At 50.8% G+C, this 41,243-nt stretch carries 49 protein-coding genes, 1 tRNA gene and 2 pseudogenes (1 of these 52 cut by a window edge); 32 read left to right on the forward strand and 20 right to left on the reverse strand.

The features are described from left to right. Positions 1 to 886 carry the 3' portion of a Gfo/Idh/MocA family oxidoreductase gene (locus KNP79_RS02355; protein ID WP_215190137.1) on the forward strand. The gene continues 113 nt to the left of window position 1, outside the view, so only the last 886 of its 999 coding nucleotides appear in the window; its start codon lies beyond the left edge, outside the window; its stop codon occupies positions 884 to 886. 231 nt (positions 887 to 1,117) lie between these two features. Beyond that, complete coding sequence (locus tag KNP79_RS02360; RefSeq protein ID WP_215191114.1) at positions 1,118 to 2,161, forward strand: lipid II:glycine glycyltransferase FemX; 1,044 nt, start codon at positions 1,118 to 1,120, stop codon at positions 2,159 to 2,161. 41 nt (positions 2,162 to 2,202) lie between these two features. Here the strand turns inward: KNP79_RS02360 and KNP79_RS02365 are convergent, their stop codons facing one another. Further along, entirely contained in the window at positions 2,203 to 3,237 is a 1,035-nt protein-coding gene (locus KNP79_RS02365) for a PTS sugar transporter subunit IIC (protein WP_215191116.1), read from the reverse strand. A 251-nt stretch (positions 3,238 to 3,488) separates the two neighbouring features. Between KNP79_RS02365 and KNP79_RS02370 the strand changes: the two genes are divergently transcribed. Both KNP79_RS02370 and KNP79_RS15795 read left to right on the forward strand, forming a co-directional pair. After that, the gene (locus KNP79_RS02370; protein ID WP_034777477.1) at positions 3,489 to 6,152 is read left to right on the forward strand and encodes a cation-transporting P-type ATPase; all 2,664 of its coding nucleotides are present in this window, start codon (positions 3,489 to 3,491) and stop codon (positions 6,150 to 6,152) included. A gap of 56 nt (positions 6,153 to 6,208) precedes the next feature. Beyond that, positions 6,209 to 6,343, forward strand: a complete 135-nt coding sequence (locus KNP79_RS15795) for a hypothetical protein (RefSeq protein ID WP_034777478.1) — start codon at positions 6,209 to 6,211, stop codon at positions 6,341 to 6,343. A gap of 69 nt (positions 6,344 to 6,412) precedes the next feature. Here the strand turns inward: KNP79_RS15795 and KNP79_RS02375 are convergent, their stop codons facing one another. The 3 genes from KNP79_RS02375 to KNP79_RS02385 all read right to left on the reverse strand — a co-directional run bounded on the left by KNP79_RS02375 (position 6,413) and on the right by KNP79_RS02385 (position 7,881). Further along, positions 6,413 to 6,685: a hypothetical protein gene (locus tag KNP79_RS02375; RefSeq protein WP_235420191.1), complete on the reverse strand. Its 273-nt coding sequence runs from the start codon at positions 6,683 to 6,685 to the stop codon at positions 6,413 to 6,415. Positions 6,686 to 6,804: 119 nt separating this feature from the next. Beyond that, positions 6,805 to 7,437, reverse strand: a complete 633-nt coding sequence (locus KNP79_RS02380; protein WP_215191118.1) for a hypothetical protein — start codon at positions 7,435 to 7,437, stop codon at positions 6,805 to 6,807. A gap of 87 nt (positions 7,438 to 7,524) precedes the next feature. Continuing rightward, entirely contained in the window at positions 7,525 to 7,881 is a 357-nt protein-coding gene (locus tag KNP79_RS02385) for a PilZ domain-containing protein (RefSeq protein ID WP_034777480.1), read from the reverse strand. Positions 7,882 to 8,027: 146 nt separating this feature from the next. On the opposite strand from KNP79_RS02385, the gene KNP79_RS02390 reads away from it, so the two are divergent. Beyond that, positions 8,028 to 8,276 (forward strand): hypothetical protein, encoded by a 249-nt coding sequence (locus KNP79_RS02390; protein WP_034777481.1) that lies wholly within the window; start codon positions 8,028 to 8,030, stop codon positions 8,274 to 8,276. A 31-nt stretch (positions 8,277 to 8,307) separates the two neighbouring features. Here KNP79_RS02390 and KNP79_RS02395 read toward each other — a convergent pair whose 3' ends face one another. Beyond that, on the reverse strand, positions 8,308 to 9,003 hold the full coding sequence (locus KNP79_RS02395) for a queuosine precursor transporter (protein ID WP_034777482.1): 696 nt from the start codon (positions 9,001 to 9,003) through the stop codon (positions 8,308 to 8,310). A 246-nt stretch (positions 9,004 to 9,249) separates the two neighbouring features. After that, positions 9,250 to 9,468 (reverse strand): hypothetical protein, encoded by a 219-nt coding sequence (locus KNP79_RS02400; protein WP_215191120.1) that lies wholly within the window; start codon positions 9,466 to 9,468, stop codon positions 9,250 to 9,252. 298 nt (positions 9,469 to 9,766) lie between these two features. On the opposite strand from KNP79_RS02400, the gene KNP79_RS02405 reads away from it, so the two are divergent. The 7 genes and pseudogenes from KNP79_RS02405 to KNP79_RS02430 all read left to right on the forward strand — a co-directional run bounded on the left by KNP79_RS02405 (position 9,767) and on the right by KNP79_RS02430 (position 13,898). Beyond that, positions 9,767 to 10,018 carry a hypothetical protein gene (locus KNP79_RS02405; RefSeq protein ID WP_215191122.1) on the forward strand — a complete coding sequence of 84 codons (252 nt, stop codon included), beginning with the start codon at positions 9,767 to 9,769 and terminating at the stop codon, positions 10,016 to 10,018. 172 nt (positions 10,019 to 10,190) lie between these two features. Beyond that, positions 10,191 to 10,325 (forward strand): hypothetical protein, encoded by a 135-nt coding sequence (locus tag KNP79_RS15800; protein WP_256443855.1) that lies wholly within the window; start codon positions 10,191 to 10,193, stop codon positions 10,323 to 10,325. Between the two features lie 144 nt (positions 10,326 to 10,469). After that, positions 10,470 to 10,652, forward strand: coding sequence for a hypothetical protein (locus KNP79_RS02410; protein WP_215191124.1), 183 nt, complete (start codon positions 10,470 to 10,472; stop codon positions 10,650 to 10,652). A 258-nt stretch (positions 10,653 to 10,910) separates the two neighbouring features. After that, positions 10,911 to 11,060, forward strand: coding sequence for a hypothetical protein (locus KNP79_RS02415; protein ID WP_215191136.1), 150 nt, complete (start codon positions 10,911 to 10,913; stop codon positions 11,058 to 11,060). Between the two features lie 548 nt (positions 11,061 to 11,608). After that, a complete protein-coding gene (locus KNP79_RS02420) occupies positions 11,609 to 11,905 on the forward strand; it encodes a hypothetical protein (RefSeq protein ID WP_215191144.1) in 297 nt (98 codons plus the stop codon). Beyond that, on the forward strand, positions 11,887 to 12,237 hold the full coding sequence (locus tag KNP79_RS02425; RefSeq protein ID WP_215191146.1) for a hypothetical protein: 351 nt from the start codon (positions 11,887 to 11,889) through the stop codon (positions 12,235 to 12,237). Before KNP79_RS02420 ends, KNP79_RS02425 begins: the two co-directional genes overlap by 19 nt. A gap of 90 nt (positions 12,238 to 12,327) precedes the next feature. After that, positions 12,328 to 13,898 (forward strand): annotated as a pseudogene (locus KNP79_RS02430) (IS3 family transposase). Positions 13,899 to 14,008: 110 nt separating this feature from the next. Here KNP79_RS02430 and KNP79_RS02435 read toward each other — a convergent pair. After that, positions 14,009 to 14,632, reverse strand: a complete 624-nt coding sequence (locus KNP79_RS02435) for a hypothetical protein (RefSeq protein ID WP_215191148.1) — start codon at positions 14,630 to 14,632, stop codon at positions 14,009 to 14,011. Next, the gene (locus tag KNP79_RS02440; protein ID WP_215191150.1) at positions 14,625 to 15,146 is read right to left on the reverse strand and encodes a hypothetical protein; all 522 of its coding nucleotides are present in this window, start codon (positions 15,144 to 15,146) and stop codon (positions 14,625 to 14,627) included. The genes KNP79_RS02435 and KNP79_RS02440 overlap by 8 nt, the downstream gene beginning before the upstream one ends. 1,147 nt (positions 15,147 to 16,293) lie before the next feature. Here KNP79_RS02440 and KNP79_RS15710 point away from each other — a divergent pair. Together KNP79_RS15710 and KNP79_RS02450 are read left to right on the forward strand one after the other, a co-directional pair. Next, on the forward strand, positions 16,294 to 16,440 hold the full coding sequence (locus tag KNP79_RS15710; RefSeq protein WP_251132843.1) for a hypothetical protein: 147 nt from the start codon (positions 16,294 to 16,296) through the stop codon (positions 16,438 to 16,440). Between the two features lie 301 nt (positions 16,441 to 16,741). Continuing rightward, positions 16,742 to 17,041, forward strand: a pseudogene (locus KNP79_RS02450) (tyrosine-type recombinase/integrase); the annotation flags it as partial. Between the two features lie 128 nt (positions 17,042 to 17,169). Here the strand turns inward: KNP79_RS02450 and KNP79_RS02455 are convergent. The 4 genes from KNP79_RS02455 to KNP79_RS02470 form a co-directional block, all read right to left on the reverse strand. Further along, a tRNA-Thr gene (locus KNP79_RS02455) sits at positions 17,170 to 17,240 on the reverse strand. 110 nt (positions 17,241 to 17,350) lie between these two features. Beyond that, a complete protein-coding gene (locus tag KNP79_RS02460; protein ID WP_215191156.1) occupies positions 17,351 to 19,723 on the reverse strand; it encodes an immune inhibitor A domain-containing protein in 2,373 nt (790 codons plus the stop codon). A 144-nt stretch (positions 19,724 to 19,867) separates the two neighbouring features. Beyond that, positions 19,868 to 20,653 (reverse strand): class I SAM-dependent methyltransferase, encoded by a 786-nt coding sequence (locus tag KNP79_RS02465; protein WP_215191157.1) that lies wholly within the window; start codon positions 20,651 to 20,653, stop codon positions 19,868 to 19,870. 38 nt (positions 20,654 to 20,691) lie between these two features. Continuing rightward, on the reverse strand, positions 20,692 to 21,003 hold the full coding sequence (locus KNP79_RS02470) for a hypothetical protein (protein ID WP_021067357.1): 312 nt from the start codon (positions 21,001 to 21,003) through the stop codon (positions 20,692 to 20,694). 181 nt (positions 21,004 to 21,184) lie between these two features. Between KNP79_RS02470 and KNP79_RS02475 the strand changes: the two genes are divergently transcribed. From KNP79_RS02475 to KNP79_RS02515, 9 genes are all read left to right on the forward strand, one after another. Then, a complete protein-coding gene (locus KNP79_RS02475; protein WP_034777531.1) occupies positions 21,185 to 22,048 on the forward strand; it encodes a cation diffusion facilitator family transporter in 864 nt (287 codons plus the stop codon). 86 nt (positions 22,049 to 22,134) lie between these two features. Continuing rightward, positions 22,135 to 22,611 carry a GNAT family N-acetyltransferase gene (locus tag KNP79_RS02480; RefSeq protein ID WP_138859460.1) on the forward strand — a complete coding sequence of 159 codons (477 nt, stop codon included), beginning with the start codon at positions 22,135 to 22,137 and terminating at the stop codon, positions 22,609 to 22,611. 47 nt (positions 22,612 to 22,658) lie between these two features. Further along, the gene (locus KNP79_RS02485) at positions 22,659 to 23,645 is read left to right on the forward strand and encodes a LacI family DNA-binding transcriptional regulator (RefSeq protein ID WP_215191159.1); all 987 of its coding nucleotides are present in this window, start codon (positions 22,659 to 22,661) and stop codon (positions 23,643 to 23,645) included. 109 nt (positions 23,646 to 23,754) lie between these two features. After that, on the forward strand, positions 23,755 to 24,699 hold the full coding sequence (locus KNP79_RS02490; RefSeq protein WP_215191161.1) for a carbohydrate kinase family protein: 945 nt from the start codon (positions 23,755 to 23,757) through the stop codon (positions 24,697 to 24,699). After that, the gene (locus KNP79_RS02495) at positions 24,696 to 26,126 is read left to right on the forward strand and encodes a sucrose-specific PTS transporter subunit IIBC (protein WP_034777535.1); all 1,431 of its coding nucleotides are present in this window, start codon (positions 24,696 to 24,698) and stop codon (positions 26,124 to 26,126) included. The genes KNP79_RS02490 and KNP79_RS02495 overlap by 4 nt, the downstream gene beginning before the upstream one ends. An 18-nt stretch (positions 26,127 to 26,144) precedes the next feature. Further along, complete coding sequence (locus KNP79_RS02500) at positions 26,145 to 27,563, forward strand: sucrose-6-phosphate hydrolase (protein ID WP_215191163.1); 1,419 nt, start codon at positions 26,145 to 26,147, stop codon at positions 27,561 to 27,563. 107 nt (positions 27,564 to 27,670) lie between these two features. Continuing rightward, on the forward strand, positions 27,671 to 27,958 hold the full coding sequence (locus KNP79_RS02505) for a hypothetical protein (RefSeq protein ID WP_215191203.1): 288 nt from the start codon (positions 27,671 to 27,673) through the stop codon (positions 27,956 to 27,958). Positions 27,959 to 28,039: 81 nt separating this feature from the next. Next, positions 28,040 to 28,456, forward strand: a complete 417-nt coding sequence (locus KNP79_RS02510; protein ID WP_034777539.1) for a YhfM domain-containing protein — start codon at positions 28,040 to 28,042, stop codon at positions 28,454 to 28,456. Positions 28,457 to 28,533: 77 nt separating this feature from the next. Beyond that, entirely contained in the window at positions 28,534 to 28,953 is a 420-nt protein-coding gene (locus KNP79_RS02515; protein WP_215191164.1) for a YhfM domain-containing protein, read from the forward strand. A 22-nt stretch (positions 28,954 to 28,975) separates the two neighbouring features. Here KNP79_RS02515 and KNP79_RS02520 read toward each other — a convergent pair whose 3' ends face one another. Continuing rightward, entirely contained in the window at positions 28,976 to 29,821 is an 846-nt protein-coding gene (locus KNP79_RS02520; protein ID WP_215191166.1) for an alpha/beta fold hydrolase, read from the reverse strand. 115 nt (positions 29,822 to 29,936) lie between these two features. Here KNP79_RS02520 and KNP79_RS02525 point away from each other — a divergent pair, with 115 nt between their 5' ends. The 3 genes from KNP79_RS02525 to KNP79_RS02535 all read left to right on the forward strand — a co-directional run bounded on the left by KNP79_RS02525 (position 29,937) and on the right by KNP79_RS02535 (position 32,780). Further along, positions 29,937 to 30,932 carry a helix-turn-helix transcriptional regulator gene (locus KNP79_RS02525; RefSeq protein WP_034777546.1) on the forward strand — a complete coding sequence of 332 codons (996 nt, stop codon included), beginning with the start codon at positions 29,937 to 29,939 and terminating at the stop codon, positions 30,930 to 30,932. 219 nt (positions 30,933 to 31,151) lie between these two features. Then, entirely contained in the window at positions 31,152 to 32,012 is an 861-nt protein-coding gene (locus KNP79_RS02530; protein WP_214711048.1) for a metal-dependent hydrolase, read from the forward strand. 9 nt (positions 32,013 to 32,021) lie between these two features. Next, complete coding sequence (locus tag KNP79_RS02535; RefSeq protein WP_138859450.1) at positions 32,022 to 32,780, forward strand: DUF817 domain-containing protein; 759 nt, start codon at positions 32,022 to 32,024, stop codon at positions 32,778 to 32,780. A gap of 41 nt (positions 32,781 to 32,821) precedes the next feature. On the opposite strand, the gene KNP79_RS02540 is transcribed toward KNP79_RS02535, so the two are convergent. Then, the gene (locus KNP79_RS02540) at positions 32,822 to 33,229 is read right to left on the reverse strand and encodes a hypothetical protein (RefSeq protein WP_029595535.1); all 408 of its coding nucleotides are present in this window, start codon (positions 33,227 to 33,229) and stop codon (positions 32,822 to 32,824) included. Positions 33,230 to 33,304: 75 nt separating this feature from the next. On the opposite strand from KNP79_RS02540, the gene KNP79_RS02545 reads away from it, so the two are divergent. The 4 genes from KNP79_RS02545 (at position 33,305) to KNP79_RS02560 (ending at position 36,242) form a co-directional block, all read left to right on the forward strand. Continuing rightward, entirely contained in the window at positions 33,305 to 33,718 is a 414-nt protein-coding gene (locus KNP79_RS02545) for a hypothetical protein (RefSeq protein WP_035385672.1), read from the forward strand. A gap of 307 nt (positions 33,719 to 34,025) precedes the next feature. Then, positions 34,026 to 34,886, forward strand: a complete 861-nt coding sequence (locus KNP79_RS02550) for an ABC transporter permease subunit (RefSeq protein ID WP_214799754.1) — start codon at positions 34,026 to 34,028, stop codon at positions 34,884 to 34,886. Then, entirely contained in the window at positions 34,886 to 35,944 is a 1,059-nt protein-coding gene (locus KNP79_RS02555; protein WP_131472536.1) for an ABC transporter permease, read from the forward strand. The genes KNP79_RS02550 and KNP79_RS02555 overlap by 1 nt, the downstream gene beginning before the upstream one ends. A 55-nt stretch (positions 35,945 to 35,999) precedes the next feature. Then, on the forward strand, positions 36,000 to 36,242 hold the full coding sequence (locus KNP79_RS02560; protein ID WP_165569448.1) for a hypothetical protein: 243 nt from the start codon (positions 36,000 to 36,002) through the stop codon (positions 36,240 to 36,242). 149 nt (positions 36,243 to 36,391) lie between these two features. Here the strand turns inward: KNP79_RS02560 and arr are convergent, their stop codons facing one another. Then, a complete protein-coding gene (gene arr / locus KNP79_RS02565) occupies positions 36,392 to 36,808 on the reverse strand; it encodes an NAD(+)--rifampin ADP-ribosyltransferase (protein WP_029595530.1) in 417 nt (138 codons plus the stop codon). Between the two features lie 140 nt (positions 36,809 to 36,948). Beyond that, positions 36,949 to 37,395, reverse strand: a complete 447-nt coding sequence (locus tag KNP79_RS02570; protein ID WP_029595529.1) for a GNAT family N-acetyltransferase — start codon at positions 37,393 to 37,395, stop codon at positions 36,949 to 36,951. Between the two features lie 93 nt (positions 37,396 to 37,488). Between KNP79_RS02570 and KNP79_RS02575 the strand changes: the two genes are divergently transcribed. Continuing rightward, entirely contained in the window at positions 37,489 to 38,007 is a 519-nt protein-coding gene (locus KNP79_RS02575) for a Rossmann-fold NAD(P)-binding domain-containing protein (protein WP_131472540.1), read from the forward strand. Between the two features lie 323 nt (positions 38,008 to 38,330). On the opposite strand, the gene KNP79_RS02580 is transcribed toward KNP79_RS02575, so the two are convergent. Together KNP79_RS02580 and KNP79_RS02585 are read right to left on the reverse strand one after the other, a co-directional pair. Continuing rightward, positions 38,331 to 39,167 carry a GGDEF domain-containing protein gene (locus KNP79_RS02580; RefSeq protein WP_029595527.1) on the reverse strand — a complete coding sequence of 279 codons (837 nt, stop codon included), beginning with the start codon at positions 39,165 to 39,167 and terminating at the stop codon, positions 38,331 to 38,333. A gap of 101 nt (positions 39,168 to 39,268) precedes the next feature. Next, entirely contained in the window at positions 39,269 to 39,514 is a 246-nt protein-coding gene (locus KNP79_RS02585; RefSeq protein ID WP_131472542.1) for a hypothetical protein, read from the reverse strand. A gap of 10 nt (positions 39,515 to 39,524) precedes the next feature. Between KNP79_RS02585 and KNP79_RS02590 the strand changes: the two genes are divergently transcribed. Further along, entirely contained in the window at positions 39,525 to 39,779 is a 255-nt protein-coding gene (locus KNP79_RS02590; protein ID WP_029595526.1) for a hypothetical protein, read from the forward strand. 61 nt (positions 39,780 to 39,840) lie between these two features. Here KNP79_RS02590 and KNP79_RS02595 read toward each other — a convergent pair whose 3' ends face one another. Then, entirely contained in the window at positions 39,841 to 41,064 is a 1,224-nt protein-coding gene (locus KNP79_RS02595) for an MFS transporter (RefSeq protein ID WP_131472544.1), read from the reverse strand. Then, positions 41,061 to 41,243: hypothetical protein (locus KNP79_RS02600; RefSeq protein ID WP_215191168.1), on the reverse strand; the 183-nt coding region annotated here is incomplete at its 5' end. The genes KNP79_RS02595 and KNP79_RS02600, both read right to left, overlap by 4 nt.

Raw genomic sequence — 41,243 nt, forward strand, 5'->3', positions numbered from 1 at the left:
GGACGTACAAGCCGTACTTGGCGATGTCGCGGTATATGCGACGCTAGACGAGGCTCTCGCGACTGAGGCGACCTTGTTCATCGTCACGACGCCGTCCCATTTACATAAGGACATGGTGGAACGTTGTTTACAGGAAGGGAAGGATGTTCTCGTCGAGAAGCCTGCGTTCTTGACGACAGAGGAAGGAGAGGCGTTGATTGCACGCGAACAGGCCAGTGCCGGAATCGTCAACGTCTTCCATAATCGACGGACGGACGGAGACTTCTTGACGGTCAAACGACTGCTCGAGGAAAAACGACTCGGCGATTGGAAAGTGATCGAGTCACGGTTCGACCGGTTCCGTCCGGTCGTCCGGGATCGGTGGCGCGAGAATGCGGGGCCGGGAGCAGGGATATTGTTTGACCTCGGTAGCCATTTGATCGATCAAGCGCTCGTCTTGTTCGGTGCACCCGACAAAGTGTCGGCAGATGTTATGATTCAACGTAAAGGAGGTCAGTCTGACGACGGCTTCCATCTGACCCTCTATTATGGAGAAAAACGGGTATATCTGCGTTCGAACCCGTTCATAGCCGTCGAGGCGCCGCGGTTCGAAGTGCACGGGACGGAAGGCAGTTTCTTGAAGTTTGGACTCGATCCGCAAGAGGCGTGTCTCCGGAACGGGGAAGTGCGATGTCCCGACCGTGAGAGTGGAACGGTCGTCACAGACGTTGAATCGACAATCGACATCGAAGCAGGTGAGTATTTGTCCTTCTACCGGGCGCTGGCGGATAGTTATATGACACGTCATCCGCTCGTGCCGCTTCGGGAAGCGCTCTTGACGACGAGAGTCATCGAAACGGCTCGTGAAGCATCACGGCTTCAACGTGTCCTCGACTTCAAGTCATAATCATGAAGGACGACCTGATGCCATTGGCGAGGTCGTCCTTTTTAAAATCTCAAAGAAATCGCTATGATTTTATTGTGAACGAACAAACTCGCTTCATGTTTGTTAACAACAAAAAGCTATTCCCCTCCTTCAAATAGTCAGCTTTGAATGGGAACAGGACATAGGAAACGACTCCAGACTGTCCTGTCACACTTCAAACAATGACGACTTAAAGGAAGAGGGGAACGGATGATGTTCAATCAGATTGTGAAAAATCGATGGGAGTGGGAGAACTGGTTACGGGAGGTCAGTTGTGATTCGTACGATCATTACGATTATGTATTGGCCAATTGTGAACCGGGCGAGCAGCCTGAGTTGTATATTGCGGCCAAAGAGGACGGCATCTTGTTGTATCCATACATCCGTCGTCCAATTGCACATCGTCATGATGACCTCGTGACGGCGTATGGTTATGGCGGCCCGTTCCGTGAAGGCAACTTTTCGAACGAGGACGTCGCAGAGGCTAGACGTCTCTTTTTAAAACGTCCTGAGAATCAAGCCACGGTTACTGAGACGATTCGATATCATCCTTGCCGCTTCGACCATGATTTGATGCGTGCCTTCGGCCAAGCCGTCCCGATTCGTCAAACGGTGCACGTCCGGCTCGATGACCCGTTCGACCAACTCGAGCAACGCTTCAGTAAAATGACGAAACGAAACGTGAAGCGGGCTATCCGTGAACAAGTGACGGCGGTACAAGGGCAGGCCCATGAACTATATGAATTCATCCGCCTTTATCGGGCGACGATGGACCGTCGAGCAGCGAACGAGGCGTACTATTTCTCGGACCGATACTTCGAGGACCTGTGGAACAGCGATACATGCGAAACGGAGCTGTTATTCGCTGTCCATGAGGGCGTCATCGTGGCAGGCGTGTTCATGTTGTTCGGGGACGATGGGGCGCATTATCATCTCGGAGGTTCGGATGCGAACTACTTGGCGCTGCGACCGAACCATTTCTTGTTCCGCGAGATGATCCGCCGCGCGGCCGAGAAAGAGAAAGCATACGTACATCTCGGTGGCGGAGCGACCGGGGAAGATGCGCTCTATGACTTCAAGCAGAGTTTCTCAGGGGATGAGCCGCTCACATACTATATCGGACAGTCCGTGCTCGATGAGGCGGTTTACCATCGGTTGAATCAAGACCATTTGCTCCGCTACGGACCATCTGATTTCTTTCCACTCTATCGGACACCGGTCGCAGAGACGGTCGCCGAGGTGCAAGCAGAACGATAACAAAAGGTTCTCACTCGAGATGGAGTGAGAACCTTTTTGTATTAAGCAGCCTCTTCGTCGGAAGCAGCCATTTTTTCGGTTTGGCGAGTGATGGGGAAATTATTGAACAGTTTACTGCCGACGAGTCCGGCCACGATTCCGACGCCGAACAAGATGAGCGCCGTCACGGTCACGGTCTGCCAATCATTAAAGCCGTACATGACGAGCAATCCCGGAATCCCGGCAGCAGAACCTGGCGCGTCGTTCACCATGCCGGTCATCGCGACGATGAGTCCGGCGATGGCGCCACCGACGAAGTTGACGCTGTAGATCGGGATCGGGTTCGCCGAGATGAGATCGGCTTGCGTGAGCGGTTCAATCGCGACCGATAGTTGATCTTTCTTCGTCCCGATGTTCAAACGCTTGAACAGCAAGAAGTTCATCGAGATCGACGCTGTCAACGCGAGGGCGGCGATGGCCATCGGCACACCCGTCAAACCGAGCATGGCGGTGAGTGCCATCGAGCTGAGTGGCGACGTCGAGACGACTGTGACAATCCCACCAAGGACAAGTCCCATCACGACGGGGTTTTGCGTCGCGGCAAGTTCGATGACCGCACCGATTTGCGACAATGTGTTCGAGACGAGCGGATCGACTCCTGTCGCCACAAGGCGAGCGAGCGGAGCCATGACGATCACGTAGAAAATCATGTCGACACCGGCCGGTAAATGACGGTCTAGTTTACGACCGACAAGGGCAAGAATGTATCCGGCGAAAAAGCCAGGAAGAATGCCGAAGCCGGCGACCGATAGACCGAGCATGAGCGCGTAGACCGGATTGATCCCGAGTGCGATCGAAACGAGCGCGGCTGCGGCAGGGCCGGACAACGAACCAGCCGCCTGTCCGACTTCCTCATATAAAGGGAGCGGGAGCAAACCGCCGATGGCGTAAGCGTTGAACGCCTCGACCAAGAAACTGGCGATGGCGGCGCCGGCCAAGGCGCCCATCGCTTTCATTCCAAACGGGGCTTTGTAACTGAATAACGTGAATAAGGCAAGAATCAACAGTAAAAGTGCGATACCTTGAATAATGATCATACGGTGTACCTCTTTCTCTCTGTTCTATATTTCCTCTATAGTTAACCATCCGAACGGTTCTGTAAAGCCATTTCATCCATCTGACACGACTTTTTTTGATGGTAGCGTTTCCAACTGACGAATTGGAAAATTGTGAACGAATTCAGCTGTAAAATTAGCGAAAAAACAAGCTCATATGTGTCAGTCCGGCCCGGAGTGGGAAGAGAAAGGGGAAAGACTTTCCATATAGGAATGACCAAGGAGGAGTAGAGATGCAGATGGAGACAAAAAACTGGCACGCACTCGAACCGGATGCGGTAAAGAGTTCGCTCGAGACGGACACATCTAGTGGTCTGTCGAAAGGGGAAGTGTCAAGTCGGCAGGAACAATACGGGAAAAACGTGCTGCCCGAGAAAGAAAAGACACCTGAAATCATAAAATTTTTGCGTCAATTCAATGATATTCTCGTCTTCGTCTTGCTCGGTGCCGCTGTCGTCACCGGCTTTTTAGGGGAGTACATCGATACGATCGTCATCGTGCTCGTTGTGACGGTTATCGCCGTCGTCGGATATCTCCAAGAGAACAAGGCCGAGCAGGCGTTAGAAGGAATCAAAAAATTACTCGAGACGAAGGCGAGCGTCATCCGTGACGGCAAGCAAATCCAAGTCGACTCGAGCGACCTCGTCGTCGGGGACATCTTGGTCCTTGCCGCCGGTGATAAAGTGCCGGCTGATGCCCGTGTCATTCAAGCCGAGAAATTCAAAGTCGAGGAATCGGCGTTGACAGGTGAAGCGACGACGGTCGAGAAGAAAATTCAAGTCGTACCGGAAGACGCCGTCCTCGGTGATCGCAAGAACATGATTTATTCGGGTACGAGCGTGGCGACGGGAAGTGCGAAAGCAATCGTCACGTCCATCGGAGAAGGCACGGAGCTCGGCCAAATCAACGCCTCGATTGCTGAAGTCGAGACGGTGAAGACGCCGCTCATCCGCCAGACGACGAAGTTTGGTCAGACGGTATCCATCGCCATCCTCGTCATCTCGGTCGTCATTTACGCGTTCGGTTACTTCGTCCGCGATTTCGACCCAATCGAGTTGATGCTGACGACGATTGGTCTTGCCGTCGCCGCGATTCCAGAAGGATTACCGGCCGTCATCTCGATCATCCTCGCGCTCGGTGTCCGGAACATGGCCGAGAAGAAAGCCATCGTCCGCAGCTTGCCGTCGGTCGAGACGCTCGGCGCCGTATCGGTCATCTGTACCGATAAGACCGGGACGTTGACGAAAAACGAGATGACCGTCAAACAAGTCGTCACGGCCAAACACGACATCGAAGTGTCAGGGAGTGGATACGCCCCGGACGGTGATTTAGAACTGAACGGTCAACCGTTCGATTTAGATGATGATGAGTCGATGATCGACCTTCTCACGGTCGGGAAAACATGTAACGACGCCCAGCTGTATGAAGAGGGCGGCGAATGGGTCGTCAATGGTGACCCGACGGAAGCATGTTTGCTCACGCTCGCTGAAAAAGCGGAGCGGCCGATCGAACGTTTGGACGTCATCTCGAAGATTCCATTCGATTCGGAGTACAAATATATGGCGACGCTCGTCGACTATAAAGGAGAGCGGATGATCTTCATCAAAGGGGCACCGGACCGCCTGTTCGATATGGCGGAAGACACGGAGTTCGACCGTGCCTATTGGGATGAAAAACGAAAAGAAATTGCCGACCGCGGACAACGCGTGCTCGGGGGCGGTTTCAAACGCGTCGACGCCTCGAAAGAGACGGTCGACCATGAAGACGTCGAGAACGGCATCACATTCCTCGGCCTCTACGGCATCGTCGATCCGCCACGTCAAGAAGCGATCGAAGCGGTCGCGGCTTGCCGTGACGCGGGGATCCGTATCAAGATGATCACCGGCGACCATAAAGACACGGCCGTCGCCATCGCCCGAGAACTCGGTATGGAAGTCGAGGGCGCCCTCGAAGGGAAAGAATTGACGAACATGTCCGACGAAGAAATCAAAGAGGCGTCGGTTCATAATGACGTCTTCGCCCGGACGAGCCCGAACGATAAACTTCGTCTCGTCAAAGGATTGCAACAGAACGGCTTAATCACGTCGATGACCGGAGATGGTGTCAATGACGCCCCGGCCTTGAAACGGGCCGACATCGGGGTCGCGATGGGGATCAAAGGAACGGAAGTCGCGAAAGAGGCCTCGCAGATGGTCCTCGTCGATGACAACTTCAAGACGATTTACAACGCCGTCCGTGAAGGTCGTCGCGTCTATGACAACTTGAAGAAGACGATTTTGTTCTTGCTCCCGACAAACGGGGGACAAGCACTCCTCGTCGCAATGAGTATCTTATTGGGCGCCGCGGCACCACTCAGTCCGGTCCAAATCCTTTGGGTCAACATGGTCGTCGCCATCACGCTCTCGCTCGCCATCGCCTTCGAGCCGCTCGAAGAGAGCACGATGAAACGGCCGCCGCGTCCCGCGAACGTGCCGTTGCTGAGTCGCTACTACGTCTTCCGCATCACGTTCGTCTCGATTTTAATCGGGGGCGGTAGTCTAGTCATCAACTATATGCTCGGCGATTTCGATTACTCGACCGACAAGTTGCAGACGATCACGCTCAATACGATTGTCATGGCGCAACTGTTCCATTTGTTCAACTGTCGGACCGAGCTCGCCCCGGCGTTCAACCGTCACTTCTTTGACAACAAGATCGCCTTCCTCGTGTCGGCACTCTTGATCGGGCTCCAGCTGTTCATTACGTACGTCCCGTTCATGCACACGCTGTTCGGTACGGCACCACTTGAACTGCAAGACTGGATTTATCCGGTCGCGTTCGGTCTCATCGTCTTTGTCATCGTTGAAATCGAGAAAGCCATCTCGCGTCGTGTGATCGGCAACAAAGACATACACTGATGTTTTGCCCACTGCCTAATGTGGAATTAGTCCATTATGCAGAGGAGGGATGCTCAATGAAACGTGATGAATCACAACCAGGGGTTCACCCGGACCCGGTACCGGATGAGGAATCAAACCCGGCTACAAAACCGGCTCCGACGCAACATCCGGACCCGGCACCTGAAGAAGACGACAAAGAATCAAAATAAGGAGACTTCAATTAGGGAGTATCCACAAAAAAGGCTTTCCGACAAAAATCGGAAAGCCTTTTTATGGCGTTATTTTTTCGGTGCCGGGGTCCGAAACTCATTCATTTTGTCGAACTCTTTTTCATTGAAGTATTCGACGACGACGAAATCTCCGACTGGGCACTCCCAACGGTCTTTCGCGACCTGACATTCTTTGAGTGTCACTTTCTGGTCATACATGTCGAGCTCGAGCGTGTCTTTCAAAAATTGATCGGCCTGTTTGTCATTGATCTTGAAATATTCGCTCAAGATGATCTCTTCGGCTTTATCGTTCGTATGCGTCATCACTTTAAAAAATCTCATATGTGTACCTTCTTTCGTCTGTAAGCTGAATTCTCAGTATATAGGAGCTGGCCCGATTTGGGAACCGTCATCCCATTTTCGATAAAATGCCCCTAACGCGAATGCGAAAGGGGCTCGGTTCATTTCATTTTTTGTCGGCTTGGCGGTGCCACGTTGAACGGTTGTTTATGGCGAATGATCAGCCAGAACAACAAACCGAACAAGGGAATGTAAGGCAGCGGCCACAAGCTCATCTTATAACGTTTGGCATCCCGGTTCATCAACGTGATTTGGATGAAGGCGAGCAAGAAGAAATCGACCGTCATCGTCCGGACGAACTGGTTCTGTTCGACGTATGACCAATACTCGGCCACGTTCCCGGTCGTCGACGCGGCGATGAACAAGCCGATCGTGACGAGCAAGAGCAACACCCCGAGCAATCGTGTCGGGAGCGGTTTGATCGGTGTCGGATAAGGCGACTGCCGCGCGAACGCCAAATACGGGGCGATGATGAAGCCGCCGACGACGAAACCGGTCGCTGCCGGTAAGAGCGGGTTTGGGCGCAACTGGTTCACCTCGGACCAAAGAAGCGGGAACAAGGCGAGAGGATAAACGCCTAGGATGCTGAAAAGGGAAAGCGAATACCCTTCATAGGCGTCCGTATTATACGTGATGAAATCGAGCAAAAACCGGCTCGAGAACGGTTCGTTCGGGCCGAGGAGCGCGATGGCGATCGCAGCGGCCCACGGAATGAGTAAAAACTTTCTAGTCATGCCCTACACCTCGAGTCTGTCTCTGTTTCTTTTAGTATACCCCGGAATCAAGCGAACAAAAAATGAGAAGTGTCAATCGACACGTTCTCATTGGTTTTCGCGCGCATACGCTTTAATCATCGTCACGAGTTGCTGGGTCTCGTCAGAGTTCGAATCGAGTCGAATCCCGTAATCATACAGGCTCCCCATTTGTCCACGGTGCCGTACGTGGCCCGTCAGGTCGAGCGGTTGAATCAACGGGACGAGGTCGAGTTTGACTTGGACTTTCAATCCTTCAGAAAGTGGAAATAAGTAGTCGCACCGCATCTTCAGACCGTGGGCGCTGATATTGAGCAGTTGTGCTTCCCCGTCATGAAGTTCTTTGTCTTCCCAGATGAGGCGATATGGGATGAAGCGGGGGTTCGGTAAAATATAACGAAACGTTTCTTGTCGTCGATAGCGCATCGGTTCACCTCATTTCTCTACCTTGATTATCGGCTATTTTTGGCGAATCGTGAAGCGTTGAATGCACCAAAATTTAGGAAGCACGGTTTACAGAAATGCAATCGCTTTCTATAATGAGAAGACAGAGTGGATAGAGGAGGGATCGTATGAACGTCAAGGACTTACTCCGACGCTATTCGATCGACGAACCAATCATCTACGCGAAAAATCTACACGGGCAGTGGGTCAAGTTGGAGCAACTGCCGCCCTACACCATACTAGAGGTCGAGGCGACGGACGAGGCCATCGAGGCGCTCGCCATCGACGCGTACGTGGCGCTCACCGTTTGTCGGGAGAAATCGTCGCTTGAAGATGCACGCCCTTATGCGGTGCGGCTTCATATCAAAGGTAAGTAAAAACCGCGAGCCGATGGGCTCGCGGTTTTGTTTAGGCTGCTTTTTCTGTCTCGTCTTCCTGTGGGACGGTCCGTTTTGCGTAATACATGAACGGCGTCGCCATCCAAGCGATGATGAACTTGGCGACGTATGTCGTGATGAAGATATTCCACCAGATGTCCCATTCCATGCCCCAGAAGGCAATCGTACAGAACGTGAGCGTGTCGATGAACTGTGAGACGACGGTCGAACCGGTCGTCCGGAGCCACAGTTTCTTCTCACCGGTCTTGGCACGAATCTTCGAATAGATGAAGACGTCGAACAGCTGTGAGACGAGGTACGCCGCGAGACTACCGAGCGTGATGAGCGGAAGCATCGAGAACAGCGCCTCGAAACTCTCATGCATGAACAGCGCCTCTTCGAACGGCTCATAAAGCAGTGCGAATTGCATGAGCACCGTCGAGACGATCAAGATGAAGAAGCCGAGCCAGACGCCTTTACGGGCGGTGTGACGACCATATTTTTCATTCAAGATGTCTGTCGCTAAATAAAGGGAACCGTAGACGATATTCCCGAGAGTAAAGATGAAACCACCGATTACAATCTGCTGCGTCACTTGGATGTTGGCGACGACCGAGGCCATCGCGATCCAGGCGAACAGTCCGACACGTCCGAACAGCTTATAACTGAGGACGAGCAGACCGAGCGTGAGCAAGGCAGAAGGAATCCATAACCATTCATTGAGCATGGGGATCGTACTCCTTCCAAATCATTCATTCTGTCAACTTTACAAGTTTATAGAGGAACGGAAACCGTGTCAAGACAGTTTCCATGACTAGACGGAAAAAGCTCTCATCCGGGGTTGGATGAGAGCGATATATCTAGTTGATATGCTGTCATACACCACTTAGGTTAATGTCGATACCTTTCATAAGCGATGACAGGTAATTCAATCGGCTACGGGCATCTTCCCAATATGCCCAATCGTCAGCCTCTATAAACTGCGTGACCCCTCGCTGACGATTGTGAGTTCGTTTAATACGCTTGTCAGCCCTTCACGGTCGATGCCTGACGCGTCAGATGCGACAAGGTGATCGAGCGCCGGGAGAATCTCATCAATGTCGGCACGGAAGTCTCCATGCGAATCGTGGATACTGACGCCGCCTTTCAAATCGTCGGTCTCAAGGGAAGGCTGCATATCAACACGTTCCATTTGTTTATGGATGAAAATCGTATTAACGTATCAGGCTCGAATTCGACTATCCTTGATGTCGTCAAGGTTCATGACAGTTCGTATCTTTGTAATCGGTCGACTAAAATCCGTCGTGCTGAAGTGCGATTGTCAGATGGAGTCAATTAGTTCACACGGACGAACATGTAGATTACGTGTTTCATTTTTAATCGACCGAAACAAAAATTAAAATCAAAAACTATTGACGTGAGTGAATCTATCGCTTGAGATATAAGTGTCCTCGAAAGAGCGACGATCTCATTAGATGGAGGTATATTTCATGCGACAAAACACAGGTAGAGATTCAATGATTTGGTGTCGACAGGTGAAGGAAAGTGAAGGTAGGTTGTACTTCTGGATCTTGGACGAGAAGACGGAAGATGAGTGGGTGTTTTACACTAGTGTAGAAGAGGAAATGGAGATTTACTTCGCACAAAATAACGTGCTTTTTAGGCCGCAAACACATTTAGACAATGTGAAACTGCTACGGATGAGTGAGCAGTACCAAGAGTTCCTTCAAAGCAAATCGTAACAAACGGTTTCAAGCGCTCCTCCACTGGGGCGCTTTTGTTTTATCTACATGCTCAACTCACTCAAGAGAAAAAGCGGGAGCAGCACAAGAAGTTCCTGGTACAGTGACCAGTGATATAGATGGTAAGACGCTCCTTGAAGGGCGTCTTTTTTATTCCAAAGGAGGTCGAATCATGAGAACGAAAGTAGCTCAGCACATGGTTGAAGGACTCGAGGGTGTCAAGGATCACGTTGACGACACGACGATCCATGTCACGCCAACAAACAAGACGACCTGGACGAACAAGCAGGACGCGCTCCCTGTCTAAAACCGGCGAAAAATCACATTCGGCAACGTCGCACCATCGGGCGGGGTGGATGGTGATATCTACCTACAATATGACTGAGGTGAAGAAATGAAGCAGACTTACGTGAAGGTCGGGGTCGTGTGAAAGCCGTGCCATAACGTGTGGGTGAAAATTGCTGGCGTATGGGGTCAGCGCGTCGTGCCGCAAGGTGTCGTGGCTGATGATTGGCGCACCTTCAAGCAATATATCCTCACGCTTGTCAGCGGTGACGCCCATAGCGTCGTGTTCGACGAATATTCATCTGGTAACGCGTTTATCGTTCGGGACAACTGTGGTCACATCGATTAACACATCTACAAGGTTCTCTCGTCGAACGCAATCCATTGATGTTAGTGGATTGAGCAGTGAACACAAAATCCGTGTCCGGTTATGAGTGAACGAATTGGTATCGGCATTCCCGAACCCGAGTGACGGAACCGCCATGTTGGACATCTATCTCTTATATATGGAATAGGACGGGGCGACCCGTCTTTTTGTTTGGACTCTAATCACAGCATACATCGAAGCATAGGGGGTCATCGTTTGAACGAAAGGTAGGTGGACGATTTGGAACTACTCAGAGAGCAGGTCAGGGAGCATCAACGAGTGCTCGAGCAGCACGACGGTCTGATTAAGGAACTGGTAAAAGGGCACCAAAAGATGAGGAACGATCAGGAAGATGTGAACCGGAAAATCGACCTCATGGAGAAGAACTAACTCGAGTTGAAAAACGTCATCTACTCGGAGAACCGATAAACGAGGGAGACGATGCGCGGCACGACTGAGCGTCTCTTCCACCTCATTGAACAAATGACGGGGAACAAGCAGGCTCCACCGCGCTTGAGTACGATTTCAAAAAGACCACACTCGAGGTCAAGAACAAGAAGTCGCAGCGTTTCTGGGAATGGTTCGGCAAGGCAGACGGGGCCAGGAGCATCATCGCTGCGCTCATCGCGTTTTTGTTGCAGATACTTGGACAATAGGAGGTCACTATGGATAACCAACCCATCGCCACTTTTGCAAGACTTATTATACCGTTCTACGCGCTAGTGAATGCCTTTCTCTTATCGATGGGTTACAATCCAATGCCCGTTTAGTGACGAGGATGTCACGGCTGCATTAAATACGGTCATCGGTGCCACCGGGACGTTATAAGTCTGGTGGAAGAACAACAACGTCACCCAAGCGGCACAAGAAGCTCAATTGCTTCAAGACCAAGTGAAACGGGTCCGCGCCGAAGTCATCGCCACAAAGGAGAAAGACAAATGACTGAGAAAGCCATCTTGCCGCTCAACAACGCCCGCATCACCTCTGGTTACAAGAACGAAAGCTATCACCGAGCTATGGGCTTCCGCCACTTTGGGACCGATATGGCCGACTTGAACCGCAAAGACTTCGCCGTGTATGCACCGTTTAAAATAAAGATTATCGCCCTCGGAAACGATACGCATATGGGCGGCTCGATTATCGTCATCAGTGAGAACCCGATTGACGTCCATTACGGACCGAAGAAGGGCGCACGTCGTCTTGTGGTTCGGCGCACTTGGCTAAAATGTATGTGAAGGTGGGTGACGTCATTGCGGCGGAAGATGCGAAGGTAGCCGACTACGGAGCCACTGGTAAGTATGGCGGTTCTCCTCACTTGCATATCGAGCTCGACTCGGACATCAACTACGCCGTGTATTCACCGACACTGGCCCGCTCGTCGAACATCTGGAAGGCCGGCACGGATTCCACCGTGAACCCGATGGAAGTCTTCAAGATTGACGCTTCGGGTCAACGCGGATATAAACAGACGTTCAGCCATGCCAACGCCTCAGGCGCTTGGGTGCAGCCGGACGATAAGACAACGTTCGGACTCGATGGCAAGATCATCAAGTCGAAAGGCGTCTAAACACAACAAGACCCTACTCAATGAACTGCTCCCCAATAGGTAGACAGATGAAATAACAAATCTGTTTATCTGATTGGGGAGTGTTTTTTTATGGCGAGAAGTCGGCATTCTATCGAACAAAAAATGGGTGCGGTGCGCATGATGGAAGAAGGAATATATAGTTGGAAGGAAATCATGGAGGCACATGACGTCTCTTGGGATACCCTCCGGGTATGGAAAGCCAAATTCGATACCGGGGGAATTGACGCGTTGAATGAATCGAGGACACAAAGACTTTACACGAGGGAACAGAAAATCGCAGCCGTGCGTGACTATCTCGACGGTCTCACTAAAATGGAAACCCTCTCCAAGCATCACATCAGTAGTTGGTCTGTTCTTTACAGATGGATTAAGAAGTATACTGGTCATAGCGAGTTAACAGATTCAAGAAAAGGGATGGATCGAGCTATGGCCAAAGGAAGAACAACCACATTCGAGGAACGGATCGAGATCGTCAGATATTGCCTGGAGAACGAACGGAACTATCAACGGACAGCAGAGCTATTCGCTGTGTCTTACCAGCAGGTCTATGGCTGGACGAAAAAATATGATGCCGACGGCGTCCATGGGCTCGAGGACCGGCGTGGACGGATGAAGCAAGAACAGGAACTGGCCAACGAGGAGAAGCTCGAACGTCGCATCCAACAGATCGAGCGTGAGAACGAGCGCCTGCGAGCCGAGAACCTGTTCCTAAAAAAATTAGAGGAGATCGAGAGGAGAGGTTGATCAGCCAGATCCGGCTACAGTTGCGGTACACGACCATCGAGGAACTGTCGACAACCGACACGTTCTCGGTCGTGCTCCTCTGTGAGGTCGCGCAGGTCTCACGGGCCGCCTATTATAAATGGTTGAAGCGTACCGTCTCGGTACGTGAAGAGGAGAACTTGAGCCTACTAGAGGACATCCGTCTCCTCTATGACCAGGTGAACGTGACCTACGGTTATCGACGGATCACCATGACGGTCAACCGCAGACGACGCCATCATGGCCTGCCGGCATACAATGAGAAGCGGATCTATCGCCTCATGCGCATCCACGAGATCCGTTCGGTCATCCGCCAGAAACGAAAGCGGCACAAGAAGTCGTCACCGCAACATGTGGCCGAGAATCTGATGAACCGAGAATTCAGTGCGTCCCGGCCGGACGAGAAATGGTGCACCGACGTCACCGAGTTCAAATACGGTGCCGGAAGGAAGGCGTATCTGAGCGCAATCATCGACCTGTATGACGGCTCAATAGTCGCCTATCGCATCGGGAAATCCAACAACAACGGGCCCGTCTTCCAGACGATGATACCAGCCATCGCGGGGCTCCGTTCCGGAGCGAGTCCGATGGTCCATAGCGACCGGGGGTTCCAATATACATCGAGAGGGTTCAAACGCATGGTGGAAGACGCGGGACTGACCCGCAGCATGTCCCGGGTCGGACGTTGTCTCGACAACGCCCCGATCGAGAGTTTTTGGGGCACCTTGAAAGTCGAGATGTACTACTTGCGTGAGTTCCAGGCCTATAGCGAACTCACATCGGCCATCGAGACCTATATATCGTTCTAAAACCACGAGCGTTTCCAGAAACGACTAAACGGCTTGAGCCCTGTCGAATACAGGGCTCAAGCCGCCTAGGCTGGTTTTCATTATTTGCCCTGTCTACTTGACGGGGAGCAGTTCACAATCGAGTAGGGTCTTGTTTAGTGCTAGCCACAGAATTAAAATTAAACGTGAAATACGGAAGTTCAATTTAATACAATCGGAATGATTATCGACAATGCCGCAATTACCACCCCAGCGATTCCGATTGCAGTACCCAAAATATACTTATGATCTTCTTTTCTTTCAGCACGTAACTTGTCTATCCCATCTTGTTGAGCTTTAATTAATTCAACTCGAATATCATTGGTATGAGTATTCAATTCTCTAAATACATTGTCGATCTTTGCAGAAATTTCATTAGTGGATGTACTTAGTTTTGATTCTAAAGAAGTGATCTGAGAAGATATGCGAGACTCTTGCGCCTCCATCTTTGCCTCAAACACATCTTTTTGAGATTGAAGCTTGTCGTCGAAGTTGCTCATGTCATGCGCCTCCCTCTCACTTTTATTTTTTTCAAAAATACCTAAAGGTTGAGTATGATTAGCCATCTTTAAATTAGATTCATTATTGAACATTAAGTTTTCTATTTTAAGTATATCATGAAAAATATCTTCGGACGCTTTAAATGCACCTGGGTTAGAATATACTAATTTTTCTAATAAGTAATGGGAATCACGGTTTCTTCCAGATGAATTTTTAACTATACTTTCCTTATTTTTTTTTATCTGATATTTATTGAACGGTATAATTTTTTCTGGATTACTCATTTTCAAGTTCGTCCTTTATGAAGACGTTTAATCTTGCAGCGACCAAAGAGAGCGATAATACGTCGATTAGTTTTTCATCCTCATCATTAGCGAATCTGTTTACGTATTCTAAAGTTTCTGGTTCAGTAATGTTCACTTCAATAACCATTAACAATTGCGAATTGTTTGATACTGGAATATGCAAATTGGCACTTGCACTGAAGCCTGTTTCACTTACGACTACCTTTGGCACGGGTGCTTCCAAAATCACTTCAGATTCAGCGGTATCTAAATCCATCAAGTGAAAAATAATTCTTATTTCGTCTGCGTCTGGTAAAATTGACCCTGATGCGCCCACTGAAAAACCTATATTCAAGTCTTTATCCTTTTCTTTTACGATAAAATTCAAAGGGATAATGGATCGATCTCCTTCAGGGTCCATGTTTTTCCTGACCTCTGAAAATGCTCCATTCATTATGTAAAAGCCATGTACTCCGTACTTTTTAAGTAATGCTCTTTCAATATACCCAATCATTTAATTACCCCCAAGACTACTCAATTTTCTTAAATTTATCATACGGTATACTTCAAGACAATTTTATCTTCCAACTTTAGTAAATGAGAAATTATAGATAAATGCTTCTACAATTACATACATTAGATATTAAGTTAGATTAAATTATTTTGGCGTAGAGAATCGACCTGTCCGATAATTCAAGTAGACGACGAACAACCACTCACCATGTCTCACGTGCAGCAACACGCGCTTGGTCAATATCTTCTCGACGCTGAAGATGACGTCTTGCGTCTCAAGCCCTCACGTCAATCGTTCATGAATCCACGCCAGTTCTTTGTCCGTTGCTCGACGGATTGGTTTCGTCTTCAGTATTCTCCAAATCCATAATAAAAAAGCCCTCTGTCGAGAGCCTATTTCGCCACGCGTATCTGATTATCCTTTGTCACATATTTGTTGACCGAGCCCGACGACTCCACCGTCACCGCATGTAATTTACGAAGCAATTCCTCGACTTCCTTGGTCGTTCCTGAAATCGCCACTTAGGTCCCACCGGTGACCGAGATCTTCATGCGTACCTACTATTTAGTTGACTAGACGACCGACATTTACTTTTATTCCTGCATTATGTAGAAGGAAAATCTTTCTTGATTCGGCATAAAACAGGAACAAACGTTCTGTTAAATGGTGTAAGATTGTAGAGTAGAAGTGAGTGAGGTAGGATTGAATCGCTTACTCTCATGTGCAGGCAGAGTAGGAAGATGATGATGAACATACATTATGATGAGAAACGAAAAAAGTATTGGACGCGCATCACGCTCGGGTATAACAACCAGGGCAAACGTATCCAAAAGAAGGTGTCCGCGAAGACTAAACGGGACCTGCATACGGAAATAGGGCGCTGGATCAATAGTTTCGAGGACTCCAATTTCGAAGAAGCAGCTACGACTGAAAAAGAATTGCTGTTCTCTATGGTTGCTGAGGAATGGTTATCTAAACATGTCACCGAGCTCGCCGTGAAAACGCGTAACAGCTATACATCACGTATGAACCACATACTGCAGACGTTCGAGTCACAAGTCGTCCAAGAGGTCAGTACTCGCGACGTACGGTTGTTCCTGAATGGGCTACAGGACGAAGGGCTGACCTCGGAGACGGTCAACACATCATGTCGTCGCTGTTCTCGTACGCTATCCGTAATAAGTATGTCACGGAGAACCCGCTCATCGTCATCAAACAAATGCGGGCTAAGAAGAAGGAGATTCAGACGTTCAACGCGCTGCAATTGTCCTCGTATTTTGAAGGAAGCAAGTGAGGACCACAACTACGACAACTACATGTCACTTAAGGTCGCGGCCTTCACAGGGATGTGGATCAGTGAGGTGTTAGCGCTCTCGTGTGTCTACACCGACTTCGACAAGGGGTCATCCGCGTTGGGCGTTCATTGTCCTACAATTCGAAAGAAAAACGTTTTACAATCGGCCGCACGAAGAAAAACCGCGTCCGCCATGTGACGATCTCGAATGACGCCATCCAGACGCTTAAATGGTACAAAATGCAATAGATGTTTCTCATGAAGCAACTCCGCAACGAACTGGAGCAACAGTTCAAAGACCTTATCTTTTTTGACGGTAGAAGGGAAACCGCGTCACCGCTCATACCTGCGACACTGGCACAAGCGCGTCCCGCGCCGCAATGGGATGTCCGAGTCGTTCCGCATCCACGACTTGCGTCACACCCGCGCGACACTGTTGCTCGAGCTCGGGGAGCATCCGAAGGTCGTCCAGGAGCGGTTGGGCCATAAGGATATCAGCGTCACGATGGACATGTACATGCACGTCACGATGACGTTGCAGAAACAGACTGCCGATCAATTCAGTGCCATGATGGATGAACATTCCACTCAAGACGCGTGAACCGTTCGACAAACCAAAAATCATTGGACAAACGGCTACTGTGCACAAACTGTGCATGGGCAATAGAAAAGCACCTCCTGAAAGATACAGGAAGTGCTTTGAACCACTTGGTTGAGCGGTATTCTTGATGCCTCCGACGAGAATCGAACTCGTGCTGCAGCATTACCATTGCTGAGGTCTGCCACTAACCTACAGAGGCGGTTACATCTAGTATGTTACACAGTCTGTCATGAAATTTCAAGCTTTTTTAGAATAATAAGACCCCCGTCCTCCTCATGGTGGGAAGGGCGGGGGTGCGTTGAATCAAGCTTACTTCGTCCGGACCCAAACAGCTCCAGCCGAGTTGTCTTTCGCTTCGCCGACGACGTCGACGACGAGTCCGTATTGTGGAAGTTTACGGCCCGCATCTGGGATGAGCGAGTTGATGTACGTGTTGGCGTCGTTGAACTGTTTCACGCCTGGTTGAGCTTTGTAGTCATAGGTGCCACGGCTCGGTGAATCGATGTACCAAGGGAGCGTCTTGTCTAAGCTGAACGCCGCGTCTGCGATCTGGTAACGCGTGCTGCCAGCGACTGTGTCTTGACCGTTCAAGTTGCCGATCAGTGCCTCAGGGTGCGAGTCGACGACACCGAGGAAACCTTCACCCGGATGGATGCCGACCCAGTTGTCTGAGAACGAATCATCCGCATACCAGACAACGAGACCTGTGTTGTACTTGACGCCACGGCCGTTCAAGAGACCAGTGTCAGCGCCTTCATGGTTGCGCCATTCGAGGTAGTAGTAGTGCGGTTTCGTGTCATAGCCGTCCGACTTGACGAAGCCGTCGAGCGTGACTTTCTCTGCGCCTTCCGCATCGTCAGCGAGGAGCGATTGTCCGCTTGACGTGATCGACAAGTTGTCGAGGGCGAACCCTTCAAGGGCAAGACCACCGTCCGTCACGTATTCGAAGACGATTTGTACGTCTTGACCAGCGAACTGTGACAAGTCGTACGATTTGTTCACCCAAGCGCCGTTCGTCGATTCCGCACCGTTTCCAGTGTTGTCATCGCCGTAGACGTCAAGGACGACTTCTTTGCCGCCGCTGAGTGCTTTCACGTACAAGTAGTCGTAGTCAAACTCGATATCGAAACGTGTGTCGAAAGCGAGTGTACCGTCCGCTCCAAGTTTGACCGTCGGTGTCGAGAGTTCAGTATGCAAGTTATCGCCTTTTGTCGAGTAGTAGTAATACTCGCCGTATTCTGGTTCGATGCCTTTTACTTTCTTGTCTGGAAGGTTCACTTTCAACAATCCAGGGTTCATTGATTTCGTAACCGATTGATCGAGTTTCGAGACGAAACCTTGTTGCGTGATGTCTTCAAGGTCGACTTCCGTGATGTTCGCCCAGTTGCCGCCCATCAATTTTTGGAAGTACTCTTTGTTTTGTGGCGAGAAGCTCGTTGGTTCTGTACCCGCCACTTTACCAGCCCAGCTGCCGCCGCTCATGATTGACCATGATTGGACCGGTTCGCCTTGACCTGTGTACTGTGTATCGTACTCATCTGGAAGACCGAGGTCGTGACCGTATTCGTGAGCGAAGACGCCGACTGCGCCGTCTTCAGGTTGGATTGTGTAATCGAATGCCGCCATTTGACCGCCCCAGTATGGGACAGCTGCTTCCGTACCTGCTACGCGGTAAGGGCTGTTGCCGACGACCCAACGGTGTGACCAGACTGCATCGTCACCGAGGACACCGCCACCAGCTTCTTGGCCGGTACCAGCATGGATGATCATCAAGTGGTCGACCAAGCCGTCCGGCTCGTTGAAGTCGCCGTCACCGTCGAGGTCATATAAATCGTACTGATCGTATTCGGCGAGGTCCATGCCTGAAGCGACCGCAGCGTTCAACGTGTCTTTAACGAGTTGACGCGGACCTGGCCCGATGTTGTCATTCCCGCCGGCCGGATTGTCACCGCCGTAATCTTTCGCTGTGCCCGGGACGGTCAACCAGTCTGAGACAGTGCCGTCGACCGTGTAACTGCCGCCCGACTGTTCTTCATAATACTGCTTGAACGTTTGGACTTTCTCACCGTTGAACAGTTCGAACGATTCGTCGCCGAACATGTATTGCTCGTAGTGTTCTTTACTAAAGTTGTCGCTATACAGATAACCTTCTTCTTGAACGACGTTGTTATGTTTGAAGTCGCTGTACTCGACGAGAAGGACGAGGACTTTGTCTTCACGGACGGCGCCGTTATAGCCAGCTTGCTTGGCCGGGTCGACTTTCACTTGGCCGTTCGGCTTGCCTTTTCGATAGTTCGCTTGTCCTTTTTTCGCTTTGTCGAGGAGACGCTTCGATTCTTTCTCGAATTGGTTATGTATCTTCTCTTTCGCTTCAGCGGCTTTATCGTTCAAGCCGTGCTTATGGACGTCTTTCGCATTGCCTTGCTTCTTCTCGATATAGGCATCGACGGCCTTTTGGCGCTCGGTGGCCGAAAGCCCTTTTTTGATGACGCCTCGTTTCTCGAGCGCTTTGGCGAGCCGATCCTCATCGATGATGTTGTGATCGAATGGAGCGGTCGAGCTTGGGGTTGGCAACGGTGAGGCGGCGAGTGGAGCGGCACCGACGGCCGGGATCGCACTGACGCTCATGACCGATGTCAATGCGACGGCGAGCGTCGTACGACGGATGGAACGTTTTTTCATTTGTACTAACCTCCTGTGAAAATAATGGGAAATTGTGTGAGCTTGAATCCAACGTTAAACTTGTGTCTGATTAATGTCAATATTCAGAAAATAATAACTTAAAAAAGAGACTTTCGTCCCGAATGGTCCTAAAGACCTAAGGGGTCAAGTCTCTACATCGATGATGCCGTAATGAAATTTGGATGTTTTACGAACAATCCTTTTAAAACCAAACGTTTCAAACGTCTCACTCTCAAAGTGAGCCTTTAGGACAATTCGTCTGGATGCAACACGACGGGCCTCCATCATGAGTTCAAGAGACAGCGGATTCGTGTTGGCGAGGGATCGTAATGGGTTCAAGTGAACCGATTCTGAAATCGTCTTTTCGAACATTGGGTCGAAGTAGACGACATCGAATGAATCGTCCGGGCATGTCTTCAAATAGGTGAGGGCATCCGTCCAAACGACCTCGAGCCGACGCATCGCCTCATTGACGGCGGGCTCTTTTTCTTCCCAAACGGTTAGCCCTTCCTTGACGAGCATCGCTGTGACAAATTCACTCTCGAGCCCGACGGCGCGACCGGTCGGACCGACGGCATGACTGAGGACGATACTGTCGGAGCCGAGCCCGAGCGTACAGTCGAGGACCCGGTCACCCGGTTTGATTGCGGCGGCATCGACGAGCGGGTCGTTCCCGCCACGTGCAAGCTGCTTCACACGGAACACCGAGCTCGATGGATGGAAAAAGAATGCATCCTGCCCGTCGAACGGTGTGTATTCGACCCGGCGTTTGTCAAATACGAGCACACCGGCATGAGAGCGGTCTTTCAACGTCTCAATCGAGTGTTTGCGCCGGGGGATAAAACGGACGCCGTACGTCGCTGCATGAGCCTCGGCCCGTTCGATGGTTGCCTCAGTCGGACGTAAACAAGTTGTAACGATATAAGTCATAGTATCTCCTTACTGAAAAAATGAGACGCAGAAGCGTCTCATTTTTTCTTGCTGAGTAAATCCGATAACTCGTCGATGAGTGCCTTGTGGGAGGCAAGTTCTTTCTTCTTCTCGTCGTTCGGGTTAATCGGGCGTTTCGAGCGGCTCTGGAGCGCCTCGAGCGTCTCATCGATTGACGATTTGAGCGTGTCACGATCTTCCGGCTTGAGGGTGACCTCATGCGGGTTTTCACCGCTCGCGTCGAGTTCGCGAAGACGAGCCATCAATTGTTTTGCTTCTCGGTTCAAATCAGCGAGTAATCTGTCAATTTGTTCCAAACGAAGCTTGATTCCATCACGTTCCGTAAACATTTGTTTCACCTCTTTTATGGGGATAACCCTGTTGTCTCTTCCCATTTACTTTACCATAATTTTCGAACAACGAAACTACCGGGAATATATTCCATTTTTATTGGCTGTGGGAAACACTGTTTCTCTATGCCCACATGAATCTCAACTGGTATACTGACTTAGCTAAAAAGGAGGTGGTCGGATGCAGTCGACAACTCATCCACCAAAAGCGCTTAAAGGCGCCATTTTATCGATCACGACGTATTTGGTCTTATCTGTATTAAAAGTCGTCTTCGGTTATTTGTATAATTCGGAAGCCGTCCTCGCCGACGGATTCAATAACACGACCGACATCATCGCATCAATCGCCGTCTATATCGGCATTCGCATCGCCGCACTGCCCCGAGACGCCGAACATAAATACGGTCACGCCAAAATGGAGACACTCGCCGCGCTCGTCGCATCGCTGATCATGGTCGCCGTCGGGGTGTTCGTTCTATTGAACAGCATCGCCACTCTAATCGGTGGTGAATACGTCGAACCGAACCCGCTTGCTGCTGTCGTCGCGTTCTTAAGTGCACTTGTCATGTTCGGCGTGTATGCGTACAATTCGAACTTGGCCAAGAAAACCCGGTCGCTCGCCTTGAAAGCGGCCGCGAAAGATAATTTGGCCGATGCCATGATCTCGATCGGGGCTACGCTCGGCGTTCTCTTCGCTTACTTTAAATTGCCTTGGATGGATACGGTTCTCGCCGTCTTGATTGCGGGAATGATCATCCGGACCGCGATTCAAATCTTTCTCGATGCGACACATCAGCTCTCTGACGGATTCCCGCCGGATCTCGTCGATTCCTACGAAGAGACGATTCAGCATTTCGATGCCGTCAAGGAAGTGCGTGAAATCAAAGGACGTCACCTCGGTAACCATGTCATGCTCGATGTGACGATTGCCGTTGAAGGAAGTCTCACCGTCGAGGAGGCGCACGATTTGTGTGATGACATCGAACGGGAGCTCGACGAACATCATGCTGTCGATTCGGTCCATATTCACATTGAACCGGTCTGATTTCGGTTATCTTTTGCGCTTCACGTCGCCGTTCGTATATAATGAGTTTGGAAAGACTATGAGATAACTGTTAAGGAGGGCACGGGATGGAAATCGTGCGTCAACCTATTCGTCAGATTGATGAGATCGAATATGAGCATTTTAAAAAATATGGTCAAAGTTCTTACGGCATCTCAGCCGAAGAGTTAAAAGGCATCTTTGTCGAGATGGGGGCAGAGCAGGTATACTCGGCCGATGAGCATAGTTATGGGGAGGACTTCTATTATGATCTCCTCGTTGACGGGCAAATCGTCGGAAAAGTGTTACTCTTGAAACTCGCTCGCGTCTATCAGCTCGATTTGATGGTGTTCGACGCCTTCAAGGGCAATGGCTATGCGACAGAAGGCTTGCGCCTCGCGCTCGAACAATCCGACTTAAGAGAAGGACATACCGTCCGCGCCGGCATCCCGCCGACGAGTCCACATCAGGAAGCGGTACGCCGTGTCCTTGAGAAGAACGGCTTCGAGAAACGGAACGGCCTTTACTATTTAAACTTTAAAAAGCGATATGTAATCAACCACTGAACTGACGGCGTCTGACGCGTCAGTTTTTTCGTATGGAGGTTTTACCGATGAAACAAGTGACAATCAACGACATCGCCAAACTTGCCGGGGTCGCCAAAAGTACCGTCTCTCGTTATTTGAACGGGGGTTCGGTCGGACAAGCGACACGCGAGAAAATCGAGCGGGTCATTCAAGAGACGAACTATGAACCGAACCAGTTTGCGCAAAGCTTAAAGTCGAAACAGACGAAAATGATTGGTGTCATCGTCCCTCGTCTTGATTCCTATGCGGCTTCGCGTACGATGATGGGCATCGACGAGCGGTTGACCGAGCGCGGTTATCAAATGCTTGTCGTTAACACGGCCCAACAGACCGAACGCGAGATCGAGCAGTTGTATAATTTGGCAAAGCAGAAAGTGGCCGGCATCATCTGGCTCGGGACGACCGTGACGCCGCGGCACTTGCAGGCGATCCAAGACATCCAAATCCCGGTTTTGTTGATCGGTCAAGAGCATGAACACGTCCATAGCCTCGTTTATCCCGATTTCGACGCGGCGTACGCTCTCGGACGGCAGTTCATGGATTGGGGACATCGAGACATCATCTATGTGGGCGTCGAGGAGTACGACATCGCCGTCGGTCAAACGAGACGTGACGGTTTCTTACGCGCCTTCAACGAGGCAGGGGCGGATGTGAAGACGTACACGACGTCATTTAAAATCGATGACGCGATTCCGATTGGGGCTCAGATAGGGCATGAGCTGTCGGCGTCACTTGTCGTCTGTGCGACCGACAACATCGCACTCGGCGTGTTGAAGGGACTTGCCAACGCCGGCAAAACGGTTCCAGGCGACATCTCGGTGAGTGGATTCGGCGGCTATGATTTCACCGAAGTGCTCCATCCATCAATCACGACGGTGCATCTTCCATACCGTCGGACAGGGTCTCGTGCGGCTGACATGATTCTCCAATTGTTAACAGGCGAGACCATCCCGATGAAAACGTTCACAACTTTTGAATTAAAACTGCGAGAAAGCGTTGACATTTTAAATTAAATCGATTACATTTGTGTTGCGGAACCGGTTCCGCAACATTTTTTATTTGTTTTTGGAACCGGTTCGATAAATGACACGAAGCACGACATTCAGACATGGAGGTGGACGGATGAACACCGTACATTGCATTGGTGAACTATTGATTGATTGGGTTTGCGAGGACGCATCGAGCGACCTCGTCAACGGGACGACATTCGTGAAGAAAGCGGGGGGCGCACCGGCAAACGTCGCGGCGGTCGTCAGTAAACACGGAGGAAATTCGAGTTTCCTCGGTCAAGTCGGGGCAGACCCGTTCGGACGCTTTTTAAAACAGACGCTCGTCGACAACGGCGTCGGCGTCGAAAACTTGGTGGAGGAAGGTGACACGACGTTCGCATTCGTGTCGATTCAAGAAGACGGGGAACGAGATTTCACGTTCCGACGCGGCAGCGATGGCGACTATGCCTTCGAGTCAATCGACTTGTCGGCCTTCAAGCCTGGAGACATCGTCCATTTCGGATCGGCGACGGCACTCCTCGACGGCGAGTTAAAGAACGCCTACTTTAAACTGCTCCAGTTCGCCAAGCGTGACGGCCTGTTCGTCTCGTTCGACCCGAACTACCGCGACGCGCTCGTGACCGACCTCGAGGCGTTCAAACAAGATTCGCTCCATTTCATCGCCGAAGCGGACTTCGTCAAGTTGAGCGAGGAAGAAGCGCACTTGTTGACTGGGCTTGACGATTTAGATCAAGCGATCGCGTCGCTTCTCGAAACGGGTGCGAAACGGATCGCCATCACGCTCGGCTCGCGCGGGACACTGATTGCGACGAAAGACGTCAAAGACGTCATCGCTTCAGTGAAAATTGAAAGCGTCGATTCGACGGGAGCGGGTGACGCCTTTGTCGGCGCCTACTTGTATCGCTTAGCGACTCTAGGAATCGATGACGAGCGCTTACTGAAGGATATCGAATACGCGAATGTGACCGGCGCTTTGACGTGCACGGCATACGGCGCGATTCCGGCCATACCAACACAACAACGCGTGCTTGAAACGCTAGGAGGGAAACCAGCATGAACTACAGACAAGAAGCAGAAGCGATTTTAGAGGCGATCGGCGGAAAAGACAACGTCGCCGCCGCGGCCCACTGTGCGACCCGGCTCCGCCTCGTCTTGAACGACGAATCGAAAGTCGATGAGAAGAAACTCGACGCCCTCGACGTCGTCAAAGGAACGTTCTCGACCGGTGGCCAGTACCAAATCATCATCGGACAAGGCACGGTCAACAAAGTGTACGCTGAGTTCGCCCAATTGACAGGGCTCGGCGACATGTCGACAAGCGACGTTAAGTCGGCCGGCGCGAAAAAAGGTAACCCGCTCCAACAGTTCGTCAAGATGTTGTCGGATATCTTCGTCCCAATCATCCCGGCCATCGTCGCCGGTGGTCTCTTGATGGGGATCAACAACTTGCTCACGGCACCTGATTTGTTCTTCGAAGGAAGCTCACTCATCGATCAGTACCCAGGCATCGCCGATCTCGCCGCGATGATCAACACGTTCGCCAACGCCGCCTTCGTCTTCCTGCCCGTCTTGATCGGGTTCTCCGCCGCCAAGCGGTTTGGGGGTAATCCGTACCTCGGCGCCGCGCTCGGGATGATCATGGTTCACCCGGATCTCGTCAACGCCTACGCCCAAGCGACGGTCGGCGATATCCCGGTTTGGAACATTCTCGGCTTTGAGATCGAGAAGCTCGGTTACCAAGGACAAGTGTTACCGGTCCTCGTATCTGCTTATATCTTGTCGAAACTTGAAATCAATATTCGCAAATTCATGCCAGCATCACTCGATATCTTGCTCACACCGTTGCTCTCGCTCCTCATTACGGCGTTCGTCACGTTCGCCTTCGTCGGGCCGATCACACGCGAAGCGGGTAACTTGATCATCGACGGTCTCGTTTGGACGTACGACTCACTCGGCTTCTTCGGCGGCCTCGTCATGGGTCTCTTGTACGCACCGATCGTCATCACAGGGATGCACCACAGCTTCATCGCCATCGAGACGCAACTTCTCGCCGATATCGCACGTACGGGTGGATCGTTCATCTTCCCAATCGCAGCCATGTCGAACGTCGCACAAGGTGCGGCCACACTCGCTGTCTTCTTCTTGACACGTGATAAGAAGATGAAAGGTGTCGCTTCGGCATCTGGTATCTCGGCATTGTTAGGGATTACCGAGCCGGCCATGTTCGGGGTCAACTTGAAACTACGCTATCCATTCATCGCGGCCATCATCGGTTCAGGGATCGCCTCGGCGTTCATCGTCGGACGTGAAGTCCTCGCCGTCGCCCTCGGTGCGGCTGGACTCCCAGGAATTATCTCGATCGCACCAGCGTCGATCGTCTCGTATATCATCGGTATGGCCATCGCCTTCGCGGTCGCCTTCGGATTGACGTTCGTGCTTGCGAAACGCCAAGCGAAAAAAGAAGCAGTCAAACAAGCAGCATAAGAAAAAGGAAGTGATGTTATGAGTTGGACGAAGGCAGAGCGTTACCGCTCGTTACGTGACGTGAGTGCCCTCGAGATGGAGACGCTCCGCACGAAGACGGCAGCTTCCCCGTGGCGGTTCGGATACCATATCCAACCGCCGACGGGACTCCTGAACGACCCGAACGGATTCACGTATTACAACGGAGAATATCACATGTTCTATCAGTGGTTCCCGCTCGGACCGGTACACGGTCTCAAACATTGGTATCATGTCACATCACCCGACCTCGTCACGTGGACGGACCGCGGGGTGGCGTTAGTCCCGGAGACGACCGAAGATTCACACGGTGCCTATTCAGGTAGCGGGTTCGTGAAAAACGGGGAACTCCACGTCATGTACACGGGCAATCACCGGACGGATGACTGGACGCGTCACGCCTCGCAAGTGATCGGCGTGTTGCGGGATGGCAAGATCGAACGTCGCAACGTCGCGATTCCGGACGTGCCGGCCGGGTACACGGAACATTTCCGAGACCCGAAAGTGTGGTTCGAGGACGGCGCCTATTACGCCGTCGTCGGCGCACAACGTACGGACGAGACGGGTTGCGTCGTCTTGTATCGCTCGGTCGACTTGGATGACTGGACGTTCCTCGGTGAGATTGAGACGGGACTCGATTCGTTCGGCTACATGTGGGAATGTCCCGACGTGTTCGAACTGAACGGGCAGCACGTCCTCGTCTTCTCGCCGCAAGGGATTGAACCAGACGGGCATCGCTATCACAACATCTATCAGTCCGGATTCTTGATCGGCAAACTCGACCTTAAAACGTTGACGTTTACACACGGCGCGTTCGAGGAGCTCGACTTCGGGTTTGATTTTTACGCCCCACAGACGACAGAACAGGACGGACGACGCGTGCTCGTCGGCTGGATGGGCTTACCGGAGATCGAGTATCCGACGGACCGGTTCGGCTGGGCCCACGCCTTGACGTTACCGCGTGTGCTCACAATCGAGGACGGATCGCTCAAGCAGCGTCCGGTAGCGGAGATGACAACGCTTCGCCAAGACACATTCCTCGACGCGTCCGGCACGTCAGTCAGCGTCGCGACACCGGACCGGTATGAGCTTGAGGTGAAAACGGATGGGTCAGACTTCACGCTCGACCTGCTTCAGGTCGAGAATGAGTCACTCGTCATTCGTTACGACGCGACGGCAGGCGAATTGACGATCGACCGGACGAATGCCGGTGAGCCGTTCGCGACCGAGTTTGGCACGACACGGACGAAAGCGATTCATGTGACGTCGCTTCAGGTGTTCGTCGACTCGTCAAGTGTCGAATGCTTCGTCAATGACGGTGAGGCGGTCGCCACGCTCCGCGTCTTCCCGAGCGAGCTCGAGAAACAGTTGCGCTATGAAGGCGCGACTGCGAGCCTGACCGGTTGGACATATCAATAAGGAAAAGCTGAGCTTCGGCTCGGCTTTTTTGTTTACCTACAGAATGAACTCTATATGCTATTCTAGAAATAGGGAATAAATTACATATAGCATAGGGGATGATTTACGTGTGGATGGTTTTAGGAGTACTGGCGATTGGCGCGACACTGTTCAATTTGTATACGTTCAGCATCGGGAAAGACTATAAGCTTCCGATGGCGCTTGCGTTATCGCTGACCGCATTGACTGTGTGCGCGGATTATAGCTATTTATCAGTATGGGTCGAAGCGGAGGATTGGAGTGCGTTGGCGGATGTCATACCAGGTATGGGACGAGCGTGGTGGGTCTTAACGAGCATCTCGATTCTATTGAACATGTTGCCGATTTTCTTGGAGCGAATGCGAAAACAGGCCTGAATGATCCGATGTCAAAATTTGTGAAACCTTTCGTCCGGATTTTCGTAAAAGATAACGATCAACATGAATGGGGTGGAGGGAATGAAACGAAATCGAGCCATGTTGACAGTGGCTTCGGCGATGTTCAAGGCTTTCATAGAGCCGGAGGAAAGTGAATTGGATAGAGAAGAAATGATTCAAGCGCGAGTCGCTCAGTCGTCAGGGATTGGTTCGTTCAATGAGACGGATTTCATCATGTTCAATGGAATCGAGAAAGTGAGACCGTTTGCGGACATGTTGCGCAATGCAGATGATGCGCTCGAAGATTCCATTCACGGGGAACCGGACTTTGACTTGGAGCTTCATTGGAAGGGCGGCGTGATGGCACAGTATCAGCTTTGGCTCGGTCAGAAGCAGCAACCGAGCTATTTGATGGATGTGACCCATCGACACCTCATCTACCGCGTGTCGGGAGACATGACGAATCGGTTGATTCAAGTGCTCGCGGTGGATGAGTGAACGAGTGACGTGGAATGTGAAACTTTACTTGCTTGAATCGCGTATATCAACCATATACAGACAGAGGGAGTCTATTTATGAAACATCGACATACATCAGTCTTTGCTCTCGTCACATTAACACTTACCTTGACCGGTTGTGCCTCGAACGATTTCCGGACGGATGGGATTGAAGAAGTCCTCGTCTCGGAATCGGACGGATTCAGCAGTTTTCAAGAGCGCGACATCGTCACGTTCGACGAACCGGAAGCGATTCGAGTATTCGAAGACATGCTTCGTGAGGCAGACGAAATTCCAGGTGTCGCCAATGTGGTCGGGCCGGAATACGATATCGAAATCCGCTTCGAGGACGGGGAGGCGGACCGCTATTATCTTTGGCTCAACGATGATCCGAAATCGGTCAGTAGCCTTTACGATGCGGACGACACGAACGTCGGGTACCGCCTCCCGGCTGACGTGACGGAGGAATTGATTGAACTGCTCGAGTCAGGCGACTAAAAAAGACGCCCGCATCGGCGTCTTACGAGTTAAAGCGGATAAAGCGCTCAATCTGTTGTTCGCTCTTTCGCGCTTGACGGCCGATCCAAATCAAATGGCCGGGACTGTTCAAGATGGTGAGCTGGGCGTGCGGGATGAGCCGCTTCGCGTGATGTGCGTGACGGACCGGCACGGCCTTGTCATTTTTAGAGTGGACGATATACGTGGGGCACGTCACCCCGAGCAGCGCTTCATCGGCCACTTGTTGTCGAAGGTCGAACTGGGCACCGAGACCGAACGCCATTTGGTTCGCTACTCGTTTCAATAGGAAGATATCGTACGGGGTCACTTCGTCGCGGATGACGTCTAATGCGAGCAGGCTCGTCGATTGAATCATGCGGGCCGTCGCCTCGAACGGTTGTTTTTGAATTGCGCGGGCGACGAACTGTTTCATCGCGAACTGAAGCGCGATGAACGCCGGTTGGGCGACGTTACGGCTGACGTAACTACGATACGGGAAATCGACGACGCTCGTCACCGCGGCCGCGAGCGTAAGACTGAGCGCGTGCTCGTTCTGTGACGCAAGTTCGATTGCCGTCGGCCCGCCGGCCGAGATGCCGTACACGTGATAACGCTTAATCGACATCACTTCGAGCAAACGACGTAAGTTCGCGGCGAACGCTTGCGGCGAGGCCGAAAAAGAGTACGGCGTCTCACCGTAGCCCGGACGAGACGGGACAATAACCCGAAAACCGGACACGACGAGCCGGTCCACATGGTACGGTTCGAGGCTTGACGATTGGGTCCCATGAATCAGGACGATGACCGGACCGTGACCGCGGTCCATATATTCGATTTTCGTGCCGTTGACGTGTGCATAATGTTTCACTGCAGAAGGGCCTCCTTAAACGATTTGTAATGGAAAATACCTTTATTTCATGGAAATAACATGCTACTGTCTGTTTATACATATTTTACATAAAGAAGTGAAAGGGGATTAAACCGTGAACAACCGAGAACGGTTACTCGAGGTGAGACGGTTTTTCGAACGCCATACAGATGACAACCATCCGAAGACGTTAGAAGACTTGCTCGAATATTTATCAACGATTGGAGATACTTCTAAGTTAGCAAAAAAATCAGTGAAAGACGACATCCAAGCATTGACCGATTCGGGGTTCGAGGTGCAGGATGAGCTCGAGAAGAACGGTCTCGCCAAAAAATATTGGCATTCGGCCCGTCTGTTTGAAATCCATGAACTCCGGATGATGGTCGACGCTATCGTCGCGGCGAAGTTCATCTCGGAGGACGTGACAGAGCGGATCGTCGAAAAACTTCAAAAACTGACGAGTATTCCGGAAGCGGAAACGCTCCAGTCGATCATCAAGACACCGAAGAAGAAACACGGACAGATTCCGTACCATATCGATCGCATCCAGCGCGCGATCCAAGAACAAAAGGCAATCTCGTTCCAATATACGGACGTCGTCGGCTTTGACGCCACGAAGCGAACGTTCCCGCTTCGCCGTGACGGCGAGCGTTATGTCGTCAATCCGATTGACTTGCACTGGAACCATGAGCAATATTATTTGATTGGCATCGATGAGTCGATCGGGGAAATCCGAAACTATCGCGTCGACCGCATCGTCAACTCAGAGATTGTCGAGGATGATACGCCGCGCATGAAACATCATTTGCCGGATGACTACTTCCAAAAGTCGTTCAATATGTACAACGGGCTCGACGAGGAAATCGTCCTTGCCGTCGACGAGCGCGTCCTCCCGGTCATCTTCGACAAGCTCGGCGAAGACGTCTCGATTACTCAAGACGGAGAACGCTTCCTCATCCGCTTCGATGCGGCCGTATCCGACGGGTTCGTCTTCTGGCTCTTGTCGCTCGGCACGCAAGTCGAGGTGCTCGAACCGATCACGCTCCGCGACCATTTGCGCGAGACGATCGAGGCGATGGCCGAACGATATGCGAAGGCGAGCATTCACTGAAACGATTGAAATGAAGGTATGATATACTGCTTGCGACACTTGTAGAAGGGGGACAGGCGGATGTTAGATTGGATGCCATTAATCATTCCGATTGTCGCTGTCATTTTTGTCGCTGTCGTCGCAAGACGCGCCATGAAAATGGACCAAGAGAAATAAGCTAGGACGGACATCCTTCTCGTCATGAGGGGGATGTCTTTTCCGTCCAAAAGGAGGAGACCGGTGGACACCATCACACATACGCTGTTCGGTCTGACGCTCTACGGGGCGGCCGACAAGCGAGAGCTTCAGAAAAACGAAAAACGTGCTTTGTTCGTCACGACGCTCGTCGGGAGCCAAATCCCAGATAGTGACGTCATCTCGCGGTTATGGGACACGGAAGGGATGTATCAGATGTGGCACCGCGGCATCACTCATTCGATTTTCCTCGTCCCGTTGTTCGCGCTACTCATTTACATACTCGTGCGCCTCTTGTTCAAGGTGACCGATATCCGTTACTTCTGGTGGGCGCTCTTGTCCGTGTTCATCCATAACACGGCAGACTTGTTCAACGCCTGGGGGACGGGTTACTTCGAACCGTTATCGGATGTCCGGGTCACGTTCGGTGTCATCCCGATCGTTGATTTCGTCTATTGGGGCATTTTCCTCGTCGCCTGGCTGATCGCATGGCGAACTGACATCAGTCATACGGTGTATCGCTACGCCTGGGCAGCGATCGTCGTGCACGTCTTGATTCAAAGTGCGCAAGGGGCGTACTTGTATCAGTCGTATGCCGCCGATCACGATGAAGTGGCGCTGTCGGCCTCGTTCATCCCGACCCAGTTCACGGTCGTCACAAAGACCGATGAGTCGGTGTCGATTTACAGTGACTCGGTTTATCAAGAACCCGAGGTCCAATACGAGTTGACGAGTGCGGACGATGCCGATTTGAATCCGCTCTTCGCCGAAAATAAAGAAGCGATCACGCTCAAACAGTGGTCCCCGTTCGTTGTCGTCGTCGAGGATGATGAGCGGCTCGGCCTCTACGATCCGCGCTTCTTTGACGGTGAGTCGTCATTCCTTTACGAATACATCGAATTGTAGGTGATTACGATGCGGCGCATCCGTTATTTGTTCATCTTCGGTTACGAACAGGCACTCAGTTGCATCTTCCCGGTCGCCATCTTCGGGGCGCTCGCGTTGACGAAATGGTTCGACTTTCCGATTCCGCGTTACGACGTCCTCCTCATTTGGTGCCTATTCGTCCAAGTCGTGCTCGTCAAGACCGGGCTCGAGACGATGGAAGAAGTGAAGGTCATCAGTTGGTTCCACGTTATCGGGCTCGGCCTCGAGCTGTTCAAAGTCCAGATGGGGTCATGGAGCTATCCCGACGAGGCGTTGACGAAATGGTTCGGCGTCCCGCTCTATGCGGGGTTCATGTATGCGAGCGTCGGCAGCTACGTCGTCCAGTCGTGGCGCCGCCTTGATTTGGAGTTTCTCAAGATGCCTCCACCGCTCATCGCGTTCGGCCTGGGAATCGCCATCTATTTCAACTTCTTTTGGCATCACATTTGGCTCGATTTGCGCTGGGTGTTGATTGGTCTCGTCTTTCTCGTCTTCGGCCGTGCCATCGTCACGTACCGGCTCGACGACCGCCGTTTCACGATGCCCGTCGTCGTCGCCTTCTTTTTGATTGCCTGCTTCATCTGGTTCGCGGAAAATATCGTCACGTTCTACAACGGTTGGGCATATCCGAACCAGTTGAGCGGTTGGGCGCTCGTTGACCTCGGCAAGCTGTCGTCGTGGTTCCTGCTCGTCATCATCAGCATCTTGCTCGTGGCGTGGCAGAAACGAAGACAGGAGCTCTCATGAAAAAACGTGTGCACCCGCTTCGGGTTGCACACGTTTTTTGGTTACGTCGTTCGTTGTTTGGAGCGGGCGACCATATGGACGATGAACACATAGAGCGGGAACGTGAATGTGAGCGCGATGATCAATAGCCCGACGACCCGACTTGGCCATGCCGCTTCATTTGGAGCGGGGACGATTCGCGTCCAGACGTATGTGAACAGCGTCAAATAAGGGAGCCATAAGACATACAGGGATAGGTTCCATGGTGAAGGGGCGAGTTGCCTGATTCGTTTAACGATGAGCCGCGTGAACACGAAGAGTGAAATAAGGCCGATTATAGTGATGGCTGGAAAATATGCATCACCCATTAACAAATGAATCCGTCCGCTGTTGGCGAGTAGTTGAATGTTTAAAAGTAGGCAGAGTGCGAGCAGGATGGAGAGGTTTTGTACTTTGAGAAAGTGTGTCATGAAGGTCTCCTTGAAAATGAAATGGTGATGAAACTTTGTCTGGCAGCACCCGTATAAAAAGATGAGGTGATAAGTTTGATTGATATAATTGGGTTTTGGTGTATTGCGCTCGCACTTATGGGTGCGACGATCATGTATTTCGTCCAATGGTGGAGAGGACGAAAGTTAGGAAAGTTGTTTGCGTCTATTGGATCGCTCGTGCTAGTCATTCTAGTGTTGCTCGTGACGGTTCCAGACACATATGATCGGATTCATAGTCGCTACAAGACAGAGACGGGAATGTGCTATGTAATCGATAACGGTGCTAAAGCCCGTGATATCGATGTATATTTGAATGGCGTACCGCACGAAACGCGCAATCGTCCCGATATCCCGTTCGGTCCTGGTATTGAATATGAATGCACAATCACGCTCACGCAGGAGTTGAAGACGCTCGTCGACTATGAGTTACGGTCTGAAGATGGTGACGTTCTATTTTCAACATACTAAGGTGTTCCTTTCATGAAGGACTACTTTTTTATTTGCTTATTGATTGGGATGTTCAATGTAGCTAGCACATTTAAAGTTGTCTCAGAGTATGTGCGTAATTTAAAGATAGCATAATTCACCTCCTTATTTTTTGAATATTGTTATTATTTACAATATTACTGTGATAGAATCAAAAAACACACATATGGTTTTATTTTACTTTTGTATCGAGAAAATGTTTTATTTTGGAGAGAGTTCTTTTTGACTGTGTTTTAGGCGGCTAATCATTGAGAGAATAGAAACTCATGTCACAAAAGGAGAGAATCGGATGAATTGGATTGCTCAAAAATCGGCTCAGTTTTTCATCACGCTATTTGTATTGATTGCAATCAGTGCCTTGCCGTCACTCGTCGTGGAACTCGAGTTCGTGCCATCAAATTACTGGAACGGGATTCAACAACAATTCAGTCAGTTGGCGAAACTCGACGAGATTACATACTACAACGTCACCGCACAACGCGAGTTACCGTTATTGCCAGACCTCGCCCCGCTCATGAAAGAGACGGTCATCATCTTTATGACGTCACTCATCGTCTCGGTCGGGTTCGCCCTTCTGTACGCCTATTTCTTTTATCGGAGCGGGAAGCGCGTGCGCACGGTGCTCCAGCAAACGAGCCAGACGCTCGAGATGATCCCGGATTTGTTTTGGCTCATCTTCTCGCAATTTCTTGCCATCACGATTTATAAGAAGACAGGGTTCGATCGAATTGAAGTCGCAGGTGGGTTCGCCGAATACATACGCTTTTTGCCGATTGTGACGTTGACGCTCACGATTCTGTTCTTCTTCCTCAAGTGGTTGACGAAACATATCCTCGAGGAGGAGGTGTCGTTGTTTCTCGAACTGGCCCGGGCCAAAGGCGTCAGACCGGCCGCCCTGTTCTGGAGACATTTGCTCCCGAATTTGGTGTATCGCTTCTACCTCTTTTTCCGTTCGAACTTGATCACGGTGCTATCGAGTCTGTTGATTATCGAGTATTTGTTTAACGTCCAAGGTATTTTCCGGTTCGCCGTCTATAACCCGGTCATGCCGATTCTGCTCGTCATCTTGTTGGTCGTTTATATCCCGATCTTCCTATTGGATTTAGTAGCGGAATGGCTCATTCCGAATGCCTGGAAAGGAGGGATCTGATGCGTCGTGCACTCCTGCGCGATCCGATATTTATGATTGGATTCGTGATATTTGTCAGCTTGTTGTTACTCAGTATCGGCAATACCGTATTCCGTGATGGCCAAGTCGATCAATTCTTGAACCGTTACTCCGACGAAGGTCGGTTGATTGGCATCCCGCCACTCGAACCTTCGAAAGATCAGTGGTTCGGTACCGACCGGGCCGGGAACGATTTGTTCCAAATGATGATTGAAGGCTTCAAGTGGACGGTTGGTATTTGTGCGATTGTTGCGCTCGGACGAATGGCGTTCGGCCTATTGATTGGGATTCCACTCGCGTTTCGCGGGGCGCGCGTGAACCGAATCTTTAAAATGCTGTTAGATGGGTTTTTGATTCTACCGATTTCCCTTCTTGCCATGATGATGCTGTTTTCGTCCCTGTTGTTCGCAGACTCGACGATGGTGCCACCGCTAGTTGATCGCGTGACGCTTCAATTGACGGTCTTCGTGTTGCTCGGTCTACCTGCCGTCACGCTGTACTTGATTACAGAAATCCGGCAGTTGCTCCAACAAGAGTTTATGATTGTCGCCGAGACGTTAGGCGGCAGCGTCTGGCATCGAGTGAGGCGACACCTGTGGCCGCACCTCGTCCCGACGATGGTGATCGTCTTCATGCAACAGTTTGTGCAAACATTGATGTTACTCATTCATCTGTCCTTGTTCGGCGTCTTTTTCGGAGGGACCATTTACTTATTCGAAGGTGTGATGCCGACACTGTTTGAATGGTCGTCGATGTTCGGCTATTATTTCAAGCAGTTCACGGCGACGACCTGGATGACGAGTCACATGTTCCTCGTCCCTGCGATTGGATTGTCGATGCTCGTCTTCCTCAGTAACTTGCTGACGAGTCGCCTCGAGCGGGCGTTTCGGTTACGGCGACAAGAAGCGGTCATCACGGAAGAGACGATGTCTCAAGCCGAGGCAGCGGCCGCGTCGCTCGCCGAGCCGTTCACACTTGTGCATGCGGATGGCTCATTTCAAAAGATGAATCAAAAGAAAGCGGACGGCATCACACACTGATGTCATCCGCTTTCTTTTAGTACTTGATTATCGTAAAACTAAGGAGGTAAAGATGGTGAACACGAAGTCGTTTATGCTCGTTTTTGTCTCGGTGTACTTGTTAATGAGTCTTCCTTCAATGTTAGGAATCGGTTATGTGATTGATTGGATTCCGGAAGCCGCTTTATTGCAAAAGCTGAAGGGATATGTGATTGATGGTTTTACTCACAACTCTCTTTTTAAAATTGTGTTCTCAGCCATCGCGAGTGGGATTTTTACTTTCTTTTCATCAAGACGGATAGCCAGTCATAGTGATTGAATTCGCTCAGTATTATGAGAAACCTATGATAAATTAATCTTCAGATTGTGATTTGACTCGATTAATCCATGCATTAAGCTTGTTATAATCGATTTCTCCAGAATATCAGCGCTTCCTGTACGATTTATTCAAGGTGTATCTACTTCGTGTCAGTCTTCAATCATATCTTCTCCAGCGTGTCGCAGTTTCTCAAGTGAGTCGCGCATATGCGCGATCACATCGTCAAGGTGGCGTTCCCAAGCCCCGAGTTCGGCTACGACTTTGAGCGGGGCGTTCGACCGGTACGACCGGGTCGGATTTCCGGGGAAGCGCTTGTCCGTCAAGTTCGGATCGTTCTCGAAGTCGCCCGTCGGTTCGACGACGTAGATTCGTTCACGCGCATTTCCGCTCGCCAGTTCGGCTCCCCACTTGGCGGCGTCGAGAGTGGCCGTGAAATAGATGTAGTTCGACTGCTTGTCTTGATAGTTCGAGCGTCGCTTCGGTTCAAGCAAGTCTCCAAGTTTCAGTTCGGCTTTCGTTCCGTGGAAAAACGGGCCGGGGTCGAGCGGTTTCATGTCATCGGTCATGCTTTATCTCTCCTTCAGTCAGGCTGTCTTCACAGTATAGTGGATGGATTTAGGAGAACACAGTCTGTTTTTGGTTCGAGAATCGCGATATAATAAAGACAGGAAGAGCGTTCGGCTCTTCCTTTTTTGTTACATAGAATTCAAAGCTGTTTTCGGAACGAATAGCTCGTGATGGCGTAGTCCATCTTGTCTTTATAAAAGCGATGCGCCTCGGTCCTTGCCAGTCCGGACTCGAGGGCGACATATTTGGCACCACTGTCGCGTGCGTATTCATGAATGAAGTGAAGCAACATCTCGCCATATCCCTTCGAGCGATGGTTCACGCACGTCACGAGGTCGTAAATGAAGACGTGTTTCTCGAGATATAGATTGACGCGGAGCTCAATCCCCGCAAGCGAGACGATGACATCGTCGGCGTATAACGCATATAGTTCATACCCTTGTGGTCGCATGGCGGCGACGAGATCGCGATAGGCGTCGAGCGTCAAGTCGGTGCGCAGTTGATTCATGACTGGGAACGATTCATCGAGTTCGTGTGGCGACTCGATTGGTTTGATGGAATAGATGGTCGATGGAATGGGAATCATGCCTCCTTGAGGGGGGTGTTATATGTAGATTTCGCTTTCGTAAGTCAGGATTCCTTTCCTTACTTATAAACGGACAGAAGGGACAGATATATCGTGAAACATGCGTTAGTGATCGGCGGCAGCGGGATGCTGGCGGGGACGGTCCTTTGGTTGGAAGAGGTTGGCTATCACGTGTCCATCATCGGACGGGATGCCGAGAAAATGAGCCGATTGACCGAACAAACACCCGACCGACTGTCTGCCGTATTGGTCGACTATCGGGACGACTTGCGTCTCAAGGAAGCGCTGCGAAGTTCGATTGCGGATCACGGAGATTTCGACTTGGTCGTTGCCTGGGTTCATTCGGACGCAGCTGACGCCTTAACGTGTGTGTTGTCAGCACTACGAGGGGGAACGGACGTGTTCCATGTTCTCGGTAGTCGCGCCAACTCGAGCGGTGTGAGAAACGGGCTGACGATCACTGAAGACGTCCGTTATCACCAAGTGCAACTCGGTTTTCAAGTCGTGAAGGGGGAGAGCCGCTGGTTGACGCATAAAGAGATTGCCGGAGGCGTGATCGAGGCGATTCAAGGGAAGGAACCTCTCCATTTAGTCGGAAATGTAACGAGATGAAACGATTAACAATAATAAACTGAAGTGATAAAAGGTCGAACGATACATATGAAAATGCTCTTCGGGCAACCTAGATAGAGTATCATCTAGAGCGATTTAGATAAGAAATTGAATTGGGTTAACTCTGTGAAGGACTTGATGCTGTATCCAAATGGAAATTCTGAGTTTGCGTATAATGGGCTTGGATAGACGTTACAGACAGCAGTCGTGATGGAGAATCGAAACGGCTAAATGTGGGGTAAAATCGATATGATGACACAAAAACCTTGAATGCGCACTTTTATTAAGTGTCGATCATTCAAGGTTTTATTATCAGGTATTTCTCAACTAGTCGACGATGCCTTCGCAACGATTTTATCAACGACCGTGTTACAATTTTCTTGATTCACCTCATAAAACGTATCCTCATACGTCAATGACACGTGTTTACCGCTTTGAAGCTCATACTGTTCTAGTAGCGGACGAATCCGGTCATGGACGACTTGTGCGGCTTTTTGTGACGTGTAGGGGAAGATGATGGCGAACGTATCGACTGCGATCCGATACTTGTGATCGGTTCGTCTTGTTGCCATATGGAGCTCGTCACTGAAATAATTCAAGAACCATTCATATTCAGTTCGTCCGTAATGTTCCTTGAAACGAGCGAAGTCATTCAAGTGAATGAACGAGACTGAGAATGAGCCACCGTGGCGAATGAGACGGTCTCGTTCCGCACTCAAGTCCATCCGAAATCGCTCGGTATTATCAAGCCACGTCTCTGGATCGACCGCAATCAATTGTCGCGCTTGTTCCTCTAACTCGTGCCGGGACAGTTGAACGGTGTTCACGAGTTGATGAACGAGACCAGACAGAATGGACATGACGAGAAGCAGAATCGTAAAACTGATGCCTCTGGCGTTAAAAAACTGAACGTTTCCTGTTTCGTAAATGGACGCGAGCCATCGGAAATAGATGAATAAAAAGAGGAGGAGCGTGACAGACAGAGTCAGCCCAGCTCGCATCCCGAAGATGAGAGAAGAGAGTATGATGGTGGGTAAAATCAAGTAGCCGAGAAGACCGGTGTTACTTTCAGACAAAAGGACGATATAAGCCATCGTACCGACAATCATACAAGCGATGAGACCGAACAAATAAATCGATTCATTAGTCCATTGCTTCATGTTCACCCCTCCATCTGTCTTGAATCGGCTCACGATGAGCCACCTCTTCAATTACCCGCTATATATGCGGAATAACCAATCAAAGATGTCCGTCACCTTCATTATAAAACATTAGACTGGAACGACGAGATCGTTTTTCGAATCGGAGCGAGTGCGTTCTTCGGGATTAAGTAAACGACACCACCGACACAGATGCCGGTGGTGTCGTCAGTTATGTGGCAAGGGTGGTCTGGCCATCGTGAATCAACGTGTCGATCGATTCGCTTCATCGCGCCCGTCACTTCAAAGTCGAACACATGGATCGGAAGATGATTGTCTCTGGCGAGGAGGAGTGACGAGTGATCCATCGCCTATGCGATGCCGTTATATGTGATCGGACGCGACGCCGATTATGAAGTCGCACAAGGCATGTTAAACGGTTTGCCTGAATCTGAGTTAAGGTTATTAGAAGCAACGTGGCATCAACTCATTCGTGAACAAACGATGCTCGCAACGACTAGCAAGCTGGTGATTGCGGAACAGGCATCGCATGCCATTCAATTAGATCGTCCGGATGTCATTGTTGCTGTGGTAGAAGAACACATTGATCAGATGACTCAAGCGATACAATAAGCCGATTGAGAGGATGGTCTCAATCGGCTCTTTCTGTTGTTTCGCCAACACTATAACCGCATTAGGATGCTTCCTCCTCGTGTAGAGCTGACGTATACAAAGCTTGTCTTGATCGCTCTAGTACAACCCGTACTGTGACCAAGCCGACGAGCAAGAAAGCGAGTGAAAAGGCGACATACGTCGAGCGAATCCCGACATATTCAGCGAGGAGACCGATGCCGAACGTCAACCCGATAATCAAGACGGACTCCGCTACGTTGATCACCCCGGAGAAGCGGCCCATCAGGTCGGTCGGGACATTGTTTTGATAGAACGACAAGAAGCCGGTGTTCGCGAACGACAAGGCGAACGTGAGCAGGAAGAATCCGACCGCTGCGACCACGAATGACTCGGAGAAGGCGAAGACGAGATAGCCGACAGGTGTTAGGATGGCACCGAAACTGATTAGGAACGGTAACGTCAGCCGGGCACTGAACGTCGCGTTGATGATGGAACCAGCGATAATCCCGGCTCCGGCAACACTGACGAGAAAACCGTAGCGACTCTCAGAAAAGTTGAGCACTTGCGTCGCGAACGACGCCTCGAGCGAGTCGAGCCTCGACATGAAAATCGTCATGACGCAGAATAGGCCATAGACGAGTGTCACGTAACGCATGGTCGATGCGAATCGGACGACCGTTTTCCAATCATCGAGAATCATGCGCAGGTTGAACACTTCGACTTCGTCGCGGGCCGTGAACAACTTCGGTAGTAGGGAGAGGATTCCGACAGACACGAGCAACGCCAGCGCGTTCAATTGTATCGCGAGCGCGGGTGTACCGATCATGAACAACAATCCCGCGATGGCCGGGCCTAAGATGAATCCGGCCGATTGGACGAAATTTTTCATGGCGTTGAACCGTTGACGGTCACCGCTTGGGACGAGCTTGGTCATGTAGACGAGGGAGGCCGATTCGAAGACGGAACTCGCGATGTTCAATAGAAACACGAGCAAGTAGATGAGCGCGAGTGAGTCGATGAAAGCGAGACTGAAGACGACGACGGCGCGGAGCGCATCAAGCCACATCATCAAGCGGCGTGTATCGGTACGGTCGATGACCGAGCCTGACCAAACGTTCGCGCATAGTGCCGCGAGCGGGACCAGAATGTAGTGGACCGAGACGGCGAACGGCGATTGCGTCATCTCGAGAACAATCAAGTTGAGGGCGATGAAATACACCCAGGCGCCGAGGTTCGAGATGCAGACGCCAGTTAGTAAGAGTAAAGTGTGTTTCCAAGTATTCATCGCAATCGTCCCCGTTCAAAGTAGATTTTGAACAGTATGTCACAAAAAGGCTCATCACCATAAGGTGTGGTTGACGCATAAAATCCATCAGATTTTGAATTGAACATAGAAAAAAAGCGAAAACCCCGGTATCGTAATTGTTGCTTAGACAAACCACGATTGGAGTTTTCGCTTTGTCC

The sequence above is a fragment of the Exiguobacterium sp. s7 genome (assembly GCF_018618195.1).
Taxonomy (GTDB): Bacteria; Bacillota; Bacilli; order Exiguobacteriales; family Exiguobacteriaceae; genus Exiguobacterium; species Exiguobacterium mexicanum_A.

Bases quoted from the DNA above. Each gene is read 5' to 3' on its own strand.
- KNP79_RS02595 (WP_131472544.1), bottom strand. From the start codon at position 41,064: ATGAATACTTGGAAACACACTTTACTCTTACTAACTGGCGTCTGCATC.
- KNP79_RS02580 (WP_029595527.1), bottom strand. From the start codon at position 39,167: ATGAAGCAATGGACTAATGAATCGATTTATTTGTTCGGTCTCATCGCT.
- KNP79_RS02405 (WP_215191122.1), top strand. From the start codon at position 9,767: ATGCGACAAAACACAGGTAGAGATTCAATGATTTGGTGTCGACAGGTG.
- KNP79_RS02470 (WP_021067357.1), bottom strand. From the start codon at position 21,003: ATGTTTACGGAACGTGATGGAATCAAGCTTCGTTTGGAACAAATTGAC.
- KNP79_RS02395 (WP_034777482.1), bottom strand. From the start codon at position 9,003: ATGCTCAATGAATGGTTATGGATTCCTTCTGCCTTGCTCACGCTCGGT.
- KNP79_RS02515 (WP_215191164.1), top strand. From the start codon at position 28,534: ATGAAACATCGACATACATCAGTCTTTGCTCTCGTCACATTAACACTT.
- KNP79_RS02370 (WP_034777477.1), top strand. From the start codon at position 3,489: ATGCAGATGGAGACAAAAAACTGGCACGCACTCGAACCGGATGCGGTA.
- KNP79_RS02360 (WP_215191114.1), top strand. From the start codon at position 1,118: ATGTTCAATCAGATTGTGAAAAATCGATGGGAGTGGGAGAACTGGTTA.
- KNP79_RS02435 (WP_215191148.1), bottom strand. From the start codon at position 14,632: ATGAGTAATCCAGAAAAAATTATACCGTTCAATAAATATCAGATAAAA.
- KNP79_RS02460 (WP_215191156.1), bottom strand. From the start codon at position 19,723: ATGAAAAAACGTTCCATCCGTCGTACGACGCTCGCCGTCGCATTGACA.
- KNP79_RS02490 (WP_215191161.1), top strand. From the start codon at position 23,755: ATGAACACCGTACATTGCATTGGTGAACTATTGATTGATTGGGTTTGC.
- KNP79_RS02420 (WP_215191144.1), top strand. From the start codon at position 11,609: ATGACTGAGAAAGCCATCTTGCCGCTCAACAACGCCCGCATCACCTCT.
- KNP79_RS02555 (WP_131472536.1), top strand. From the start codon at position 34,886: ATGCGTCGTGCACTCCTGCGCGATCCGATATTTATGATTGGATTCGTG.
- KNP79_RS02550 (WP_214799754.1), top strand. From the start codon at position 34,026: ATGAATTGGATTGCTCAAAAATCGGCTCAGTTTTTCATCACGCTATTT.
- KNP79_RS02475 (WP_034777531.1), top strand. From the start codon at position 21,185: ATGCAGTCGACAACTCATCCACCAAAAGCGCTTAAAGGCGCCATTTTA.
- KNP79_RS02570 (WP_029595529.1), bottom strand. From the start codon at position 37,395: ATGATTCCCATTCCATCGACCATCTATTCCATCAAACCAATCGAGTCG.
- KNP79_RS02440 (WP_215191150.1), bottom strand. From the start codon at position 15,146: ATGATTGGGTATATTGAAAGAGCATTACTTAAAAAGTACGGAGTACAT.
- KNP79_RS02535 (WP_138859450.1), top strand. From the start codon at position 32,022: ATGCGGCGCATCCGTTATTTGTTCATCTTCGGTTACGAACAGGCACTC.
- KNP79_RS02365 (WP_215191116.1), bottom strand. From the start codon at position 3,237: ATGATCATTATTCAAGGTATCGCACTTTTACTGTTGATTCTTGCCTTA.
- KNP79_RS02480 (WP_138859460.1), top strand. From the start codon at position 22,135: ATGGAAATCGTGCGTCAACCTATTCGTCAGATTGATGAGATCGAATAT.
- KNP79_RS15795 (WP_034777478.1), top strand. From the start codon at position 6,209: ATGAAACGTGATGAATCACAACCAGGGGTTCACCCGGACCCGGTACCG.
- KNP79_RS02390 (WP_034777481.1), top strand. From the start codon at position 8,028: ATGAACGTCAAGGACTTACTCCGACGCTATTCGATCGACGAACCAATC.
- KNP79_RS02590 (WP_029595526.1), top strand. From the start codon at position 39,525: ATGCCGTTATATGTGATCGGACGCGACGCCGATTATGAAGTCGCACAA.
- KNP79_RS02510 (WP_034777539.1), top strand. From the start codon at position 28,040: ATGAAACGAAATCGAGCCATGTTGACAGTGGCTTCGGCGATGTTCAAG.
- KNP79_RS02380 (WP_215191118.1), bottom strand. From the start codon at position 7,437: ATGACTAGAAAGTTTTTACTCATTCCGTGGGCCGCTGCGATCGCCATC.
- KNP79_RS02485 (WP_215191159.1), top strand. From the start codon at position 22,659: ATGAAACAAGTGACAATCAACGACATCGCCAAACTTGCCGGGGTCGCC.
- KNP79_RS02585 (WP_131472542.1), bottom strand. From the start codon at position 39,514: ATGGATCACTCGTCACTCCTCCTCGCCAGAGACAATCATCTTCCGATC.
- KNP79_RS02375 (WP_235420191.1), bottom strand. From the start codon at position 6,685: ATGAGATTTTTTAAAGTGATGACGCATACGAACGATAAAGCCGAAGAG.
- KNP79_RS02495 (WP_034777535.1), top strand. From the start codon at position 24,696: ATGAACTACAGACAAGAAGCAGAAGCGATTTTAGAGGCGATCGGCGGA.
- KNP79_RS02385 (WP_034777480.1), bottom strand. From the start codon at position 7,881: ATGCGCTATCGACGACAAGAAACGTTTCGTTATATTTTACCGAACCCC.
- KNP79_RS02500 (WP_215191163.1), top strand. From the start codon at position 26,145: ATGAGTTGGACGAAGGCAGAGCGTTACCGCTCGTTACGTGACGTGAGT.
- KNP79_RS02465 (WP_215191157.1), bottom strand. From the start codon at position 20,653: ATGACTTATATCGTTACAACTTGTTTACGTCCGACTGAGGCAACCATC.
- KNP79_RS02540 (WP_029595535.1), bottom strand. From the start codon at position 33,229: ATGACACACTTTCTCAAAGTACAAAACCTCTCCATCCTGCTCGCACTC.
- arr (WP_029595530.1), bottom strand. From the start codon at position 36,808: ATGACCGATGACATGAAACCGCTCGACCCCGGCCCGTTTTTCCACGGA.
- KNP79_RS15800 (WP_256443855.1), top strand. From the start codon at position 10,191: ATGAGAACGAAAGTAGCTCAGCACATGGTTGAAGGACTCGAGGGTGTC.
- KNP79_RS15710 (WP_251132843.1), top strand. From the start codon at position 16,294: ATGTCGTCGCTGTTCTCGTACGCTATCCGTAATAAGTATGTCACGGAG.
- KNP79_RS02400 (WP_215191120.1), bottom strand. From the start codon at position 9,468: ATGGAACGTGTTGATATGCAGCCTTCCCTTGAGACCGACGATTTGAAA.